Source organism: Inediibacterium massiliense (assembly GCF_001282725.1).
Taxonomy (GTDB): Bacteria; Bacillota; Clostridia; order Peptostreptococcales; family Thermotaleaceae; genus Anaerophilus; species Anaerophilus massiliensis.
Window position 1 is genome coordinate 949,364 of record NZ_LN876586.1, and the last position, 55,779, is coordinate 1,005,142.

The 55,779-nt window shown below is 29.6% G+C and carries 46 protein-coding genes, 1 rRNA gene and 4 other annotated features; of the genes, 40 read left to right on the plus strand and 7 right to left on the minus strand.

Annotated features, from left to right (window positions below; translation table 11 throughout):
* From BN2409_RS08290 to thrS, 9 genes are all read left to right on the plus strand, one after another.
* Positions 1–497, plus strand: a 497-nt coding sequence (locus BN2409_RS08290) for a 4-hydroxyphenylacetate 3-hydroxylase C-terminal domain-containing protein (RefSeq protein ID WP_053956152.1), incomplete at its 5' end; no start/stop codon positions are given.
* Positions 498–543: 46 nt separating this feature from the next.
* Positions 544–822, plus strand: a complete 279-nt coding sequence (locus BN2409_RS08295; RefSeq protein ID WP_053956153.1) for a NifU family protein — start codon at positions 544–546, stop codon at positions 820–822.
* An 11-nt stretch (positions 823–833) separates the two neighbouring features.
* Complete coding sequence (locus tag BN2409_RS08300) at positions 834–1,115, plus strand: hypothetical protein (protein ID WP_053956154.1); 282 nt, start codon at positions 834–836, stop codon at positions 1,113–1,115.
* A 14-nt stretch (positions 1,116–1,129) separates the two neighbouring features.
* Positions 1,130–2,434, plus strand: a complete 1,305-nt coding sequence (locus BN2409_RS08305; protein WP_053956155.1) for an acetyl-CoA hydrolase/transferase family protein — start codon at positions 1,130–1,132, stop codon at positions 2,432–2,434.
* A gap of 21 nt (positions 2,435–2,455) precedes the next feature.
* Entirely contained in the window at positions 2,456–3,571 is a 1,116-nt protein-coding gene (locus tag BN2409_RS08310; protein WP_053956156.1) for a 4-hydroxybutyrate dehydrogenase, read from the plus strand.
* A gap of 58 nt (positions 3,572–3,629) precedes the next feature.
* Positions 3,630–4,391 (plus strand): DUF6873 family GME fold protein, encoded by a 762-nt coding sequence (locus BN2409_RS08315; protein ID WP_053956157.1) that lies wholly within the window; start codon positions 3,630–3,632, stop codon positions 4,389–4,391.
* 85 nt (positions 4,392–4,476) lie between these two features.
* Positions 4,477–5,364, plus strand: coding sequence for a putative sporulation protein YtxC (ytxC, locus tag BN2409_RS08320; RefSeq protein ID WP_053956158.1), 888 nt, complete (start codon positions 4,477–4,479; stop codon positions 5,362–5,364).
* Between the two features lie 103 nt (positions 5,365–5,467).
* Positions 5,468–6,070 carry a DUF445 domain-containing protein gene (locus BN2409_RS08325; RefSeq protein WP_053956159.1) on the plus strand — a complete coding sequence of 201 codons (603 nt, stop codon included), beginning with the start codon at positions 5,468–5,470 and terminating at the stop codon, positions 6,068–6,070.
* Positions 6,071–6,151: 81 nt separating this feature from the next.
* Positions 6,152–6,366 (plus strand) — a binding site (T-box leader).
* 79 nt (positions 6,367–6,445) lie between these two features.
* Positions 6,446–8,353, plus strand: a complete 1,908-nt coding sequence (thrS, locus tag BN2409_RS08330) for a threonine--tRNA ligase (RefSeq protein ID WP_199872979.1) — start codon at positions 6,446–6,448, stop codon at positions 8,351–8,353.
* 36 nt (positions 8,354–8,389) lie between these two features.
* On the opposite strand, the gene ftsH is transcribed toward thrS, so the two are convergent.
* Positions 8,390–9,937 carry an ATP-dependent zinc metalloprotease FtsH gene (gene ftsH / locus BN2409_RS08335; RefSeq protein ID WP_242847934.1) on the minus strand — a complete coding sequence of 516 codons (1,548 nt, stop codon included), beginning with the start codon at positions 9,935–9,937 and terminating at the stop codon, positions 8,390–8,392.
* 183 nt (positions 9,938–10,120) lie between these two features.
* Here ftsH and BN2409_RS08340 point away from each other — a divergent pair, with 183 nt between their 5' ends.
* The 12 genes from BN2409_RS08340 (at position 10,121) to pheT (ending at position 23,438) form a co-directional block, all read left to right on the plus strand.
* Positions 10,121–11,251 carry a DUF3798 domain-containing protein gene (locus tag BN2409_RS08340; RefSeq protein ID WP_053956161.1) on the plus strand — a complete coding sequence of 377 codons (1,131 nt, stop codon included), beginning with the start codon at positions 10,121–10,123 and terminating at the stop codon, positions 11,249–11,251.
* A gap of 80 nt (positions 11,252–11,331) precedes the next feature.
* On the plus strand, positions 11,332–12,933 hold the full coding sequence (locus BN2409_RS08345; RefSeq protein WP_053956162.1) for a sugar ABC transporter ATP-binding protein: 1,602 nt from the start codon (positions 11,332–11,334) through the stop codon (positions 12,931–12,933).
* Complete coding sequence (locus BN2409_RS08350; RefSeq protein WP_053956163.1) at positions 12,933–13,973, plus strand: ABC transporter permease subunit; 1,041 nt, start codon at positions 12,933–12,935, stop codon at positions 13,971–13,973. The genes BN2409_RS08345 and BN2409_RS08350 overlap by 1 nt, the downstream gene beginning before the upstream one ends.
* Before the next feature lies 1 nt (position 13,974).
* Positions 13,975–15,240, plus strand: a complete 1,266-nt coding sequence (locus BN2409_RS08355; protein WP_053956164.1) for an ABC transporter permease subunit — start codon at positions 13,975–13,977, stop codon at positions 15,238–15,240.
* Between the two features lie 44 nt (positions 15,241–15,284).
* Positions 15,285–15,415, plus strand: a sequence feature (ribosomal protein L20 leader region).
* Positions 15,416–15,502: 87 nt separating this feature from the next.
* The gene (infC, locus tag BN2409_RS08360; protein ID WP_422723682.1) at positions 15,503–15,961 is read left to right on the plus strand and encodes a translation initiation factor IF-3; all 459 of its coding nucleotides are present in this window, start codon (positions 15,503–15,505) and stop codon (positions 15,959–15,961) included.
* 23 nt (positions 15,962–15,984) lie between these two features.
* Complete coding sequence (gene rpmI / locus BN2409_RS08365; protein ID WP_053956166.1) at positions 15,985–16,182, plus strand: 50S ribosomal protein L35; 198 nt, start codon at positions 15,985–15,987, stop codon at positions 16,180–16,182.
* A gap of 26 nt (positions 16,183–16,208) precedes the next feature.
* Positions 16,209–16,568 (plus strand): 50S ribosomal protein L20, encoded by a 360-nt coding sequence (rplT, locus tag BN2409_RS08370; protein ID WP_053956167.1) that lies wholly within the window; start codon positions 16,209–16,211, stop codon positions 16,566–16,568.
* Positions 16,569–16,688: 120 nt separating this feature from the next.
* A complete protein-coding gene (locus BN2409_RS08375; protein WP_330375404.1) occupies positions 16,689–18,053 on the plus strand; it encodes a TrkH family potassium uptake protein in 1,365 nt (454 codons plus the stop codon).
* Positions 18,054–18,066: 13 nt separating this feature from the next.
* On the plus strand, positions 18,067–18,729 hold the full coding sequence (locus tag BN2409_RS08380) for a potassium channel family protein (RefSeq protein ID WP_053956169.1): 663 nt from the start codon (positions 18,067–18,069) through the stop codon (positions 18,727–18,729).
* Entirely contained in the window at positions 18,726–19,556 is an 831-nt protein-coding gene (locus tag BN2409_RS08385) for a TrmH family RNA methyltransferase (RefSeq protein ID WP_110943021.1), read from the plus strand. The genes BN2409_RS08380 and BN2409_RS08385 overlap by 4 nt, the downstream gene beginning before the upstream one ends.
* Before the next feature lie 184 nt (positions 19,557–19,740).
* Positions 19,741–19,958 (plus strand) — a binding site (T-box leader).
* Between the two features lie 52 nt (positions 19,959–20,010).
* Positions 20,011–21,030, plus strand: coding sequence for a phenylalanine--tRNA ligase subunit alpha (gene pheS / locus BN2409_RS08390; protein ID WP_053956171.1), 1,020 nt, complete (start codon positions 20,011–20,013; stop codon positions 21,028–21,030).
* A 14-nt stretch (positions 21,031–21,044) separates the two neighbouring features.
* The gene (gene pheT, locus BN2409_RS08395) at positions 21,045–23,438 is read left to right on the plus strand and encodes a phenylalanine--tRNA ligase subunit beta (RefSeq protein ID WP_053956172.1); all 2,394 of its coding nucleotides are present in this window, start codon (positions 21,045–21,047) and stop codon (positions 23,436–23,438) included.
* Between the two features lie 282 nt (positions 23,439–23,720).
* On the opposite strand, the gene BN2409_RS08400 is transcribed toward pheT, so the two are convergent.
* Entirely contained in the window at positions 23,721–25,424 is a 1,704-nt protein-coding gene (locus BN2409_RS08400) for a glycosyltransferase family protein (RefSeq protein ID WP_053956173.1), read from the minus strand.
* A gap of 144 nt (positions 25,425–25,568) precedes the next feature.
* Here BN2409_RS08400 and BN2409_RS08405 point away from each other — a divergent pair, with 144 nt between their 5' ends.
* Together BN2409_RS08405 and BN2409_RS08410 are read left to right on the plus strand one after the other, a co-directional pair.
* Complete coding sequence (locus BN2409_RS08405; RefSeq protein WP_053956174.1) at positions 25,569–26,831, plus strand: nucleotide sugar dehydrogenase; 1,263 nt, start codon at positions 25,569–25,571, stop codon at positions 26,829–26,831.
* Positions 26,832–26,842: 11 nt separating this feature from the next.
* On the plus strand, positions 26,843–27,793 hold the full coding sequence (locus BN2409_RS08410) for an NAD-dependent epimerase/dehydratase family protein (protein WP_053956175.1): 951 nt from the start codon (positions 26,843–26,845) through the stop codon (positions 27,791–27,793).
* A gap of 63 nt (positions 27,794–27,856) precedes the next feature.
* Here the strand turns inward: BN2409_RS08410 and BN2409_RS08415 are convergent, their stop codons facing one another.
* Positions 27,857–28,699 carry a DNRLRE domain-containing protein gene (locus BN2409_RS08415; protein ID WP_053956176.1) on the minus strand — a complete coding sequence of 281 codons (843 nt, stop codon included), beginning with the start codon at positions 28,697–28,699 and terminating at the stop codon, positions 27,857–27,859.
* A 120-nt stretch (positions 28,700–28,819) separates the two neighbouring features.
* Between BN2409_RS08415 and BN2409_RS08420 the strand changes: the two genes are divergently transcribed.
* Entirely contained in the window at positions 28,820–29,437 is a 618-nt protein-coding gene (locus BN2409_RS08420) for a PIG-L deacetylase family protein (protein WP_053956177.1), read from the plus strand.
* A gap of 19 nt (positions 29,438–29,456) precedes the next feature.
* A complete protein-coding gene (locus BN2409_RS16825; protein ID WP_199872963.1) occupies positions 29,457–30,428 on the plus strand; it encodes a UDP-3-O-(3-hydroxymyristoyl)glucosamine N-acyltransferase in 972 nt (323 codons plus the stop codon).
* A gap of 33 nt (positions 30,429–30,461) precedes the next feature.
* Here the strand turns inward: BN2409_RS16825 and BN2409_RS08430 are convergent, their stop codons facing one another.
* Positions 30,462–31,775 carry a nucleotide sugar dehydrogenase gene (locus tag BN2409_RS08430; protein WP_053956178.1) on the minus strand — a complete coding sequence of 438 codons (1,314 nt, stop codon included), beginning with the start codon at positions 31,773–31,775 and terminating at the stop codon, positions 30,462–30,464.
* A gap of 29 nt (positions 31,776–31,804) precedes the next feature.
* Positions 31,805–33,502, minus strand: coding sequence for a glycosyltransferase family protein (locus BN2409_RS08435; protein ID WP_053956179.1), 1,698 nt, complete (start codon positions 33,500–33,502; stop codon positions 31,805–31,807).
* Positions 33,503–33,693: 191 nt separating this feature from the next.
* Between BN2409_RS08435 and BN2409_RS08440 the strand changes: the two genes are divergently transcribed.
* The 7 genes from BN2409_RS08440 (at position 33,694) to BN2409_RS08470 (ending at position 44,532) form a co-directional block, all read left to right on the plus strand.
* A complete protein-coding gene (locus BN2409_RS08440) occupies positions 33,694–34,815 on the plus strand; it encodes a DUF6385 domain-containing protein (protein ID WP_053956180.1) in 1,122 nt (373 codons plus the stop codon).
* 64 nt (positions 34,816–34,879) lie between these two features.
* Entirely contained in the window at positions 34,880–36,670 is a 1,791-nt protein-coding gene (locus BN2409_RS08445) for a TPR domain-containing glycosyltransferase (RefSeq protein WP_053956181.1), read from the plus strand.
* A 50-nt stretch (positions 36,671–36,720) separates the two neighbouring features.
* Complete coding sequence (locus BN2409_RS08450) at positions 36,721–38,418, plus strand: DNRLRE domain-containing protein (protein ID WP_053956182.1); 1,698 nt, start codon at positions 36,721–36,723, stop codon at positions 38,416–38,418.
* Between the two features lie 179 nt (positions 38,419–38,597).
* Positions 38,598–39,161 (plus strand): cell division protein ZapA, encoded by a 564-nt coding sequence (locus BN2409_RS08455; RefSeq protein WP_053956183.1) that lies wholly within the window; start codon positions 38,598–38,600, stop codon positions 39,159–39,161.
* Between the two features lie 85 nt (positions 39,162–39,246).
* Positions 39,247–41,676, plus strand: a complete 2,430-nt coding sequence (locus tag BN2409_RS08460) for a U32 family peptidase (protein WP_053956184.1) — start codon at positions 39,247–39,249, stop codon at positions 41,674–41,676.
* A 26-nt stretch (positions 41,677–41,702) separates the two neighbouring features.
* A complete protein-coding gene (locus BN2409_RS08465) occupies positions 41,703–44,069 on the plus strand; it encodes an endonuclease MutS2 (RefSeq protein ID WP_053956185.1) in 2,367 nt (788 codons plus the stop codon).
* Between the two features lie 10 nt (positions 44,070–44,079).
* Complete coding sequence (locus BN2409_RS08470; protein ID WP_053956186.1) at positions 44,080–44,532, plus strand: 2-thiouracil desulfurase family protein; 453 nt, start codon at positions 44,080–44,082, stop codon at positions 44,530–44,532.
* A 55-nt stretch (positions 44,533–44,587) separates the two neighbouring features.
* Here the strand turns inward: BN2409_RS08470 and BN2409_RS17510 are convergent, their stop codons facing one another.
* Entirely contained in the window at positions 44,588–45,763 is a 1,176-nt protein-coding gene (locus BN2409_RS17510; protein WP_053956187.1) for a rhomboid family intramembrane serine protease, read from the minus strand.
* Between the two features lie 138 nt (positions 45,764–45,901).
* Positions 45,902–46,111: a binding site (T-box leader), on the plus strand.
* Between the two features lie 54 nt (positions 46,112–46,165).
* On the opposite strand from BN2409_RS17510, the gene argS reads away from it, so the two are divergent.
* Both argS and BN2409_RS08485 read left to right on the plus strand, forming a co-directional pair.
* Entirely contained in the window at positions 46,166–47,866 is a 1,701-nt protein-coding gene (gene argS / locus BN2409_RS08480) for an arginine--tRNA ligase (RefSeq protein WP_053956188.1), read from the plus strand.
* Positions 47,867–47,877: 11 nt separating this feature from the next.
* Positions 47,878–48,747, plus strand: coding sequence for a radical SAM protein (locus tag BN2409_RS08485; protein WP_053956189.1), 870 nt, complete (start codon positions 47,878–47,880; stop codon positions 48,745–48,747).
* Positions 48,748–48,777: 30 nt separating this feature from the next.
* On the opposite strand, the gene BN2409_RS08490 is transcribed toward BN2409_RS08485, so the two are convergent.
* Positions 48,778–48,972, minus strand: a complete 195-nt coding sequence (locus tag BN2409_RS08490) for a hypothetical protein (protein ID WP_053956190.1) — start codon at positions 48,970–48,972, stop codon at positions 48,778–48,780.
* Positions 48,973–49,119: 147 nt separating this feature from the next.
* Between BN2409_RS08490 and BN2409_RS08495 the strand changes: the two genes are divergently transcribed.
* From BN2409_RS08495 to BN2409_RS08520, 6 genes are all read left to right on the plus strand, one after another.
* Positions 49,120–49,620, plus strand: a complete 501-nt coding sequence (locus BN2409_RS08495; protein WP_053956191.1) for an amidase domain-containing protein — start codon at positions 49,120–49,122, stop codon at positions 49,618–49,620.
* Between the two features lie 60 nt (positions 49,621–49,680).
* On the plus strand, positions 49,681–51,435 hold the full coding sequence (locus tag BN2409_RS08500; protein ID WP_053956192.1) for a B12-binding domain-containing radical SAM protein: 1,755 nt from the start codon (positions 49,681–49,683) through the stop codon (positions 51,433–51,435).
* Between the two features lie 11 nt (positions 51,436–51,446).
* A complete protein-coding gene (locus BN2409_RS08505; protein WP_053956193.1) occupies positions 51,447–52,196 on the plus strand; it encodes a hypothetical protein in 750 nt (249 codons plus the stop codon).
* A gap of 326 nt (positions 52,197–52,522) precedes the next feature.
* Positions 52,523–53,728: an MFS transporter gene (locus BN2409_RS08510; RefSeq protein ID WP_053956194.1), complete on the plus strand. Its 1,206-nt coding sequence runs from the start codon at positions 52,523–52,525 to the stop codon at positions 53,726–53,728.
* Positions 53,729–53,798: 70 nt separating this feature from the next.
* Complete coding sequence (locus BN2409_RS08515; protein ID WP_053956195.1) at positions 53,799–54,935, plus strand: tetratricopeptide repeat protein; 1,137 nt, start codon at positions 53,799–53,801, stop codon at positions 54,933–54,935.
* A gap of 493 nt (positions 54,936–55,428) precedes the next feature.
* Positions 55,429–55,779: ribosomal RNA gene (locus tag BN2409_RS08520) — 16S ribosomal RNA — on the plus strand; the annotation flags it as partial.

Here is a 55,779-nt window from a genome sequence, read left to right on the forward strand (position 1 = left end):
AAATGACTCATTTAAATGAAACATTATATTGCTGTGGAATTGCTTGTTCAGCAGAAGGATACAAAACAAAGGCTGGAAACTATCAAATAGATTTACTTTTAGCAAATGTCTGTAAGCAAAATGTAACAAGATTCCCATATGAAATTACAAGACTTGCAGAAGACATTGCAGGAGGACTTATGGTAACTATGCCATCAGAAAAAGATTTTAAACATCCAGAAATTGGACCAATTTGTGAAAAATATTTTAAAGGTGTGAATATAGTACCAACAGAACACAGAATGAGAATATTAAGATTGATTGAAAATATGACATTAGGAACAGCAGCAGTAGGATATAGAACAGAATCTATGCATGGAGCAGGTTCACCACAAGCACAAAGAATTATGATTGCAAGACAAGGAAATCTAGCCCATAAAAAAGAATTGGCTAAAAAAATAGCAAGAATAGATGAAGAAGCTATTGCACAAAGAGAAGCAGCAGCTTCACAAAAATAATTATAGGGGTGGGATTCCACCCCTAATTACTCAATGGAGGGATAGCATGTTTGAAGAAGTACAAAAAGTAATAGATACAAAAATTAGACCAAAGCTTATGAAGCATTATGGAGACATAAAGTTGATTGGAGTAAAGGATCAAATTGTAGAAGTAAAGCTTTTAGGTGCTTGTGGTAGCTGTCCTTCAGCAAAAATTACTCTTGAAGAAATTGTTTTAGCAGATTTACAAGAAGAAATTCCTACAATCAAAGAAGTTCATCTTGTTCATGAAATGAGTCAAGATCTTATTGATATGGCTAAGAAGATATTAAACAAAAAAAGGTAAGGAGAGTTGGTTTGAAAGTAGGAGTAAAATTTTGTGGAGGATGCAATCCTAGATATGAAAGAAGAAAATTTTTAGAAGAAATTGCAAATCATTTTAAGGGACATATTCTTTTTGAAATGACAAAGGAACAAGAAATATATGATGTATTACTAGTTATAGGGGGATGCAGTAATTGTTGTGCAAATTATCAAAATCTTCGGTATAAGAAAGAGGTTCTTTTTAGTAAAAATAAAGAAGATCAAAAACAGATCATTGAAGAAATTTACAATATATATAGGGATTACTACGAATAGAAAGGGTGGATAGGATGGATTGGAAAGAAATTTATAAATCTAAATTAACCACATCAGAAGAAGCTGTAAAAAAAATAAAATCAAAAGATCGAGTAGTAATAGGCCATGCAGTAGGCGAACCTCAAAGATTGATAGAAGCCATGGTAAAAAATAAAGATCAATATGAAGATGTAGAGCTTGTTCATATGGTAGCTATGGGAAAAGGAGAATATACACATCCTGAAATGGCACCTCATTTTAGACACAATGCATTGTTTGTAGGAGGATCTACTCGTGGGGCAGTTGCAGAAGCTAGAGCTGATTACACACCTTGTTTTTTTACAGAAATTCCAAGACTGTTTAAAGATGAATATTTACCTGTAGATGTAGCTATGGTCCAACTTAGTAGACCGGATGAACATGGGTATTGTAGCTTCGGAGTTTCTAATGATTATACAAAACCTGCAACAGAATGTGCAAAAATAGTGATTGCAGAAGTCAATGATCATATGCCAAGAACTATGGGAGATTCTTTTATACATGTGTCTGATTTAGATTATATTGTTGAAACTTCTTATCCAATTATTGAATTAAATCCTCCGAAGATTGGAGATGTGGAAAAAGCAATAGGAGAAAATTGTGCTACTTTGGTTGAAGATGGAGCTACTCTTCAATTGGGGATTGGAGCCATTCCTGATGCAGTACTTTTATTTTTAAAAGATAAAAAGGATTTAGGAATTCATTCAGAAATGTTTTCTGATGGAGTAGTAGAGTTGGTAGAATCTGGAGTGATTAACAATAAAAGAAAAACTTTACACAAAGGTAAAATGGTGGTAACCTTTTTGATGGGAACACAAAGACTTTATGATTTTGTAAACAATAATCCTAGTGTAGAATTGTATCCTGTAGATTATGTAAACAATCCTTATGTGATTATGCAAAATGAAAAAATGATTTCTATTAACTCTTGTATTCAAGTAGATTTAATGGGTCAAGTAGTCTCTGAAACCATAGGATTAAAACAATTTAGTGGTGTAGGAGGCCAAGTAGATTATGTAAGAGGAGCGAGCATGTCAAAGGGAGGAAAATCTATTATTGCCATTCCATCTACTGCGTCAAAAGGAAAGGTATCTAGAATTGTGCCCCTCATAGATGAAGGATCAGCTGTAACCACTTCTAGAAATGATGTTCACTATGTTGTTACAGAATATGGTATTGCTAATTTAAGAGGAAAAACATTAAAAGAAAGAGGAAGAGCGCTCATTCAAATTGCTCATCCAGATTTTAGACCGATGCTTATAAAAGAGTGGGAAAGAAGATTTTGCACTAAATTTGAATAAACATGAGAAAGGGTGGATTCAATGCAATTTTTTAAACTGCCAACAGTCATTCATCAATTTGATGATTTTAAAAGTTTTGCGCAAGAGTTTGAAATTGGAAAAGGAGATTTGGTACTTACCCATCAGTTTTTATATGACCCTTATATGAATGATTTAAAATTAGATGCAGATTTTTTAATGCAAGAAAAGTATGGTTTAGGAGAGCCTTCTGATGAGATGATTGACTCTATATTAAAAGAAGTAGTAGGAAAAGAATACAAAAGAATTTTCGCAATAGGCGGAGGAACGATCATTGATATTGCAAAGCTTTTAATATTTAAAGATGGAACAAATGCACTAGATATGTTTGAAAAAAAGATAGATTTTATAAAAGATAAAAAGTTGATTATTGTTCCTACTACCTGTGGAACAGGTAGTGAAGTAACAAATATATCCATTGCAGAAATAAAATCCAAACAAACAAAAATGGGTCTTGCCATTGATGAATTGTATGCAGATTGTGCAGTACTCATTCCAGAACTTATAAAAGGCCTTCCATATAAATTTTTTGTATATAGTTCTATTGATGCATTGATTCATGCTGTAGAAGCTTATGTGTCTCCTAAAGCCAATCCTTTTACAGAAATGTTTAGTGTAAAAGCTATTGAAATGATTTTAGATGGATATGAAAAAATAATAGAAAATGGAGAAGAATATCGTCTCAATTTATTAAAAGAGTTTGCTATTGCTAGTAATTATGCAGGAATTGCTTTTGGAAATGCTGGAGTAGGAGCTGTTCATGCCCTATCTTATCCATTAGGTGGAACTTATCATGTTCCTCATGGAGAAGCAAATTATCAGTTTTTTACAGAAGTATTTAAGACTTATAATAGACTTTGTCCAGATGGAAAAATTAAGAAACTTAATGCGTTTTTAGGAAGTATTTTAGGGGTAAATGAAGATGAAGTATATCAAAGCTTAGAAAACATACTAGGAAATCTTTTAAAAAGAAATCCTTTAAAAGCATATGGGATGAAAGAAGAAGAAATAGAAGAATTTACAGATAGTGTATTAGAAAAGCAACAAAGACTTTTAGCCAACAATTATGTACAGCTCTCAAGAGAAGAAATAAGAGATATTTATAAACGTCTTTATTAAAATAAAAAAAGCCTTTTTTAAAAGGCTTTTTTTTGTTTTAATAAATATGGTGATGAAAATGAAAAAAAAATATTTAGAAACTCCTTTTTTACCTAAAAAAAATGTACATACTGTTATTGTAGATGGAAGAATTTCAAAAACTATTGAAAAAAATTTAAAAGATTTAAAAATTCAAATACTTAAAACGCCACATTGTAAAGAACTGTATGATGCTATTTCTTATCATCCAGATATATTACTTCATCCTGTTACAGGAAAAGACGTAGTTATTGCTCCTAATGTGTATAAAAAAATGGCACCCATATTTCATTCTTTGGGAATTTGCACTTATAAAGGAGATACTATTTTAAAAAGGAACTATCCAGAAAATATTGCATATAATATAGGAAGAGTAGGGAAGTTTGCAATTCATAATTTTAAATATACAGATCCACTTACTTTTAAACTACTACAAGATAATGAAATAGAATGTATTCATGTAAAACAAGGATATGCCAAATGTTCAATTTGTGTAGTCAATGAAAAAGCAATCATTACATCAGACAAAGGAATTGCTAAACAAGTAGAAAAATATGGAATAGATGTTCTTTGGATTCATTCTGGATACATAGATCTTTTTGATCTTAATTATGGATTTATCGGAGGTAGTTGTGGGTTTGTGGAATATAATTCTTTAGCTTTTTCTGGAAATTTTAAAAATCATCCAGATGAGAAACGGATTTTTAAATTTTTAAATGACTATGAAGTGAAGCCTATATTCTTAACAGAACAAGATCCTGTAGATATAGGATCGATTATTCCTATTTTAGAAATGGAATAATAAACAATAAATGTAATAGGCTATTTTGAATATCACTTCTTATTACACATATACTACTAATACAGTAGGAGAAGGAGTGAAAAAAATGCATTTAATGACAGTTGTACTTACTGAATCTTTGAGTTTTGTTCAAAATATATTACATGAACAAATAAAATGTTTAGAAAAATATAAAATACTGATTCAAGAACAAATTGATGAAACAGTGAATAATATTGAAATTAAATATATAATAAAATCCAATAATGATGATTTTGAATATATTTTTCAAAAGCATATGGCTAGCACCATAGCTGATGTAATTATGAAGCATATGGAAGAAAAAATGGTTTATAATATTTTAACCCATGAATATTATTATTTTAGTTTAGGAGAAAGAAAATCTATTGTTGAACATTTTAAAAACATAAAAGAAGATGAAACTTATGAATGTGAACAAGGGATAAGTGTCTATATTTCTACAAAAGGCAAATTGATGGAAGAAATCATGGACTATTTTAAAGAAAGCACCATTTTCAATATAGAAGGATTTGTTCGATTCAGACTTAAAAACTATATAGAAGAATTGAAAATAAAAACAGATCGAGCAGTAGAAGATTTTTTAATGGAAAAGGAATATAATGAGTTTATAAGACTTTTAAGGTATTTTGTAGAGATTCAAGAATCTAAGATTCATACGGTACATGTTTTGATGAAAGATGGAAAATATCATCTATATGATAGCAGAAATATATTGATTCAAAATGAATATCTTGAAGATTTAGCATCAGATATGGCAGAAAAAGATATTAGTTATGATGATTTACTCATTAGTTCTTTAATTACATTAGCTCCTAAAAAAATAATACTACATGTTTCTAATAAAATTCATAAAAAAGAAATTATAAGAACCATTCAAAATGTATTTGGAGATAGAGCATATATTTGCAATGGTTGTGAATTATGTGCATCTCCTCAGGTCAAACAAGAGTAGAGAGAATCTCTACTCTTTATAATTTCATTGTACTTCATACATACTTATGCTATACTAAATATCAAATTATAATACAAAAGATAAAATATAGAGGTGAAAGCAGTTGTTTTGGACTAAGTTATTCGTTTTAGTAGCAGTGGGAGCTTTGATTGGATGGATTACAAATATTTTGGCCATTAAATTTATATTTAGACCCTTATATCCTATTGAAATCCCTTTTCTTCATATAAAAATTCAAGGATTGATTCCAAAAAGAAAAAAAGAACTTGCAAAAAGTGTAGGAGAAGTAGTAGAAAATGAATTATTATCTATGAGAGAAATTATAGATAAGTTTATTGAAACAGAAAACAAAAGTGAAATCATTTTCGCGATAAAGAGAAAAATTGGCAAGCTTGTAGAAGGAAAGCTTCCGGCATTTATTCCATCTACTTTTAAAGGAATAATACAAGATTATATCAATGACATTATTGATCAAGAAGCTGAAAATGTCATTACAGAACTAACAGAGAAAATGATTCATAAAGCTACAGAAACCATAAAAATTTCAGATCTAGTAGAAGAAAAAGTAAATCATTTTGAATTAGAAAAATTAGAAGAAATTGTATTAACTATTGCCAAGAAGGAACTCAAACATATAGAAATTTTAGGAGGCATTTTAGGAGGTATAATAGGTTTATTACAAGGAGTAGTAGTATTATTAGTTTAAAAATTTGTATAAAATTTGAAAAATTGAACAAACTTATTGACAAGTATAGAAATTATTCTTATAATAAAACAAAGTCAAAAATAAAAAGCAATGAAAAAGGAAGAGTATCATAATACCAGTCACTAGAGAGAGAATGTCATTGGCTGAAAGCATTCTTAGATTAGGATATGAGAAAACTACCTTTGAGCTGTACCTGAGTAGCTTTTGCAAAAAGGATTCCGTTAGACAGCGTTAATGTCATAGAGTGGATTATTTCAATTTGGGTGGAACCGCGAGAGAACTCTCCCGTCCTAAAGCTTTTGCTTTTGGACGGGAGTTTTTGTTTTTATTAAAAATTATTTTATATAGAATCAATGGGGAGGTATAGATATGGAATTGGTAAAAATTCAATTAAAAGATGGATCTGTAAAAGAAGTAAATAAGGGAGTGTCAGTTTTAGACATTGCAAAAGAAATTAGTGGAAGACTTGCAAAGGAAGCGGTGGCAGGAGAAGTAAACAATAAGGTAGTAGATCTATCTTATGAAATTCATGAAGATGTAGAGTTAAATATTTTAAAATTTGAAGATGAAAAAGGAAAAGATGTTTTTAGACATACAAGCTCTCATATGATGGCTCAAGCAGTAAAAAGATTATTTCCTAATACAAAGCTTGCTATAGGACCTGCTATTGAAAACGGATTTTACTATGATTTTGATTCAGAACATAGATTTACAGAGGATGATTTTGAAAAAATTGAAAAAGAAATGAAAAAAATTGCTTCAGAAAATTTAAACTTAGAAAGATTTGAACTTCCTAGAGAGGAAGCAATGAAATATATGGAGGGAAAAGGAGAAGAATATAAGGTTGAATTAATCAAAGATCTTCCAGAGGATGCCATTATTTCTTTTTATAAGCAAGGAGATTTTGTAGATCTTTGTGCAGGACCTCATCTTCTTTCAACAAAGAGTGTGAAGGCAGTAAAAATTCTAAGCGTTGCAGGTGCTTATTGGCGTGGAGATGAAAATAAGCCAATGCTTCAAAGAATCTATGCTACATCTTTTCCAAAACAAAAAGAATTAGAAGAATATATTCATAGATTAGAAGAAGCTAAAAAAAGAGATCATAGAAAATTAGGAAAAGAATTAGATTTATTTAGCCTTCAAGAAGAAGGACCGGGATTTCCATTTTTCCATGCAAAAGGTATGGTTATTAGAAATACACTAGAAGATTTTTGGAGAAGAGAGCATATAAAAAGAGGATATGATGAAGTAAAAACTCCTATTATTTTAAATGAACAATTATGGCATACTTCAGGACATTGGGATCACTATAAAGAAAATATGTATTTTACTCAAATAGATGGAATGGATTATGCAGTAAAACCAATGAACTGTCCAGGTGGAATGCTTATTTATAAAACAAAAATGCATAGCTATAGAGATTTTCCAATGAGAGTGGCAGAGCTTGGTCTTGTTCATAGACATGAGTTATCAGGAGCACTACATGGATTGATGAGAGTAAGAAACTTTACGCAAGATGATGCGCATATTTATATGCTTCCTGAACAAATAAAAGATGAAATAAAAGGAGTTATTGATTTTACAGATTATTTATATAGCATATTTGGATTCAAATATCATATTGAATTATCTACAAGACCTGAAGATTCAATGGGATCAGATGAAGAGTGGGAAATGGCTACAAATGCTTTAAGAGAGGCTCTAGAAGAAAAAGGAATTTCTTACAAGCTTAATGAAGGAGATGGAGCTTTTTACGGACCTAAAATAGATTTTCATTTAGAAGATTGTATAGGAAGAACATGGCAATGTGGAACGATTCAATTAGATTTCCAAATGCCTCAAAGATTTGATTTAACTTATATAGGAAAAGATGGTGAAAAACATAGACCAATTATGCTTCATAGAACCATCTTTGGAAGTATTGAAAGATTCATAGGAATTTTAATTGAAAATTTTGCAGGAAAGTTTCCAACATGGATTGCACCTGTACAAGTGAAAATTCTTCCAATTGCAGATAAGTATATGGAATATGCACAAAAAGTTGCAGATGGGTTGAAACAAAAAGAAATAAGAATAGAGCTAGATGATAGAAACGAAAAAATAGGATATAAGATTCGTGAAGCTCAACTTCAAAAGATTCCTTATATGATTATTGTAGGAGAAAAAGAAGAGGCAGCAGGGGAAATATCTGTTCGTTCTAGAGATCATGGGGAATTAGGAAATCAAAAAATAGAAGATTTTATTCAAAAAGTAGAAGAAGAAATTAAAAATAAAACATTATAAAATATAAAAAAGAGGACATATGTATTGTCCTCTTTTTTATACAGTAGTACTAGATTTATTAAAATCTAAAAGAATAGATTCAAGCTCTTCTCCTGTAAGTGTTTCTTTTTTAAATAATTCGTGAGCAATGGCTTCTAATAAATCTGTACGTTCTTTTAGATGTCCATAAGCTTCTTCATAACACTCATCTATAATTAATCGAATTTCTTCATCAATCATTGGATAACAATTCTTTATAAAAGAGGGTTCAAATACTCTATTTTTTAAATTGCTCATTCCATATTCACATACCATTTGATAGGCAATATGATTTGCTTTTTTTAAATCATCTCTTGCACCAGTTGATATTTCTCCAAACGTGAGTTGTTCAGCACATCTTCCTCCTAACAAAACTTTTATTTTGTTTTTGAGTTCATCTGTAGTGGTTAGAAAACGCTCTTCGCAAGGGGCATACATAACATAACCTAAAGCTTCTCCTCTAGGAACAATAGACACTTTTGAAATTAAATCAGTACTTAGAACTTTTCCAATTAAAGCATGTCCTGCTTCATGATAAGAAACTTTTTGTTTTTCCTTTTCTAAAATAGAAGCATTTTTTCTTTGTAGACCTGCCACTACTTTTTCAATAGCTTCATTGAACTCGTGAATTCCAATGGCTTTTTTATTGTTTCTTACTGCCAAAATAGCTGCTTCATTGGCAATATTAGAAAGATGAGCTCCAGACATGCCATGGGTTCTTTTTGCAAGTTCTTGTATATTTACACTTTTGTCAATAGGCTTGTTTTTGGTATGCACTTGAAAAATTTCTTCTCTAGCATGAAGATCAGGATTGCCAATAAACATATGACGATCAAATCTTCCAGGGCGAAGTAAAGCTTCATCTAATAGATCTAGTCGATTAGTAGCGCCTATGACGATCACTGTTTGATCTGAATGAAATCCATCCATTTCAATAAGAAGTTGATTGAGAGTTTGGTCCTTTTCATTATTACTTTCTGTGGTTCTCTTTGCTCCGATAGCATCAATTTCATCAATAAAAATTACACTAGGAGCACCTTTTTTAGCTTTTTCAAATAAACTTCTTACTCTTTTTGCGCCTACACCTACATATTTTTCTACGAATTCAGAACCACTTGCAGGGAAAAAACTAGAATCTGTCTCTCCTGCTAAAGCTTGAGCTAAAAGGGTTTTACCTGTTCCAGGAGGACCAAAAAATAAAATACCCTTTGGAATTTTAGCACCCATTTCATGATACTTTTGAGGCTCTTTGATAAAGTCTATAATCTCTAATAATTCTTCTTTTACTTCATCAAGGCCAGCTACATCATTAAAACGAACAGAAGGTTTATTGAGATGACCATTTTGGCGATCATCTTTTTTTTCCATTTGAATATGAGAAGGTTCTAGTTGAGGAGATCTGTCACGTTTCATGTAATAAATGAAAGTACACAAAAATAAAAAGATGAAAAATAATTTGTTTATGGGTAGCTTGTTTAAAATTTTGTTGTATGGGCTTGCCATGAACCATAAACCTACTGTGAAAATACAGCAAAAAAGAAATAAAATAATTTTCTTTCTTGAAATAGCTCATCACCTTCTTTCTTAAAGAATATATTCATAGTTTGCCCCAATCTAATAAAAAAAATATAAAGGATTTATGGAAAAAAATAAAAACAAAATGAGAGATATTGGAATGAAATTGGACAGTATCTGCATAAATATAAATAAGACCAAATTTTAAAAATAAAAAAATTGGGAGGAAGGCAAATGTTGAAAAGAAGCTTAGCCATTTTTTTGATTGTTGCTATGGTATTTACTATGGTTGCATGTGGATCAGAGACAAAAGAAGAAAATTGGAAAATAGGAATTATGACGGGAACTGTATCTCAAAATGAAGAAGAATATAGAGCTGCAGAAAAAGTACAACAAAAATATGGGAAAGATAAAGTGTTGCTTCAAACTTATCCAGATCAATTTATGAAAGAACAAGAAACAGTTGTAACAAATGTAATGAGCATGGCATCAGATCCTGATGTGAAAGCTATTATTATTGTACAAGGAATACCAGGAACTTCCGCTGCCATTGATAAAGTAAGGGAAATGAGAGATGATATATTATTTATAATAGGAACAGCAGGAGAAGATCCAGCTATGATTGCATCCAAGGCAGATGTAGTATTTCAAATGGATGAATTAGGAATGGGGAAAGCTGTAATTGAACAAGCAAAAAAACAAGGAGCAACAAAATTTGTACACTATTCTTTTCCAAGACATATGTCTTATGCTCTTTTAGCTGCAAGAAGAGATTTGTTTAGAGAAAATTGTGAGAAGCTAGGACTTGAATTTATTGAAGCTACTGCTCCAGATCCAACAGGAGATGCAGGAGTATCAGGAGCGCAACAATACATATTAGAAGATGTACCAAGGAAGGTTCAAGAGTATGGAAAAGATACTGCATTTTTTGCTACAAACTGCTCTATGCAAGAGCCTTTGATTAAATCTATATTAGAGCAAGGGGCCATATTCCCTCAACAATGTTGTCCATCTCCATATCATGGATATCCAGGGGCTTTAGGAATTGAGATTCCAGAAGATAAAAAAGGAGATATTGATTTTATTGTACAAGAAATCAAGACAAAAATTTCAGAAAAAGATGGAACGAAAAGATTTTCTACATGGCCGGTACCTATGAATATGATGTTTGTAGAAGCAGGAACAGAATATGCTCTTGAATATATAAAAGGAAATACAAAAGGAAAGGTTGATATGGAAAAGATACAAAAATGCTTTGAAGATTATGCCAACTCCAATATGCATATACAAGTGTATACAGATACAGAAAATCAAAAGACATATGACAATTATTTAATGGTTCTTTCAGATTTTATTGATTTTTAGGAAGGTTGCCTATAGGGCAGCCTTGCTTTTTCTAATAGATAGGGACATGTAAATTTGTATCAGTGAAAGGAGGTACTAAGATGGAGGAAAAATATATTTTGCAAATGAAAAATATTCAAAAAGAATATTTTAAAAACAAAGTACTAAAAGGAATAAATATTTCTGTAAAAGAAGGTGAAATTCATGCTTTATTAGGAGAAAATGGAGCAGGAAAATCTACCTTGATGAATATTTTATTTGGAATGCCTGTCATTCATAGTACAGGAGGTTTTGATGGAGAAGTTTTGATTCAAGGAAAAAAAGCAGACATTCAATGTCCAAAAGATGCTATGAATATGGGGATTGGAATGGTTCATCAAGAGTTTATGCTTATTCCAGGGTTCTCTATTACAGAAAATATAAAGTTGAATCGAGAACATACAAAACATAATATCATTAGTAAATTTACAAGAGAGAGTTTAAAATCATTAGATATAAAAAAAATGAATGAAGATTCTAGAAATTCATTAGATCAAATAGGAATGGACATCAAAGAGTGGATAAAAATTGAAGGACTGCCTGTAGGATATATGCAGTTTATAGAAATTGCAAGAGAGATTGACAAAAAAAATGTAAAGCTTTTAGTATTTGATGAACCAACTGCAGTTTTAACAGAAAGCGAAGCAGATTATTTACTAGATACTATGAAAAAATTATCTCAATCAGGGATTGCCATTTTATTTATTACCCATAGATTAAATGAGGTCATGAAGGTAGCCAATCAAATTACCATATTAAGAGATGGAGAGTGGATTAATACTTTTAAAAAAGAAGAAACAAATGTAATAGAGCTTGCAAGACTTATGGTAGGAAGAAAAATTGAAATAACAAATAAAATGGACGAAATACAAGATGATAAAGAAAAGAAAAATATATTATCTATTAGAAATTTAAAAGTAGATATGCCTGGAGAAGAAGTAAAGGGAATTGATTTAGATGTAGTACAAGGAGAAATTTTAGGAATAGGAGGCTTAGCGGGACAAGGAAAAATAGGCATTGCTAATGGGATCATGGGTTTATATAAAGCACAAGGAGAAGTGATGTTAGAAGGGAAAAAGTTACAATTAAATAATCCTAAAGAAGCCATTGAAAATAAAATTGCATTTGTATCTGAAGATCGAAGAGGGGTAGGACTTTTGTTAGATACTTCTATAGAACTAAATATTGTTATGACGGCTATGCAGATTCAAAAAAAGTTTATGAAAAAAATAGGTTTTTTCTATCAAATAGATCAAAAGAAAGTAAGAGAACATGCACTAAAAATGATAAAAAATCTGGATATAAGGTGTAGAGGACCTCAGCAAATTGTTAGAAGATTAAGTGGAGGAAACCAACAAAAAATTTGTATTGCGAGAGCTCTCACTTTAAAGCCTAATATTTTATTTGTATCAGAGCCTACAAGAGGAATTGATATTGGTGCTAAAAAGCTTGTTCTAGATTTATTATATAAGCTAAATAAAGAAATGAATATGACCATTGTAATGACTTCAAGTGAATTAGGAGAGTTAAGATCCATCTGTCATAGAATTGCAATTATTAGCAGGGGAAAGGTAGAAGGTATTTTAAAGCCCATAGATTCTGATGAGGATTTTGGCCTTATGATGGCTGGAGAGCATGAAAAAAAACATAAGGAGGCCTTATAATGAAAGAGAAGATTAAAAAATGGATAGACCAGTTAGGGCTTCCAAGGATAATCATTACTTGTTTTTTTATAGGATTATGTTTTGTAGCGTGTGCATTAAAGCTACCCGTACATATGCTTTTAAAAGATACATTAGTGCGAGTAGGAATGAATGGAGTTTTAGTTCTTTCTATGGTACCGGCTATTACATCTGGAATAGGTCCTAATTTTGGTCTTCCATTAGGAATTGTTTGTGGATTATTAGGAGGACTTTTGAGTATAGAAATGAATTTATATAAATTTACAGCTTTTTTTACAGCTATTCTTATTTCCATTCCTTTTGCTGTTATTGCTGGATGGATCTATGGGATTTTATTAAATGAAGTCAAAGGATCAGAGATGACCGTAGGAACATATACAGGTTTTTCAGTAGTATCATTAATGAGTATAGGATGGATTTTGATTCCACTTAAAAGTCCTGAAATGGTCTGGCCTATAGGAAGAGGTCTTAGGGTAACTATTTCGTTAGGAGCAAGGTATGCTCAAATTTTAAATAATTTTTTATCCTTTAAAATAGGAAGAATAAAAATTCCAACAGGGCTTTTGCTATTTTTTTTACTTTTGTGTCTCATCATGTGGATATTTTCTAGAAGTAAGATAGGACTTGCCATGAAAGCAGCAGGAGATAACCCCAAATTTTCCATAGCGTCGGGAATTCAAGTAGATCATTGCAGGATTATAGGTTCTATTTTTTCTACTGTATTAGGAGCCATAGGTATTTTAGTATATGCTCAAAGCTATGGATTCTTTCAATTGTATCAAGCACCTCTTATGATGGCCTTCCCAGCAGTCGCTGCTATTTTAATAGGAGGGGCATCTGCTACACAAGCTAAAATTTCTCATGTAATACTTGGTGTATTTTTATTTCAAGGGTTACTTACTATTGCTTTACCTGTAGCAAATGAGTTGGTGAAACAAGGAAATTTGGCTGAGGTAGCAAGAATGATTGTACAAAACGGCATTATACTTTATGCCTTAACAAAAGTAGATGGGGGTGAATGAAATGATCAAAATACAAAATGAAGAATCTCAAAAAGATATGAAAAAGATTTTGTTTGATAATATAGTAACCATTATTTTTGTAATACTTTGTTTAATAGGGATAAAATTATCAAGGCTGCCTATTAGTTTTATTGGAAATGAGATACTTACTAGAATTACTAGAAATTCTTTTTTAGTATTGTCTTTAATCATTCCAGTTGTAGCAGGAATGGGACTTAATTTTAGTATTGTAGTAGGAGCTATGGCAGGTCAAATCGCGATTATTGCTGTAACCCACTGGGGAATTACAGGAATAGAAGGCTTTTTACTTTGTGTAGTACTAAGTACTCCTTTTGCATTAATTTTTGGACATTTAACAGGAAAATTATTAAATAAAACAAAAGGTCAGGAAATGATTGCAAGTATGATTGTAGGATTTTTTGCAAATGGAGTGTATCAATTGGTATTTTTATTTTTGGTAGGAAACATTATTCCAATGAAAAATCCAGTTTTAATGCTTAGTGGAGGAGTTGGAATTAGAAATACTATAGATTTATCTGGAGGAGTAGAACCTACAGGAATTAAATACGCTTTAGATCATTTGTTTAAAATTCCTTTTTTTACTATGATTTTAATTTTTGCTTTTTTAGGAATTTTATATACGGCATATAAATATTTTAAAGAAAGAAAAAAAATTCAAAGAATTCAATGTGGGATATGTCTTTTATTAGGTATATTTAGTATCTTGATGTTAAATAGTTCATCTATGTTAAAAAATTTAAAAGTACCTATTATTACTATTTTAGTAATAGGTAGTCTTTGCTTGTTTAATGTATTGATTTTAAAAACAAAAATAGGCCAAGATTTTAAAGCAGTAGGACAGGATCAACATATTGCAAAAATTGCAGGCATTGATGTAGATAAAACTAGAATTTTAGCTATTACTATTTCTACTTTATTGGCAGCTTGGGGACAGCTTATTTTTCTTCAAAATCTAGGCACATTAAATACTTATGGAAGCCATGAGCAGATAGGAATGTTTTCCATTGCAGCTCTTTTAATTGGAGGAGCATCTGTTTCTAAAGCAACTATAGGGCAGGCTATATTAGGAACGACTCTTTTTCATACACTATTTATTGTATCTCCACTGGCTGGAAAAAATTTATTTGGCGATGCACAGATTGGTGAATTTTTTAGGGTATTTGTAGTATATGGTGTAATTGGCGTATCATTAGGACTTCATGCATGGAAAAAAAGAATAGAAATAAAAAATAAAAAGACTGTATAAAAAAAGGTTGACAATCTAAAAATATAATGATAAACTTGATGAGTAATGTTAAGTAGAAGTTTTCCGCTTCTCACCTTACAACAAAAGTTCGTAAGGTATATATGAGCTTTTTTACTTAAGTATTGGATTGAGCTTATGAAGCGGATGTATATTACATTCGCTTTTTTATTTGTATATAAAAGTTTATCTATTTCATAGGAGGTGTTAAACCATTAAAGAGTTAGAAATCAATGAAGAGATTCGAGATCGTGAAGTAAGGTTAATTGATGCAGAAGGTGAGCAGCTAGGAATTGTTCCTACAAAAAAGGCATTAGACATGGCAATAGAAAAAAGATTAGACCTAGTAAAGGTTGCTGCTCAAGCAAAACCACCAGTATGCAGAATTATGGATTATGGAAAGTACAGATTTGAATTGTCCAAAAAAGAAAAAGAAGCAAAGAAAAAACAAAAGATTATTAATGTAAAAGAAGTTCGATTAAGCCTAAATATTGAAGAACACGATCTAGCTGTAAAAGCAAACAATGCCATTAAATTCCTTTCTAAAGGAGATAAAGTAAAAGTTAGTTTAAGATTTAAAGGAAGAGAAATGGGTTATACCAAATTAGGGTATGAAGTAATGGAAAAATTTACAGCACTTATTATTGAAGCTGGTACTGTAGAGAAAAAGCCGAACTTAGAAGGTAGGAATATGACAATGTTTCTATCACCTAAAAATGCTTAGATACTAGAGGGGAGGAAATTATTATGCCAAAAATGAAAACACATCGTGCAGCAGCAAAGAGATTTAAATTAACTAAAAAAGGTAAGGTAAAAAGAGCAAAAGCTTATAAAAGCCATATCCTAACAAAGAAAACAACAAAGAGAAAAAGAAATTTACGTAAGGCTGCTATTATGCCAAAATCAGAAGAAAAAAGAGTAAAAAGATTATTACCATACGCATAGATAAAAGGTAAAGGAGGTAGAAAAATATGGCAAGAGTAAAAAAAGCAGTAAATGCAAAAAAGAAACATAAAAAAATATTAAAGCTTGCGAAAGGTTATTATGGTGCGAAGAGCAAACTTTTTAGAGTTGCAAATCAAGCTGTAATGAAATCTTTAAGATATGCATATGTAGGACGTAAATTAAGAAAAAGAGATTTTAGAAAACTTTGGATTGCAAGAATCAATGCAGCAGCAAGAATGAATGGAATTTCTTATAGCAAATTGATCAATGGATTAAAACTTTCAGGTATCGAAATCAATAGAAAAATGTTATCTGAAATGGCTATTCATGATGCAGAAGGTTTTGCACAATTAGCAGAAGTTGCAAAACAAAAAGTAAATGCATAAATAGACTCTATATGAGTCTATTTTTCATTTTCATTCATATTTTCGTCTATCCGTGTTCATAATAACCCTAGGGTTTTATTTTGAGTATGCTATAATAAATGTAGATACGCAAAATTAGGGGTGATTGAAATAGAGAAAAATAGAACAATGGGAAAGTTAAAATTAACTTCTTCACAAATTATTGTAATAGGATTTGCAAGTGTAATTGTAATGGGTGCTATTCTTTTAAGTTTACCTATTGCATCTATATCAGGAAAAAGTATAGGATTTATTAATGCATTGTTTACATCTACCTCAGCTGTTTGTGTAACGGGACTTGTAGTAGTAGATACAGCTACTTATTGGACTACTTTTGGACAAACAATTATTATTTTGCTCATTCAAGTAGGTGGATTAGGATTTATGACAATGGCTACATTTTTTGCTTTAATTATCAGAAGAAAGATTACTCTTAGAGAAAGACTTGTGATTCAGGAAGCGTTAAATCAATTTAATACAGCAGGAGTTGTAAGACTGACTCGATATGTACTCATTACAACTTTTATAATAGAAGGAATAGGTGCATTTTTGCTTTCTTTGAGGTTTATTCCAATGTATGGAACTTATAAAGGAATAGGAATGAGTTTATTTCATGCTATTTCTGCTTTTTGTAATGCAGGCTTTGATCTTATGGGGAATTTTACAAGTCTTACAAGATTTGCAGATGATTTTTTGATTAATTTTACAATATGTGGTTTAATTATTTTGGGAGGATTAGGCTTTACAGTCATTGTTGAAGTTTTACAAAAAAGAAAATTTGCAAAATATAGTCTTCATACAAAGCTTGTTTTATATATTACAGGAATTTTAATTTTATTTGGTTTTTTGAGTGTATTTTTGTTAGAATATAGTAATGAAGCAACATTAGGAAGCTTACCTTTTAAAGGAAAGGTATTGTCAGCTTTATTTCATGGAGTTACTCCTAGAACAGCTGGATTTAATACATTGCCTATGGATCAGCTTTCTATGGCAACTGTTTTTATTACTATTGTACTCATGTTTATAGGAGGTTCTTCTGGGTCTACAGCGGGAGGAGTGAAGACTACTACAGCTGGGGTAATTGTTTGGACAATTATTTGTGTGATTAAGGGAAAAGAAGATACTGAAGTGTTTAAAAAAAGAATTCCTAGGGATATTGTCAATAGATCCTTAGCTGTTATAGGAATTAGTATGGCTTTAATTATAGGTGTTACTATGATTTTATCTATTACAGACAACAACCATTCATTTATTGAAATTTTCTTTGAGGCTACTTCTGCTTTTGGAACCGTAGGTTTGTCGTTAGGGATTACACCAAGCTTAAGTATAATGGGAAAAATTGTAGTGATTTTTACCATGTTTGCAGGAAGAGTAGGGCCTTTTACTATAGCTTTAGCATTAGCTAAAATGCAACAAAAGAATAAAGGACTTATCAAATATCCAGAAGAAAGAGTAATTGTAGGATAAAGGGGTGTTATATATGAAGCAATTTGTAGTAATTGGCTGTGGAAGATTTGGTTCAAGTGTCGCAAGAACACTATACGGACTTGGATATGATGTATTGGCTATTGACAGAAATGAAGATGTAATTCAAGGTATTGCAGATTCTGTAACCCATGCAGTACAAGCAGATGCTACAGAGGAAGGAGCTATTAAAGCTTTAGGAATCAGAAATTTTGATGTTGCTGTCATTACAATTGGTTCTAATATACAATCTTCTATTATGGCCACTTTACTTGTGAAAGAATTAGGCGTAAAGTATGTAGTAACAAAAGCACAAAGTGAATTACATGCAAAGGTTTTATATAAGATTGGAGCAGATCGAGTTGTATTTCCAGAAAGGGATATGGGCGTAAGAGTAGCTCACAATCTTGTATCTTCTAATATATTAGATTATATAGAACTAGCTCCAGACTACAGTATTGTAGAGATTTCTTCATTAGGAGAATGGGAAGGAAAAAATTTACAACAATTAGATATGAGAGCGAAATATGGAATCAATGTAATGGCTATTAAGCATGGAGGAGAAATCAATATAGCTCCAAGTGCTACAGATATTGTAAGAAAAGATGATGTATTAGTTGTAATTGGACATAATGATGATATACAAAAAATTGAAAGAAAGGCAGAAAGTATAAAATGAAGTCGTCAATCGTGTATATCACCTCTGAGGACAATGGAGTCATCAAAACTACAAAACAATTAGAAAAAAGGAAATATCGACAAAAAACGAAGAAATATATCATAGAGGGCATAAGAATTATAAAAGATGCTATAGAAAATAAGAAAAGCATAGAATATATTATATTTTGTGAAGAATTATATAAAAGTAAAGATGCAGATGAAATTTTAGAGATTTTATTGCATAAAGGAATAAAGGTTTATCAAGTTCCAACGCCTTTATTTATAAAGCTTTCGGATACCCAAACACCACAAGGCATTTTAGGAATTCTTTCTATGGAGGAGTATGAAATAGAGAAAATCTTTAAAAAATCTAATGGATTATTTTTAGTATTAGATAGAATTCAAGATCCAGGAAATTTGGGTACTATGATTCGAACTGCAGATGCAGCAGGAGTTGATGCAGTTTTTTTATCTAAAGGATGTGTAGATTTATATAATTTAAAAACAATCAGATCTACTATGGGATCTATTTTTCATATGCCTATTATCCACATGGAAGAAACCATAAATATATTAGAAATATTAAAAGGACAAAAAATACATATTATCACTACAAGCTTAGATACAAGCTATTATTATGATGAAATAGATTATACAAAAAATGTGGCTATTATTATAGGAAATGAAGGAAATGGAGTAGAAAAAGAAGTCATTGATTGTTCAGATTTTGTAGTGAAAATTCCTATGATTGGATGTGCAGAGTCGTTAAATGCTTCTGTAGCTTCTTCTATTGTTATGTATGAAGCTGTAAGACAAAGAAGGAATCAGAAAATTTTAAAAATATGACAAAATGGAGTAAGCCATTCTTGTAAACCTTATTTTGCTATGCTATAATGAAGGAAAAGTAGTATAAAAGGGGTGTGAGCATGATGCTCGCTACAGCAGAATGGCTTTGGGAAATTTTTTTATTAACAGGAAATATTCATGCCTATTTAGGCTATAAACAAATGATTTCAAATCATTTATAACAAAAACAGTGAGGATAGAGAAAAGTAGGTTATAGGATTCTTTACAGAGAGAAAATGTTATAAGCTGAGAGCATTTTTAAAGGGAAATCTAACTGAAGTTCACTCTTGAACTATAGGATTGAAATAATCGTAGGTCCTATCGGTAGACGCCGTTATGTCAATAAGTGGTTGAAATATTCAATTATTAGGGTGGTACCGCGGAGCAGTCTTCGTCCCTTTTGGGGATGAAGATTTTTTTGTATATAAAAAGGTAATCTGAAAGGAGTATGAAAATGAAGGATCAATTAGAAAAAATAAAAAATCTTGCCAAAAGTGCTATTGAAGCTACTAAAAGTATGCAGGATTTAGAGCAAATTAGAGTAAAGTATTTAGGCAAAAAGGGAGAATTGACTTTAGTTTTAAGAGGCATGAAGGATTTATCTAATGAGGAAAGACCTCTTATTGGTAAAATTGCCAATGAAGTAAGAGAAGAAATAGAAGGTTCATTACAAAAGGCAATAGAAGCTGTAAAACAAAAGGAAAAAAACATTAGACTTCAAAAAGAAACCATAGATGTTACTATGCCAGGAACAGAATGTAAGTTAGGACATAAACATCCTCTTACAAAAGTATTAGATGAAATAAAAGATATTTTTATAGGAATGGGATTTAAAATTGCAGAAGGGCCAGAAGTAGAAACGGTATATCATAATTTTGATGCACTCAATGCTCCTAAAAACCATCCTTCAAGGGATATGAGTGATACATTTTATATCACAGAAGATATTTTACTTAGAACTCAAACATCTCCTGTTCAAATCCGTACCATGAAAAGACAAACTCCACCTATTAAAATTATTTCTCCAGGAAGATGTTTTAGATTTGATGAATTGGATGCTACACACTCTCCAATGTTTCATCAAGTAGAGGGGCTTGTAATAGATAAGGGTATTACTATGGCAGATTTAAAAGGAACACTGGATTTATTTGCAAAACAATTATTTGGAATAGGAACAAAAACAAAATTTAGACCTCATCATTTCCCATTTACAGAACCAAGTGCTGAGGTAGATGTAACTTGTTTTAAGTGTGAAGGAGAAGGTTGTAAGGTGTGCAAAGGAAGTGGATGGATTGAAATATTAGGAGCAGGAATGGTTCATCCAAATGTATTAAAAGAATGTGGAATAGATCCAGAAGAATATAGTGGATTTGCTTTTGGAATGGGACTAGATAGAGTCACTATGTTAAAATATGGAATAGAAGATATAAGACTTCTATTTGAAAATGATATGCGTTTTATTGAACAATTCTAAAGGGAGGTATATAGATGTTTATATCAACACAGTGGTTAAACGATTATGTAGATATTAAAAATTTAGATATAGATACTTTAAGCAATGGACTTGTTATGTCTGGATCCAATATAGAGACAGTAGAAATGTTAGGAGAGAATATAGAAAAAATAGTAGTAGGAAAAATATTAGAAATTAAACCTCATCCAGATGCACAAAAGCTTGTTGTAACACAAGTAGACATTGGAGAAGAAGTAATTCAGATTGTTACAGGAGCTACAAATGTTGAAGAAGGTCAATATATTCCTGTTGTATTACATGGAGGAAAATTGCCTGATGGAACAAAAATTAAAAAGGGAAAGCTTAGAGGGATTGTATCTAATGGAATGATGTGTGGTGGAGAAGAATTAGGAATTAATGATAAGGTATTCCCTACACATAAAATCAAGGATGGTATTTATATATTAGATGAAGAGTACCCATTAGGAACAGATATAAAAGATATATTAGAGTTAAATGATCATGTTATTGAGTTTGAGATTACTCCAAATCGTCCCGATTGTTTAAGTGTAATAGGAATGGCAAGAGAGACTGCCGCAACTTTTAATCTATCTTTAAAGTATCCTGATATCAATATAAAAGAAGAAACAGAGGATATTAAGGACTATGCATCTATAGAAGTAAAAAATAATGAACTTTGCAAAAGATATGTAGCAAGAGTGATAAAAGATGTAGTGGTCACTCATTCTCCTCAATGGTTACAAAATAGATTAAGAAAAATGGGAATGCGTTCTATTAATAATATAGTAGATATCACAAATTATGTAATGTTAGAACTTGGACAACCTCTTCATGCTTTTGATTTAGATCAATTAAAAAATCAAAAAATAGTAGTAAAAAACGCAGAGGAAAAAACTTTTACTACTTTAGATGAGGCAGAAAGAAATATAGATGAAAATATGCTTATGATTTATGATGGAGAAAAAGCTGTTGCTGTAGCAGGGGTCATGGGAGGACTAAACTCTGAAGTTACAAAAAGTACTCAGACAATTCTTTTAGAGTCAGCAAATTTTAATGGAGATTCTGTAAGAACTACATCTAAAAGATTAGGACTTAGAACAGAAGCATCTGCGAGATTTGAAAAAGGAGTAGATCTAGACTTAGCACTTAAGGCTGCCAATAGAGTTTGCCAGCTTATTGAACAAATTGGGGCAGGAAAAGTTGTCAAAGGAGTTATTGACATATATCCTAAAGTAGAGGAAGAAAAAAATATTTTAGTAAGACCAAATAGAATCAATGAGTTATTAGGAACAAAATTATCTAAAAGTGAAATGATTAAAATATTAGAAAAGTTAGAGATGAAAGTACAAGATGAAGAAGAAAATATGATGGTTACAGTTCCTACCTTTAGATTTGATATTACCCAGGAAATAGATTTTGTAGAAGAGATTGCAAGAATCTATGGATTCAATCGTTTGGATATGACTCTCCCTAAAGGAAGTAGCCAGGGAGCAAAGACAAATGGACAAATTATAGAAGATATTATAAAAAACACTTTAAATGCAGTTGGTTTAAATGAAATTCAAACCTATTCTTTTATGAGTCCTAAAGTTTTTGATCTATTATGTATTGGAAAAGAAAGCTTTATGAGAAGGGTTGTAAAAGTGATCAATCCTTTAGGGGAAGAAAATAGTATTATGAGAACTACTTTAATGGGGAATATGTTAGAGGTATTATCTAGAAATTATAATAGAAATGTGGAAGAAGCAAGAGCTTTTGAACTTGGAAATACATTTATACCCCAAAATATTCCTGTTACTGAATTACCTATAGAAAAGAAAGTATTAACCATTGGAATGTATGGAAAAGAAGTAGATTTTTATAGTATGAAGGGAGCTGTAGAAGCTTTACTGAAAAGACTTGGAATAGAAAATATAGAATATATTCCAGAAAAAAATCATGCTACTTTCCATCCAGGAAGATGTGCAAATATAGTCTATGGAAATCATACATTAGGAGTTATGGGAGAAATTCATCCAGATGTATTAGAAAATTATAAAATGGGAACAAGAGTATATGTAGTAGAAATAGATGGTACGATGCTTATGGAAGTTACGAGACTAGATAGAGTTTATAAGGAACTGCCTAAATATCCTGCTATGACAAGAGATATTGCTTTGGTAGTAAAGGATGAAGTGTATGTAAAGCAAATTGAAGATATTGCAAGAGTCAATGGGGGAGAAATTTTAGAAAACATTAAACTATTTGATGTATACAAAGGAAAACAAATAGAAGAAGGATATAAAAGTATTGCTTATTCTCTTACTTATAGAGCAAAGAATAGAACATTGACAGATGAAGAAGTGACAAAAGTACATGAAAAAATTGTAAAAACTTTGGAAGAAAAACTTGGTGGTTCTTTAAGATAATGAATAAGAAAGCCTTACTTTATTGAAGTAAGGCTTTTTTTATATACAAAATCATAAAAAACGTCACTAATTTTCAAATTTGGAAAATATAAAGAAACGATCGAAAATAGCATTACAAACTCGCTATGCTCAAACAGTGTAATGCTAAGAAGTTTCTCACTTATTCTATATTTTCACAAATTCTTAATAATTGTTTCTAATTTTTATGATTTTGCTACAATATAATTTGTCAACAGTCTGAGCGCTACCTTATTTAAGTAAGGCTTTTTAAAGTAAAAAATTTTATACAGTAATAGGGGTAATATAATCTTTTGTTTTCCCTTGTATTTCACATTTTCTTAAAAATTCATCATCATCTATTTTCCAAGTATGATCTTCTATAGAGGGGTGCCTTATAGCTATAAAATTAAATCGGTCTGAAGCATATAATTTTATTCTTTTTCTTACACAATCCTGCCAAAAATAAGTTACAGTTTGTATAGTTGTATCTTGGAATTTTATTTGATTCCATACTTGCTTTTTCATAATAAATGCAGCGCCACATAAAAAATGGGTATATCGATTTTCTAGATTTGAAAACCTCAATGCTAATGTATTGCTTTTTTCTAAATAACAATAGTAAGTATGCTTGCCTATGACTTGAGCATCTGTATATAAAAATCCATTCATTAAATCTTCTAAGAAGTGAGGAGCATAATAATTATCATCATCAAATTTAGAGATATAATGATATTTTGATTGAGCAATTCCAAAGTTTAGACATTCTCCTAAAGATTTGGTTTCATTTATTTGAAATATCTTTATCTTTTTATCAAATTTTGTTTTTTTCTTCCAATCTTTTAGATTCATTTGATTATTATTTAAAACAATAATTAATTCTTTTTCTTTATAATTTTGTCTATAAAAATTATCTAATATAGGATCTATACTATCGATTCGATTTGTACAAGTGATAATAGACACTCCTAAGTCAGTTTTGTAAGTTTTTATTCCTATTTTCTGAAGAATTGTTTCTAACCTTTTTTCATAAGTATGATATTTTAAAACTTTTCTTAGACCTAATAAAGATAATCGGTCTCTATATTCTTTATTCTGAATCAAAAGATCTAAATATTTTTCTACATCTTGTTCTGTTTTACATAGAGGAACAATTTTTTTGAAAAAATTTTCTATTCCTATACTGTAGCTGCTGATGACGTTGGTTCCAGAAGCTAAAATTTCAAATACTCTTCTTGAAAACATAGTAGGACTATCAGATATGATATTAGCATTTAAAAATATATCATATTTTTTATAAAATTCAACCATTTTATCGTAAGAAAGATTTCTGTGGATAAAAGGTTGATAGAGATTGGGAAATTTAAAAGCATGATTTGCATGAGAATGATACATTCTATCATAAATGTGCAAATTATATTTTAATGCAGGTTTAAGAATTATTTCCATATTTTTTATTCTATCTTCAAACATACTATACCAAGTACCTGCAAAAGCTACTTTTCCTAGACGAACTTTATCTTTATGGACAGGATTGTGTATTTTAGGTTGGGCTGCAAAGGGCAATATATAAACTTGATTATGGCCTAATAGCTCTTTATATTTGGGTATGCAGCTTTGATCTGTTGTAAAGACATAATCAAATAATTTAGCAGTTTCTAAAAAAGATGAAAAGAATAAGGGATCTTCTTTATTCCAAAAAATAGTTGGAATTTTTCTTTTTTTACATTCATATATTAATTGTTTGAGAGATTGATTTTTAATTTTTTCTAAATGAGCAATTTTATAAGACCATCGTCCTTTGTTACCTTCCCAAGCAGATTCTACAAAAATCAAATCAGGTTTTTCTTGGATGAGTATACTTTTCCAAGAAAAAGGATCAAGGGGTATGAGATATGCTTCATATTTAAAACATTCATAACTAAAGGGATCTAATATAACTCCTATTTTAAGTTTTCCTTTTATAAATTTTGAGTATAAATCATTCATTATTGTTCCTCCTATAGGATACTATCCTATTATGAAAATATGCAGATTCTTCCTATATGGTGCAACAAATTTGGTACCCTATAGATATTGTATTCATATGATATTTTAGGAGCCATATAAGGATAAAAAATAAGGAGGATAAAAATGAAGATTTATGTTTTTGGTTTGGGACATATTGGCCTCCCTATGGCAGTGTTTATGTGTATGAAGGGATATGAAGTCATAGGAGTAGATATAAATCCTCAAAGGATAGAGGATATAAAAAAAGGAGAAATTTCAATATATGAATATGATAATGGTGTGCATATTTCAAAAATTGCAAAAAAATTTATCCATCAGAAGAAATTATCAGTATATACCAATTATAATAGGATAGATGAAGAACCAGCTGTATTTGTTATAACGGTAGGAATTGAAGCATTAAAAGATGGATCACAAGATATAACACCTATTCAAAAGGTGGTCAATACTATTTTTCCGACTCTTTTAGATGAAGATCTTTTATTATTTAAGACTACGATGATTCCAGGAATATGTGAAAAAATAATTGTTCCTCAATTAGAAAAAGTCAATAAAAAAATTTATTTATCTTATTGTCCGGAGACTATTCTTGAAGGTTATGCTTTTGAAGAATTAAAAAATAATACAAGAATTCTTGCGGCGATGAATAATGAAAGTTATCAAGTAGCAGAAAAGTTTTTATATAGTTTATCACATACTCCTATTTATAAAGCAAAAGATATTAAAACAGCTGAATTGACAAAAGTAATACAAAATATATCAAGAGATGTAGAAATTGCTTTGGCGAATGAAATAAGTGATATAGCATCTTATTTAGGAGTAGATATTTGTGAACTTAAAGACCTTGTAAATACTCATCCTAGAGTGAAACTTCTTGACCCGGGAATTGGTGTTGGAGGATATTGTATTCCTAATGCACTTTATTATTTAAAATGTGCTCTAAAGGAGGATGATCCATCTTCTGTTTTAATGGAGCTTGCTAGAAAATTAAATGATAAGAGACCAGAAAAAAAAATAGAAATGATTGAGAAGTTATTTAAAAAAATAGGAAAAAGTATAAACGGGTCTAAGATATCTATCATAGGACTTGCAATGAAAGATTATTGTTCAGATTGTAGAAATAGTCCTGCTGTATATATAGCTATGAAATTAAGGGATCAAGGGGCAAAAGTTTTAGGGTACGATCCGGTAGTACCTATGAAATATGATTTTCAAGTGAATTCTTTAATAGAATGTATTGAGAATGCAGATTGTATTATTATAACAGCCAAACAAAAGGATATAAACTATGATCAAATATTGATTCAATCAGATGTAGATACAGTCATTATAGATACTAAAAATGTTTTATCTAAAGACACAAACAAGAAAATATATAGGATATAAGAGGTGGAAAAATGGAAGATGCAAAAATAGTTGTTATTACTGGAGGAGCAGGATTTATAGGATCTCATCTTGTGGAATTATTTCTTCATAAAAATTACAAAGTAATTGTAATAGATGATTTGTCAAGTGGAAATATTTCTAATCTGCCTCAATCGAAAAATTTATATTTCTTTAAAAAAGATATCAGAGATCCTTCTATAGAATGTATTTATAAACGGTATAAACCAAATATCATTTTTCATTTAGCTGCTCATTTTGCCAATGAATTATCGATTCAAGAACCTATTGATGATCTAGATGTAAATGGAGGAGGAACATTAGCACAATTAGAATTAGCAAAAAAAATAGGGGTAGAGCGTTTTGTATATGCATCTACTTCTTGTGTATATAATCCATCAGAATATCCATTAAAAGAAGATGGTTCACTATGTCCTCATACTCCTTATGGAATATCCAAATTGTCAGGAGAATATTATTGCCAATTTTATAAAAAATATTATGGATTACCTATTACGATTCTTCGATATTTTAATTGTTATGGATCTAAGGAAAATACAAACTTTTATAGAGGAGTGGTTCCTAAATTTATCCATCAAGCACTTAGGGGATTACCTATAATCATTACAGGAAGTGGAGATGAAAAAAGAGATTTTACTTATATAGAGGATACAGTAAAGGCAACATATTTGGCTGCAATAAAAGAGGAAGGGAAAAATGAAATTTTTAATATAGGAACTGGACAGAGTACAAGTATTTTTGATTTAGCTCAAAATATCCTTAAGATTTCAAAAAGATCTTTAGATATTCAGTACAATCCTAGGCGTTTATGGGATGAAACATTTTATCGAACAGCAAATATAAAAAAGCTGTATGATCTTTTAGATTTTCAACCTCAATATTCTTTAGAGAAAGGATTAAGTAAAACTTGGAATTGGTATGATGAAATATCATCTGTAAAATAGTATAGTTTACTGACAAATTCATAAGCTTTTTATTCTTGATTATGAATTTGTCAGTTTTTAATATTATCCTTTTATAGAAGCATAAATGGATAAAGTAGTAGGTTCTCCAAGGGTATGAGATGCATAAGCAATACGAGCATAATTAAAGTATGCAGAAGTACTTAGGGTGATAGTATCTTGCGAAGATAAAGAAGGAACTGTATAGGCAAGAGGAAGATGATCAATCCATGTAGATCCGTCAGGACTAAGCTGTATGAGTACATCTCCTCTATAATTACCTGTATTTTTTATACCAAATGTAGCTATTCTAGGACCTAAAAAAATGGGAGTAGAACCACTTTGATCATTAGTTGTTGTAACATTTTCTACTGGATACGTGAAAAGATAATTTCCGGAAAAATGAATTTCTAAATAGGGCCAATAAGCAGAATCTGCCCATCTTGTACTTTTATATGCAACTAATCCATTGGCACTTTCTAATCCAATTAATATAATTCCATTATTTGTAATGGTCTTTTCCATCCAGCCTTTTACTAAAGAAGTAATATCCCATTGTATAAATTTGTTGATTTCATTAGTAATAGAAACAGATGCATTTGCGGTAGATGAATAAGATGGAGCAGTATTGTAGGTGACAGTATTTTGATCAAAAGAAGTTTCTAATTGATAGATGGTATTAGGTTTAGATATACTTGGAACCTCATTTCGATAAAGATATAAATTTAAATAAGCTGATTCAATGTTTCCTACTAATGATGAGAAATCAAATTGAAGTAAAGTTCGTTTTGTATCTCCAGGACCTGTAAATCGACCCACATCTAATGAAGGAGCTTGAGCGTAATTTATTGATGGATAGTACTGAGAAATATAGACATTTTGTGTGGGAAATAATTTAATTGTATTCAATTATTATCATTCCTTTCGATTTTTATTTTTCTCGATTTACTAATATGTTTATTTATAAATATATGTGCTTGATAAAGAAGAATACAATTTTAAATGAATAAAAAGTAGGAGGGTGAGGATATGAGAGTATTGGTAGTAGGTGCTCATCCTGATGATATTGAACCTCAAATGGGAGGAACGATTGCTAAACTAACACAAAAAGGACATGAAGTTTTAATTTTACAAGTTACAAAGACAGGAGACCATATAGCAGATATACGAATCAAAGAGTCTATAGTGGCAGCGAGTATCTTAAAAGCAAGTATTAAGCATTTAAATTTTAATCAAGATACTTTTGGACTGCAAAGAAAAGTAATTCAAAGTATAGATCAAGTAATAGAGGAGTTTAAACCAGATGAAATATATACATGTTGGGAACATGATTCTCATCAGGATCATAGAATTGTTTATGAAGCAGTAATAGCAGCTTCGAGAAAGAATACAGCAAATCTATATTGTTTTGAACCCATTCTTCCAGGAGGAATTACTCCCTATGGATTTGAAAGCAATTATTATGTAGATATTTCGGATACTATACAAAAAAAGATGGAAAGTATGATTGCATATAAATCCCAGATAGAAAAGTATGGAGAGGACTGGATCCATGCTATATATGCAAGAGCAAAAATAAGAGGTTTTCAAATTCATGTTCCATATGCAGAGGCATTTAAAATCATTAAATTGATTGGTAAAATTTGAAAAGGGGATGAATTTTCATATGAAAAAATTTACTTTTCATATTCAAGATTTACAGTATGAAGAGGAATATTCTCATAAAGATTTAAAGGATTTTTATATATTTTATGTTTCTACCAATAAAAATCCTAAAAGTCATTCTTTGATTTTTTCAAATAAGTGGTCCCTAGAAGATGAAAAAGATCTGTCTAATGTAGAGAATAGCTTGATTTTAGTGAATAAAGACGCATGGATTGAAGATAAAAATATTATAAATAATAATCAAGTGCTTTATGTGGATTGCCCTAGAAAACATTATGCAATGATTCTTCAATATATTTTACAAAAGGAAAAAGAGACAAGAGAGTATCATAATTATAAAGAGAATATTGTCATAGGAGAAAATGTATATATAGGAGAAAATACCATAATAGAACCTTTTGTATTGATTGATCATGATGTAGTGATCGGATCCAATTGTATCATTGAATCAGGGGTAAAGATTAGAAAATATGTTAAAATTGGAAATCATACTAGAATTCGAGAAAATAGTGTCATTGGAGGACCTGGATTTGGAGTAGAGAGAAAAACCAACAAAAATCCTATTAGAATTCCTCATATTGGAGGAGTCCATATAGGAGAACATGTTATTATAGGAGCCATGAATTCTATTGCTTCTGGAACAATTGAGCCTACTATAATAGAAGATCATATTATAACAGACGATTTAGTTTTTATTGCTCATAATTGTAAAATCAAAAAAGGTACGTTGGTTACTGCCTGTGCACAGATTAGCGGCAGTACTATTATTGGGGAAAATAATTGGATTGGACCGAATGCTGCTATTATGCAAAAAATACAGTTAGGACAAGATTGTATGGTTGGATTAGGAGCGGTAGTAACAAAATCATTTGAAGACAATCAAATTATAGCAGGAAATCCTGCACAGCCAATAGATAGATTGAAGGATATGAGAAATGCTCAAAAAAAATTACTGTATAAGGATCAAAAATAAAAGAGGACTTGGATGAACAAGTCTCTTTTATTTTTATAGAGTTCCTAATAAAGTAATATGCTTTTTATTTTTATATAGTTTTGTAACATTTCTTGTATCAAAAATATTTTTTGCGTGTTTAATGATGAAAGGATAATCTATATTATTATGATCAGTAGTAATCACAATAAGATCTGCACTTTTGATATTTTCTTTTGTAATATTTTGAGAATATATGATTTTTTTATTTATTTTACAATGAGGAACATAAGGATCATGATAAATTAATTTTCCTCCTTTTTCTTCTAATAATTTATATATTTCTATAGCAGGTGATTCACGAAGATCACTTGTATTTTTTTTATATGAAATGCCTATAAGAAAAATAATAGAATTTTTTATGGATTTTTCTTGACGATTTAATAATTCGCCAATATTTTGTACTATATATCTAGGCATATTTCTATTGATATCATTAGCTAGTTCTATAAATCGATTGTAATAATCAAAAGTTTTCCCTTTCCAAGATAAATACATAGGATCTAATGGGATGCAATGACCTCCTATACCAGGGCCAGGATAAAAAGGCATATAGCCCATAGGTTTAGTAGAAGCCGCATCAATTACTTCCCATATATTAATATTCATTCTTTCGCACATTAAAGTTAATTCATTAACCAAAGCTATATTTACACTTCGAAAGGTATTTTCTAATAATTTTGTCATTTCAGCTACTTTTGTTGAGGTGACAGGAATCATGTGATTAAAAATAGAGTGGTAGTAAGTTGTTCCTAATTCAAGAGAATGAGATGTATCTCCTCCTATGATTTTAGGTGTATTTCTTATATCTAATTTTTTATTTCCAGGATCTATTCTTTCAGGTGAAAAACATACAAAAAAATCTACTCCTAATTTATATTTTTTGTTATTTTCAATAGGTTTTGTAATGAGTTCTTCTGTTGTACCTGGATAAGTAGTGCTCTCTAGTATAATTAAGGTTCCTTTTTTTATGAATTTTATTATTTTCTCTATAGCCAAAGAAAGATATGAAAGATCAGGGTCCTTAGTTTTATTTAAAGGAGTGGGAACACAAATGCTAATAGCATCCGTTTTATTTAAAACAGAAAAATCATCCCCAACAAATAAATTTTTATGAATGACATTTTGAAGGTCTTCATCTGATATATCTAAAATATAAGATTTTCCATTTTGTAAACTTTGAATTTTATCTTTTGAAGTATCAATTCCAAATACTTTATATCCAGCTTGAGCAAATGCTATAGCAAGAGGAAGTCCCACATATCCTAAGCCTATAACAGAAACTATAGCACTTTTATCTAAAAATTTCTCTTTTAATGATTTATACATAAGAATACCCTCTTTATACATAAAAGATTTTAAATGGTAATATGTGTTTGATAATCTTTTGTATATAAAATAATTTCACATTTTCTTAAAAATTCGTCTGGAGTAATTTTCCATGTATGATCTTCTAAATTTGCTCTTCTAGATCCAGCATAGTTGAATCTATCTGTAGAATATATTTTGAATCCATTTTTTTTACAATCTAATAAGAATTCACTATCACACCCAGAGGGTTTATGGGTTATAAATTTTATTTTCTCAAATACTTTCTTTTTAAAGGTAAGAGTAGAACCTGCTACAAATGGAGTATATTGATTTTCTGTATTAGGAAATTTTAAAGCTAAAATATTATAATCAGGAAGATAAATATAATAGGCATGTTTACCTACTACATCTGCATCTGTATATACAAAAGCATTCATCATATCGATCATGTAATTGGGTGCATAATAATCATCATCATCCATTTTAGATATATAATCAAACTTAGATTTAGAAATAGCAAAATTAAGACATTCTCCTAATGTCTTTTGTTCATCTATTTGAAAAATAGTTACATTTTCGTACTTTTTGGATTCTTTTATCCAACGATCGTAGTTCATATGATTGTTATTTAAAATAAGGATTAATTCTTTATAAGGATATGTTTGTCTAGCATAGTTTTCAAATATATTATTCATACAGTGTTTTCTATTTGTACAAGTAATGATAGATACTCCAGCTTTTTTTATTTTCTCATAAGGAAATTTTATTTTATCTAGTATAGTTTCAAATCTATGCTTATATGTGTGATTTTCTAATATAGTCCTTAATCCCAAAATAGAAAGCCTATCTCTTAAATCTTTATTGTTTAATAATAAATCTAAATATTTTATTGTATCTTCTTTTGTTGTGCATAATTTGACTATATGAGGAAGCATTTTTTCAATTCCTAAAGAATAGCCACTGATTAGGTTGATTCCACAGGCGAGGACCTCAAAAACTCTACAAGAAAACATAGTTGGACTATTTTGTACAGTATTTACATTTAAAAAGACATCATACTTTTTATAAATAGATCCTATTTGAGGATAAGGAACGGCCTCTTTAATATGTGATTGATAAATATGTGGAAATTTATAATTAGGGTCTTTTTTATAATGATACATTCGATCATAAATATGAACATTATATTTTAGAGAAGGTTCTAATATTTTTTTCATATCTTTCATTCGATCTGTATGGCCTATTTTATGCCAAGTTCCAGAAAATCCAACTTTTCCTGATTTTTCTTTATCTTTATCAATTGGATTATGTTGTTTGGGTTGAGCTGCAAAAGGAAGGGTATAGACATGATGATGACCTACAATTTTTATATATTCCTTTATACTGCCACTATCTGTTGTAAAGATATAATCAAATTCTTTTGCTGCTTCTATAAAAGAATGAAAATGATAGGGATCTTCAATATTCCAAAAAACTGTAGGAATATTATTTTTTTTACACCAATAGACTACTTCTTTTAGGGAAGAATCTTTTTTTATATGCAAATTATTAATTTTATATTTCCACTGACCATGATTTCCTTGCCAAGCGGATTGTACAAGTAAAAAATCTGGTTGTGTATGGATGAGTGTTTCTTTCCAGTTGTTCAGATATAAAGGAATTAAATTACATTCATATTTAAACCATTCCTCACCAAATTCATCTAGTATACAAGCAACCTTTATAGAATAGTGGGGAGTTATCATGCATTCACCTTCTTTGAGTGAAAATTTTACTTTTTAATATATTTATATGTTTTCTACAAAGTATTGTGAAGAAATTTATTTTTTTCAAGTAAATTGATTTTCAATCACATATTGTGAAACTCACCATATAATACAGTAGAAAATGAGGTAGACAACCAATCTACTTCATTTTAAAAAAAAGGAGGAATAGTATGCCTAACAATATTGTATTTAATAATGTAGCACAACAATTAAAAACTCAAATTTATGGAAGTGATGTCAATAATCCTGTTCAAACGGATGAAAATGGAAAACTTTATATCAATACAGTAGATACAGTAAGTCAAGTAAGTAATGTGGCAAGTGTAGATACAGTAGATCAAGTAAGCAATGTAGCAAGCGTAGATGTAGTAGATACAGTCAGTGCAGTAGTAACAGTAAGCGAAGTAAGTAATGTGGCAAGTGTGGATACAGTAGATCAAGTAAGTAATGTAGCAAGCGTAGATGTAGTAGATACAGTCAGTGCCGTAGTAACAGTAAGTGAAGTAAGTAATGTGGCAAGTGTAGATACAATAGATCAAGTAAGCAATGTAGCAAGCGTAGATGTAGTAGATACAGTCAGTGCCGTAGTAACAGTAAGCGAAGTAAGTAATGTGGCAAGTGTAGATACAATAGATCAAGTAAGCAATGTAGCAAGCGTAGATGTAGTAGATACAGTCAGTGCCGTAGTAACAGTAAGTGAAGTAAGTAATGTGGCAAGTGTGGATACAATAGATCAAGTAAGCAACGTAGCAAGCGTAGATGTAGTAGATACAGTCAGTGCCGTAGTAACAGTAAGTGAAGTAAGTAATGTGGCAAGTGTAGATACAATAGATCAAGTAAGCAATGTAGCAAGCGTAGATGTAGTAGATACAATAAGTGCCGTAGTAACAGTAAGTGAAGTAAGTAATGTGGCAAGTGTGGATACTATTGATGCTTTAACAGAAATTATCAATACAGTAGATGTAAGCTTAGTAGGACATGCATTTGATACAAGTAATACAACCATTACTGATTTTGATGCAGCAGTTACTTGTTTACAAATAGATACTTCAGAAAAAAATATGTACTCTTATTATGTAAGAAATACAGGAGGAGCTACAGTTGTTGCAAAATTAGAGATCTCTCCAACTGAAACAGAAGCATACTTTGCAGATGACGCTGCAACAGCAATAGAAATTGGCCCAGGTGGAAAGGGTATCATTATTCCTGTAAAATATTTAAATTATACAAGACTTCATTTAACACCTGCAGATACAACTACTGTTGAAGCATATTATAATGCGCAAGCATAGGATATAGCTATGGGATTTTATCCCATAGCTGTATTTTTAAATAGTTAGTATAAGGGGGATTATGATGCTTTTAAGTTTATGTATGATTGTAAAAAATGAAGAAAAAAATATTGGAAGATGTTTAAATAGTGTAGCAGAAATTGTGAATGAAATGATTGTAGTAGATACAGGGTCTACTGATGATACAGTAAAGATAGCAAAAGAATATGGAGCAGATGTATTTTATTTTCCTTGGAATGATAATTTTAGTGATGCGAGAAATTTTTCATTGCAAAAGGCAAAAGGAGATTGGATTTTGATTATGGATGCAGACGATGAATTAGAAAAAAAAGATAAATACAAAATTGCTCCTTTATTAGATGGAAAAGAGATAGATTTTTATATATTTGAAACTTTAAGCTATGTAGGAAATACGATAGGAGAAGACATGGTGAGTAATTTAAATATTAGAATCATTAGAAATCATAAGGGATATAGATACGAAGGAGCTATTCATGAGCAATTAAAATCTAGGGAAGGAGATATTTCTAAAGAAAAAGTTAAAATAGAAAAAGTACAAATATATCATTATGGATATCTTAAAGAAGAAACAAATGAGAAAAATAAGATAGAAAGAAATATTAGAATTTTAGAAAGGGTACTAGAAAACAAAGAAGATGATTTTCATATTTTTAATATGGCTAATGAATATTTAAGAATGAAAGAATATGAAAAAGCTTATGAATTATACAGTAAGATATACAATCATTTTGATCCTTCTAAAGCATTTAGTCCTAAACTTTTACTGAGAATGATTGTTTTATTACAACAAATGGGAAAAAATGAGAAAGCATTACAGGCTATAGAGGAGGGGTTAAGGTATTATCCTAAATTTACAGATTTAGAGTATATAAGAGGAAATATTTTTTATAACCAGGGAAAAATTTCTTTAGCTATTAAGAGTTTTAAAAAATGTGTTAAAAATGGAGATCCTCCTATACATCTAAAAATACTAAATGATGTGGGAGGATATAAAACTCTTTACAAATTAGGAGAAATTTATTTTGATTTACAAGATGATGACGAAGCGTATAAATATTATGTAGAATGTATAAAAGCAAAAGGAACTTTTCATCTTCCACTTCATAAAATTTGTAAAATATTTATAAAAAAAGGAACAGAGATAGAAGATATAAAAAAAATAATGGAAAAATTTTTTGGAGAAAATTTGAATGGACCAGCATGTATTGTGTTAGGAGATATCTTTTTTGGTCAAAAAAAATATGATATATCTCTAGGATATTTTTTAAAAGCAAAAGCATTTATGCCAAATTCTTTAAAGCTAAATTATTATATAGGAATGAATTATTTATATTTAAAACATTATGAAAAAGCTTATGAACAATTTACACAAATAAGCAATGAAAATTTTTATGAAAAAACCATCTATAAAAGAATACTTTGTAAAATTTTATTAGGAGAAATGAAACAAGCACAAAAGTTATTGGATGATGTAAATCATGAGAAAACAAGAAAAATTACAGAAGTATATAAAGCTTTTCAAAATATTATTCAAGATGAAGAATGTAAAGTATTAAGTGAAAATATAGAAGAGTCTATAGAATATGTAAACATCATATTTGGATTACTCAATATGCTTATTGAAATTACTACTCCAGAAGTGTTTGAAAAATCTTTACAACTTTTAAATTTAATTGAAAATAATCAAGTATTACTCCTTCTAGCAAAACTTTATGATCATCATGGATATAAACAATTAGCTTATGATGAATGTATTCGGTCTATTAAAATATTTAATAGGATGGATGAAGAGGGATTAGACATAATGAAAAAGGTTATAAAAGGAACCATATAAAGGAAAACTTGATATGATAATATAAAAAGTTCTGAGAGGAGAAATAAAATATGGTAAAAATCTTAGAACAAAGTCCTAAAAAAAATACGACCATTAATAGCTTTATGACTTATGAAAATTATAAAGATTATTATGCTCTTTTTTTAGGAAAATATATGGATGACTCTGTGTATAGATGCCTTTTAGAGTTTTCATTACCTATCTTAGTAGGGAAAGGAACTGTAGAGAAAGTAGAATTGTTACTTTATGTCATTAGAAATGATGATCAAGATGTGATCAAACAGTTTCAAGTACACAGAATAAAAGAAAAATTTTATGAAGATCAAGTTAGTTATTCAAACCAACCTCCTATAGATGAAAAAATATGTAGTACTTTTGAAATTAAGGATGAAATAGATACTTATATCAAAGTAGATATTACTAAATTATTTAGTGATTGGTATACAAAAAAATATTCTAATCATGGTCTTTTATTAAAATCATCCAATGAAAGTCAAAATAGTTTAGTGTCTTTTTATAATAAAGGATTAGAAGATGGGCTACATGGTCCTAAGATGAAAATATATTATAAACAAAATCATGAAAATATCTATAGTAAGAGCAATAAAAATATAGATATTATAAAGGAGTATGAAAAATTATCTCATGTATTTCATGATGAAATATATGAATGTAAAAAAATACTCAGTATAGTAATGGAATTAGAAAAAATAAAAGAGTATGATAAAGCACTGGAATTGATTGATAAAGTGATTCGGTATTATCCAGATTTTACAGATTTGATATACAAAAAAGGAGAAATTTTAAAAATACAAAATAAGTTTTTATTGGCAATAGAAGCCTTTCAAAGATGTATAGAAATAGGAGAAGGGCCTTTATCGTTAAATTTTATCACAGGAACAGGAAATGTTAAATCATTTGTTTCATTAGCCAATATCTATTTTAAATTAGAGGATTATGAAAAAGCATATGTATATTGTATAAAAGCACTACAATATAATAAGAATTCGATCCATAATTTAGCCCTTTTATATGAAATACTTTACAAACAGAAAAGAGAAATGGAAGATATAAAAAACAAATTAGAAAATTATATGGACAATGATTTGAGTGGAACAAATTATATAATTTTAGGAAAAGTCTTTATGAGGGAGAAAAATTACAAATGTGCATATGAATATTTTTTAAAAGCAGAAGAATATTTAAAAGATACATCTATTTTATTTTATGATAAAGGAATGTGTTTATTGTTTTTAAAAGATTATCATAAAGCTTATGATAGCTTTAAAAAAGTAAATCATAAGGAATATAAAGAAGAAGCTATATATAAAATGTTTTTATGTAAAGTTTTAGAGGGCCGTATAGATGAAGGTTCTCAAATATTATATCAAGTAAGAGAACCAGAAAACAATTTGAAATATATTGTTTATGATTCTTTTAAAAGAATATTAAAAGATGAAAAACCTTATATTTTTGACAAAGAGCAATCTAAGAAAATAACAGATAGTATTTTTGAATTATTAGATATACTAATAGAAGGGGCTTGTCCAGATATATTTGAAAAATCTCTAAATATGTTGAATATAATAGACGATGATGAGGTGCTTTTGAAATTGGCAAAATTATATGATGTTCATGGATTTTATGATATGGCTTATAAAGAATTTATAAGATCCATAAAAATATTTGAAAAAATAGATATGGAGGGAATCCAGAAAATGGAGAACATCTTTCTAAAGAGGAAATAGGCACAAGGGTGCCTATTTATTCTAATATATAGGAAATAATACATATAGTATTTATTTCATATATTAAGTATAATATAATAGATAGTATAAATATGATTCTTTTTAATCGAAAGAAGGAAATAAGACCTCTTTCGAGAATTCATATATAAGACTCCAGACACTTAAGAGGAGAGATATAGATGAATAACAAAAACAAAGTTATTGTTAGAATATATGGGCAAGAATATACAATGGTTGGTCAGGAATCTAGAGAATATATGCAAAAGGTGGCCAATTATGTAGATGATAAAATGGTACATATTGCAAGAAATAGTACAAAATTAAGTACGGCAATGGTAGCTGTTTTAACGTGCCTAAATATTGCAGATGAATATTTTAAGCTCCATGAAGAACTGAAAAATATGGAGGATGAATCAAAAAAACCTTTTGAGGAATTAGAAAAGACAAAAGAACAATTGGTAGCTACTATGGCTGATTTTGAAAAAAGAGAGGAAAATTATCAAGAAGTTGTCACAAAGCTACAGGAAGAAGTGAAAGGATTATCTCAAAATATTGAATGTGAAAATCTTAAAACAGAAATAGAAAATTTAAAAGAAGTTTTGGCAGACAAAGAAAGGGAAATGGAAGAAATGGAAAGAAAGAATGATGAACTTCAAAAAAAAGTATTGGATAGTCAAATTAAATATGTACAAACTAGAAAAGAGTTAGATTCCTTTATTGAAACTTTTGATGATCGAAAGTAAAATACAATATTTTTCATGTTATGAGAGAAGTAGTGATATAATAATATTACTACTTTTTTTGAATTTTGTTTAGGAGTGGATCAATTTGAATATAGAACTATTAGCACCTGTAGGAAGCATGGAATCTATGAAGGCTGCTGTACAAAATGGTGCAAATGCCATTTACTTAGGTGGTAAATCATTTAGCGCTAGACAATATGCACAAAATTTTGATGAAGAAGAGTTAAAAGAAACAGTAAAATATTGTCATATAAGAGGAGTCAAAGTATATGTAACAGTGAATACGTTAGTTTCTAATGAGGAGCTTAAAAAGCTGAAAGAATATATTTCTTTTTTATATCGTATAGATGTAGATGCAATTATTGTACAAGACTTAGGAGTTGCAAAATTCATAAAAGACAATTTTTCAGATTTTGAGCTCCATGGAAGTACCCAAATGACAGTTCATAGCCTTGAAGGTGTAAAACTTCTTGAAAAGATGGGATTTAAAAGAGTTGTTTTATCAAGGGAAATGACAAAAGATGAAATAAAATATATTAGAGAAAATTCAAATATGGAGCTTGAAATTTTTATTCATGGAGCACTATGTATTTCCTATTCTGGACAATGCTTAATGAGTAGTATGATTGGAGGTAGAAGTGGAAATAGAGGTACATGTGCCCAACCTTGTAGAAAACCATATGAGCTTGTAGATTTGGAAAGTAAAAAAGTATTTAAAAGTAAAGTTGGAGATTATTTACTGAGTCCAAGAGATTTAAATACTTTGGAATATATAAATGAAGTCTTAGATTTAGGAGTGACATCTTTAAAAATAGAAGGAAGAATGAAAAGGCCTGAATATGTGGCCATTGTAATCAAAGGATATAGAGAAGCTATTGATTCTTATATGATTCATAAAAAAATTCATAAAGATCAAGAGATGATGGACAAAGTAGAAAAGATATTTAATAGGAAATTTACAAAGGGATATTTATTAGGAGATGAAGGAAAAAAATTAATGAGTTTTGAAAAGCCAAGCAATAGGGGAATAAAAATAGGAAAAGTCATAGGATATGATCATAAAAAACATAGAGTTAAAATTCAATTAGAGAATGACATATCAAAGGGCGATGGTATTCAAATATGGGCAAAAAAAGGAGATGCCCCAGGAACTATGGTAGATGTTTTATGGAAAAATGGAGAAAAAATAAATTTTGCAGGACCTAAAGAAATCGTAGAGGTATCCTTCAAAGAGTATGTAGAAAATCATACACCTGTATATAAAACATCAGATCATGAATTGTTAAAATGGGCACAAGAGACTTATGAAAGAAAAGATGTACAAATTCCTATCTCAGGAGAGTTTATTGGAAAGCTTGGAGAGCAAATAGAATTAACCCTTTGGGATGAAGATGGAAATTTTGTTCATGAAAAGGGGCAAAAAGTAGAGAAAGCTATAAAGGTTGCTACGGATAAAGATAGAGTAGAAAATCAGATCAAAAAACTTGGAAATACTCCGTATATATTAAAAAATATGAATGTAATATTAGATGAAGGTGTGGCTATTTCTGCTAAAGAAATGAATGAACTGAGAAGAAAAGGAACAGAATCTTTAAATTTATTGAGGGAAAATCATCATCATAGAAAAGAAATAAATTTCATAGATACAAAATTGAATCATTCTATGAATCAAAAAGATTTCAAAGAAGAAAAAACAAGATTAAATGTGTTTGTAAATCATTTAGAACAATTAAAGGCTGCATTAGATTTTCCTATAGATAGAATTTATTATAAAGATATAGATACTTTAGAAGAAGCACTACATTTAGCCCAAAATAAAAATATAGAGCTATTTATGTCTTTTGGAAGAATTATAGAAGACCAAGACCTTCTTAAGATTAAACAAAAAATATCTACAATAAAAAATATTCCTGGTGTACTTGTTTCTAATTTAGGGGTTTTAAATATATGTAAAGAACTTGATTTATATATGGTTTCTGATTATTCTTTCAATGTATTTAATAATACAGCTATAAAAAATTTAAAAGAAATGGGAATTAAAGAATGTACTCTATCTTTAGAGCTTACATTAAAACAAATTAAAGATATAGTAAAAAGATCAGACATGCCTACAGAGGTAATCATTCATGGAAATATTCCATTGATGATTAGTAAATTTTGTCCTATTTCTAGTGTTTTAGGAGAAGGGAAAAGAAATTGTAAAATATGTGAAAATAAAAAGCTTGGATTAAAAGATCCTCTAGGAGTCATTTTTCCTATAGTAAAAGATGATCATTGTAAAATACAGATTTTAAATAGTCAAAAGCTTTGTATGATAGAGCATATGAAAGATTTACAAAAAGGAAATATATCTTCTTTTAGAATACAGTTTACTACAGAGAAAAAAGAAGAGATAAAAGATGTTTTAAATATGTATATACAAGGAATGAAAGGAATTTTACCTAAAAAAGAGTTTATAGATCAAATCAAAAAAGAAGGATTTACAAAAGGACATTTCTTCAGAGGTGTTATGTAATACAAATAGATAAAGGGGAGTTAGCATTGAACGAAAGAACCTTAAGAGTTTTGGAGTTTGAAAAAATAAAAAATATGTTGTTGAATCATACGGAGTCAAGCTTAGGAAGGGAATTGGCAAAAGATATGAATCCTTCTACAAAGTATGAGGAAGTAGTAGAGTATCAAAGACAAACTCATGAAGCAACAAGTCTTATATTACAAAGAGGAAGTATTTCACTAGGAGGGGTTCATGATTTATCTTATTATATAAAAAGAGCAGAAATTGGGTCTTTTTTAGAACCATCTCAGCTTTTAGAAGTAAGTGACACTCTAAGAGCTGCAAGAAGAATCAAAAGCTTTATGAAAGAAGCCAATGAAGGAGAAGATAAATTTCCTATTTTGAGAGGATATACAGGAAATTTATTTACATTTAGAAGTATTGAAGATAGGATTAATGAATGTATTGTTGGAGAAAATGAGATCTCTGATCATGCAAGTCCTACCTTAAGAAGCATAAGAAGAAGTATAGAAAATAAAAATACGGCCATTAGGAGTAAATTAAATGGGATTATATCATCTAGTCAAAATCAAAAATTTCTACAAGATGCAATTATTACGATTAGACAGGATCGATATGTAGTTCCAGTCAAACAAGAATATAGAGGAAATATGAAAGGCCTTGTACATGATCAGTCTTCTAGTGGTGCTACTCTTTTTATAGAGCCTATGGCTATTGTTGAATTAAACAATGAGCTAAAAGAGTTAAAATTAAAAGAAAAAGCAGAAATTGAACGTATTTTAAAAGAACTTACAGATATGGTAGGAGAAAAGTCAGAAGAAATAAAATCCAATCAAACTATTTTAGCTATTTTAGATTTTATATTTGCAAAAGGAAAGCTTGCTGTATCTATGAATGCTATAGAGCCTAATATGAATCAAAAAGGATTTGCAAAAATTAAAAATGGAAGACATCCTTTATTAAATAAAAATCATGTAGTGCCTACAAATATATGGATTGGAGAAGATTTTCATACATTGGTGATTACAGGACCTAATACAGGAGGAAAAACTGTCACATTAAAAACAGTAGGACTTCTTACAATAATGGCTCAATGTGGACTTCATGTACCAGCTGATTATGGAACAGAGTTGTCTGTATTTGATCAAATATTTGCAGATATTGGTGATGAACAAAGCATTGAACAAAGCTTAAGTACCTTTTCTTCTCATATGACAAATATTGTTGAAATATTAAAGGATACAAAAGACAACTCACTTATTTTACTAGATGAATTAGGAGCAGGAACAGATCCTACAGAAGGAGCAGCTCTAGCTATTTCTATATTAGAACACCTAGCTTATAATGGGGCAAGAGTCATTGCCACTACCCATTATACAGAGCTTAAAGAGTATGCACTGACTACAAAAAAAGTAGAAAATGCTTCTGTAGAATTTAATGTAGAAACCCTAAGTCCTACTTATAGGCTTTTAATAGGAGTTCCAGGGAAATCTAATGCCTTTGAAATTTCTAAAAGATTAGGCTTAGATGAAAAAATCATCGAAAGATCAAGAGGACTTATTTCAAAGGAAGACATTGAATTTGAAGATCTTTTAACGACCATAGAAAAAGATAGACGTATGGCAGAAGAAGAAAGAGATGAAGCAGTAAAATTAAAATTAATTATAGAAAAGCAAAAAAAGGAATATGAACAAAAGAATGAAAGACTTATGGAGCAAAGGGAAAAAATCATAAGAGAAGCAAAAGAAGAAGCAAGGAAGCTTTTAAGAGAAGCAAAAGAAGAAGCAGATGAGATTATTAAGTCTTTGCAACAACTAAAAAATGAAGAAGATAAAATGAGAAATAAAAAAATAGAAGAAAATAGAAAAAAATTAAGAGAAAAAATAAATGATATGCAAGAGGGACTAAGTTTAGGTGTGATCAATACTAAGCCTCCTAAAAACTTAAAGGCTGGAGACAATGTATTTTTATTAAATTTAAATCAAAAGGGAACGGTAATTGAAAAACCTGATGATCGAGGAGACGTATTGGTGCAGGTTGGGATTATGAAGGTCAATGTAAATATTAAAAATTTGAGAATAGATCAAGAAGAAGAACAAAAGTATTCAAAAACTGGAGCAGGACAAATTATGAAACAAAAGACACAAAGTGTACAAAGCTCTATTGATTTAAGAGGACAGACTTTAGAAGAAGCTTATATGGATACGGACAAGTATTTAGATGATGCATATATTGCGGGACTTTCTGAGGTAACCATTATACATGGAAAGGGTACAGGAGTTTTAAGAGAAGGAATTAAAAAAATGTTAAGAGGTCATAAGCATGTAAGAAGTTTTAGAGATGGAGCTTATGGAGAAGGTGGAACAGGAGTTACCATTGTAGAGCTTAAATAGGAGGAGTAAAATGATACTTATTAGTGCTTGTCTAGCGGGAGTAAATTGTAAATACAATGGACGAAGCAATGAAAATAAAAAAATTTTAGAATGGATCAAAGAGAAAAAAGCTATTTTAGTATGTCCAGAACAATTAGGAGGATTATCTACTCCAAGAATTCCTTGTGAAATTTTAGGAGGGGATGGAGAGGATGTACTATCTAAAAAAGCTAAAGTCATCAATAAAGATGGAGAAGATCGAACAAATGAATTTTTAAAAGGGGCAGAGGAAACTTTAAAAATTGCCAAATTATATGGCATAAAGGAAGCTATTTTAAAACAAAGAAGTCCATCCTGTGGTTGTGGAATGATTTATGATGGGACATTTTCAGGAACGAAGAAGACAGGAGATGGAGTGACAGCTGCTTTGTTAAAAAAACAAGGAATGGTCATATGGAATGAAGAAAATTACCCATGGAAATAACCGCTCATTTGAGCGGTTATTTTGCATAAATGATTCCTAATTATAAAGGGAAGTGTTAAAAATTAGAAATTTTTTGAACCAATATACCTGTCTTGAATAAAATAATCATTATAAAGATTATTATGAACTGAAATTTTATATTTTCTTTTTTGAATATATTTTCTTCTTTTAGTCCAATAGAAAAACTAGTTAAAAGTCCTCCAATGAATCCACCTAGATGAGCAAAATTATTTATGGTTGGATTGGAAAGTCCAAATACAATATTGAGAATGAGCATAGTTATTAAATTCATCCCATATCTTGATGAAAAAACAAAGGGGCGATGTATTCCAAAATAAATATAAGCGCCCATAAGACCAAAGATGGCACCAGATGCACCCGCAGATACAGAAACACTAAAGACAAAACTTAAAAGAGATCCTATCAAACCAGAAAAAACATATAGGATCAAAAATTTAAAAGATCCATAAATAGATTCCACATCTTTTCCTAAAGAATAAAGAGCATAATTATTGAAAATAAGATGGACAATTCCAATGTGAATGAACATATTTGTAAATAGTCTATAATACTGCCCAGCTGCAATGAGTGGATTGTATTGTGCTCCAAACTCAATTAAGTTGTATATATTTTGAGTGCCTCCATGTAAAGACATATAAATAAAGTATATAATATTGATTCCAATAATCCATTTGTACAAATAAAAAGGATTTTCTTTAAATATATAGCCCTTTTCTTTTCTAGTGTTATTTTCTATTTCTAATATATTGAATTCTTTTGTATCATCTGTATAGACAAAGTGTATATATTTATGAAAAAAAGGTAAAACATTTTGAGAATCTTTAAAATTAGAAAATATAGAAACGATTTTAAAAGAATTCATATAAATACCTATCATGTGAATAGGTATTTTTTCTTGCTGTAAATAAGTAGAAAGCTCTTCTAATGAAGAAGTTGTTTCTTCTTCTAAAAATATAATTTTGTAAAAAAATAACTTTTGGAAGCCATGTTTTATTTTGATTTCTTTGTATTGATTATATAAAATACTCTTTTGAATATCTATAGAATGGTATAAAAAATCATTTTCTAGGAAATGAATAAAAAAGTGAGAAAACCAAAATTGTTTATGTAAAATCATATCATAAATATTTTTATATTGTTTATGTGGATAAATAAAGAATTCTTCTTTTTCAATAAGGTATTTGATCCATAAACCAATCCATCTTATCATTTTAAAATACCTCCAATAATTTGTATAAAAATGAATATGTAGAAATTTATATATTTCTTTTGATTATATCATACTAGAATAATGAATAAGGACTTGATTTCAATAAAGAAATATGGTAAATTATTAGACAAAAAGAATTATTTGTCGATGACGAGGAAAGTAGATTTTAAGATGTGTCAAAGCGAGTCGGAAAGGGTGAAAGTCCGATACACTACTAAAGTTGAAACGTACCTTAGAGATTTTTGCTGAAAATAAGTAAGTAAAACGGATTCCTACCGTTATCTAGGAATAGAGTGGGTACATTTGTATCAACAAGAGTGGTAACACGGGAAAGCTCTCGTCTCTTCATGAAGAGGTGAGAGTTTTTATTATTTTTAAGAATAAAATATAAGGAGAATGAATATGATTGATTTTAAAAAAGAAATTGGAGACATTTTAAGTGGAAAAATTCAAGAATTAAGTGCAGCTGAAATTTTAGAAATGGTTGAAATACCTCCTAATTCTCAAATGGGAGATTATGCTTTTCCTTGCTTTAAACTAGCAAAATTATTTAGAAAATCACCAAATATGATTGCTCAAGAGATTGCTTCTTCTATAGGAGAAAACAAATTATTTGAGAAAGTAGAAAATACTGCAGCTTATGTAAATTTCTTTGTAGATAAAAGTATTTTTGCAAAAAATGTAATTCAGGAAGTATTCTCACAAAAAGATTGTTTTGGATCCTCAGAGCTAGGAAGAGGGAAAAAAGTAATTGTGGAATTTTCTTCTCCTAATATAGCAAAGCCTTTTCATATAGGACATATTAGAAGTACAGTAATTGGAAATGCTATCTATAAGCTATATGAATTTTTAGGATACGAGACTATTACCATTAATCATCTTGGAGATTATGGGACTCAATTTGGAAAATTAATTGTAGCCTTTAAAAAATGGGGAGATGAAAAGGAAGTAGAGAAAGATCCTATTCCTACATTACTAAAACTTTATATTCAATTTCATGAAGAAGCAGAAAATGATCCGTCTTTAGAGGATGAAGGAAGACTATGGTTTAAAAAGTTAGAAGATGGAGATGAAGAAGCAAAATCCTTATGGCAATGGTTTAGAGAAGTGAGTTTAAAAGAATTTGGAAGAGTTTATGATATGCTTGGCATTTCTTTTGATTCTTATGCAGGAGAAAGCTTTTATTCAGATAAAATGCCAAGAATTTTAAATCAAATGGAAGAAAAAAAACTTTTGAAAGAATCTAAGGGAGCAGATATAGTAGATTTAAGTGAGTATAATATGCCTCCTGCACTTATTAGAAAAAGTGATGGATCTACTTTATATATTACTCGTGATATTACTGCTGCTATTTATAGAAAAGAACATTATAATTTTGATAAAAATATATATGTAGTAGCATCTCAACAAAATCTACACTTCCAGCAATGGATTAAAGTAGTAGAACTGATGGGATATACTTGGGCAAATGATTGTGTACATGTTCCTTTTGGACTTGTAAGCTTAGAAGAAGGAACTATGTCTACTAGAAAGGGAAGAGTAGTATTTTTAGAAGATGTGCTTCAAAAAGCTGTAGAGAAAACAACAGAGATTATAAAAGAAAAGAATGCGAATCTTGAAGATATTCATGAAGTTGCAAAGGCTGTTGGAATTGGAGCGGTCATTTTCCAAGAACTTTCTAATAATAGAATTAAAGATTATACTTTCTCATGGGAACGTACTCTAAATTTTGATGGAGAAACAGGTCCTTATGTACAATATACTCATGCTAGAGCATGTAGTGTACTTAGAAAAGCACAAATGGAGATAGATGAAAATATAGATTATACTTTATTAAGTAATGATGAAGCTATGGACTTAATGAGAGATCTTCAAAAATTCCCAGAAACAGTAGAAGAAGCAGCAAGAAAATATGAACCATCTATTGTGACAAGATATATTGTAGACGTGGCTCAATCATTTAATAGATTTTATCACAACTGTCCTATTATTGTAGAAGATGAAGATTTAAAAAAAGCAAGATTATTACTTGTTTATGCAGCAAAACAAACAATTAAAAATGGACTAAACTTATTGGGAATGAAAGCACCTGAAAAGATGTAAGGAGGAATAAAATGAGATATGAGGGAAGTGTATATAGGCCACCTAGTGAGGCTTATAGTCTAATTATTCAAGCTTCTATTGGTTGTTCTCATAATGAGTGTACCTTTTGTAGCATGTATAAGGATAAACAATTTAGAATGAGAAAAATAGAAGAAATAGAAGAAGATTTACAAATGGCAAGAGATTATTATAAAGAGGTAAGACGTATATTTTTGGCAGATGGAAATGCTCTGGCTTTAAAAACAGAATATCTGATAAGAATTTTATTAAAAATAAAAGAATTATTTCCAGAATGTGAGAGGGTAGGGATATATAGTGCTCCAAAAGATATTTTAAGAAAAGATATAGAAGAATTAAAGGAACTTAAAAAGCTAGGATTAGGAATTGCATATCTTGGAGTAGAATCTGGAAGTGATGAAATATTAACAAACATTAAAAAAGGTGTCACATCAGAGGAATTAATTTTGGCAGGACAAAAAATGGTTCAATCTGGAATAAATCTTTCAGTGACACTCATATCTGGTATTGGAGGGCAAAAAAATTGGTTAGAGCATGCTAAAGAGTCTGCAAGAGTAATTAATGCCATAAACCCTCGTTACTTAGGACTTCTTACATTACTATTACAACGGGGAACACAAATGTATGATCAAGTACAAAGTGGGGAGTTTAAACTTTTAACTCCTAAAGAAGTACTTCTTGAAACAAAAGAATTACTTGAAAATTTAGATGTGAAAAATTGTACCTTTAGAAGCAATCATGCATCTAATTATGTTGCTTTAGGAGGAGACCTGCCGAAGGATCAAAATCGTTTAATCAATGAAATTGATTATGCATTAAAAGATGAGTATCATTTAAAAGATGAGATGTATAGAAGACTTTAGAAAGTTTAAATAGCACACATAAAATGTGTGCTATTTTTCTAAATATCCAATAAATTCTTCTTCAGATGTTTCTGCCAAAGAACATAATTGTTTTAAAATATTATCCTTTAAAGATAAAAATGCATCTATTTTTGTGTGTTCTCCTGTATATTCAAGGGCTTGTAAGATCATAAGCATATCTTTTTTAGATACTTCTTCAATTGAAATTTTATCAAATTGTTCCATGATTATCTCCTTTCTTCCTTTATGTACAAGTATATTTTATAATTCGATAAAAAAATCATAAAACCTTCAAATAAAGATAAAATAAAAAAATTATTGAATAGAAACAAAGAAAACATTTTGAATAAGCTAAAGGGAGGAGGGATGATGATGAAACAAATTTATGAATATAATCGTGAGAGTGCAGTGGAATATGCCGTATATTGGGCTCTTCAAAGGAATCCTAAGTATGCTGATTTTGATAAAATGGGTGGAGATTGTACAAATTTTGCATCACAAGTATTATATGCAGGAGGTTGTCCTATGTATTATAACTATTATGGATGGTATTATAGAAATTTAAAGGATAGAGCGCCTGCTTGGACAAGTGTGAAATATTTTCATAAATTCATTACAAATAATAAAGGGATAGGGCCTATTGGAGAAGAGGTAGGTTTAAAAGATATTGAGTTAGGAGATATAGTACAAATTAATTTTCAAGAGGATGATGGTTTTGATCATACACCAGTAGTGGTTAAAATATTACCAGGAGAAAAAACTGTTGACAAAATTTTAATCGCGGCTCATACTATTGACCGGCTATATTATCCACTAAGTCATTACAACTTTAATAAACTAAGGTTTCTTCATATAAAAGGGTATATTAGATAAAAATATGAATGTGATATAATGAATTGGGAATAATGAAGAAAAAAAGAAAGGAACTAACAGATGAAGATTTTACTTACTACACTAAATTCAAAATATATTCATACAACTCTATCTTTAAGATATTTATATGAATATTGTAAAGATGATTTTTCTATGGAGATTAAGGAGTATACTATCAATCATCATACAGATTATGTATTAGGAGAGATTTATAAAGGACATTATGATTTGGTATGTTTTTCTTGTTATATATGGAATATTCATAATACATTAGAGATTATAAGAAATTTAAAAAAAGTAAGACCAGATATTACTATTGTATTAGGAGGGCCCGAAGTAAGCTTTGACGGAAAAAGCCTTATGGAAAAAGAAGAACAAATAGATTATATTATTTGTGGAGAAGGAGAGGAAACCTTCAGAGAGCTTCTCTCCTTTGTTGTTGACAAAAAAGGTAAAAAAGAAGAAATAAAAGGTATTGTATATAGAGAAGATAATAAAGTATATGAAAATGAAGCAAGACCTCTGATTCAAGATCTATCCATCATACCATCTCCTTATAGTGATGGGATTTTAGAAGATGAAAATAAAATTATATACTATGAAAGCTCTAGAGGATGTCCTCATAATTGTAAATATTGTCTATCTTCTACTATTAGAGGGGTAAGATTTTTTCCTATAGAAAGGGTAAAAAAAGATTTAAAATTATTTTTGGAAAAGAAAGTAAAACAAGTGAAATTTGTAGATAGAACTTTTAATGTAAAAAAAAGTCATAGCTTTGAGATTATGAAATATATTTGTGAAAATGACAATGGATATACAAATTTTCATTTTGAAATTACAGCTGATTTGTTAGATGAAGAAACACTGAGATTTTTATCGACTGTAAGAGAAGGATTATTTCAATTTGAGATTGGGGTACAAACTACTTTTGATCAAACTATGAAAAGCATAGATAGACATGTGGATTTTCATGTGTTAAGTAGGATAGTAAAAGAAATATCTCACTTTAAGAACATACATCTACATTTAGATTTAATTGCAGGACTTCCCTTTGAGAGTTTTGAGAGATTTAAACAGTCCTTTGATGATGTATATGCATTAGAACCAGAAAAGCTACAACTTGGATTTTTAAAATTATTAAAAGGATCTCCCATTAGAAAAGAAAAAGATTTACATGAATATGTATATAGGGAAGAAGCACCTTATGAAGTACTGCAAAATAAATATATTACTTATGAAGAAATTTTAAAATTAAAGATGATAGAGGAGATGGTAGAGACTTTTTTTAATAGTCATGCTTTTCATCATTCTGTACAATATATGATCAATAAATTTTACAATCGTCCTTCTCAATTTTATGAGGAATTTGCAATATTTTGGGAAGAAAAAGGATATCATCATGTATCTCATGGCAAAAATGGATTGTATGAAATTTTGATTTGTTTTTATAAAGAAAATCAATTTGTAGATGAAGAAATATTTATGGAGTTATTAAAATTTGATTATTTAATGCAGGGAAAAGGAAATTTACCACATTTTTTTAAAAAAGTAGATATACCACATTTTCATGAACGAATTCATGACTTTTTACATGAAGAAGAAAATATAAATAAATATTTGCCTCAGTATAAAAATATACCTGCAAAACAAATTATTAAAAAGGTTAGTTTCCATAATTTCCAATATGATATTGTAAAAATCATACAAAATCCATTGATAAAAGATATAAAAAAAGAAAAAACAACTATATTTTTTGATTATGAGCTAGATCATAAAGTGTTTGAAAAAGCCAGATATGAAAAAATATTTATATAGGAGGGGGTATTATGAATATGATTCAAGATATTTATATCACCAATCAAAAAGTCCTTAAAAAGACCATTGAAGCATCTGTGAAAAATTGGCCTATAGTATTTACTGGATTTGTGTATTTGATCATTTCTATATTATTATTTAGAGTAGCTGTCTTATTTGGGATATTAGGAGGAATTTTAGTTGGGATTGTTCAAAATGCTCTTTTATCAAATTATTTGTATTTAATTGAAAATATCATAAGATATGGAAAGATATCTATAGAAGATTTTAAGAAGGGATTTACTATATATCTATGGAAGATTTACGGAATATTTGTTGTCATATGGCTTGTACATTATGGTATAGATCTTATTTTAGCTCCAGTTATGCATATAAAAATTGGAACATTTACTTTATGGACTGTAATTGAACTAGTAGCTTTTGTTTTTCTCAATTGTATTTTAGAAGTGATTTATCAAAGAGATGAATCCATAGGAGAAAACTTTTCATATTCTTTTTCTTTTATGAAAGAAAATTTTATAGATTGGTGGATTCCAAATATATTATTGGGGATTATGATCTATTATATATTAGGACAAGTAATGAATATAAATATTTTGATGGGAAATATACCTTTATCCTTTTCTATTAAAGGCGTAGTTCTTTATATAGTAGGGCAGTTTTTAATTTCTTTTACTATGGTGTATAGGGGATTTTTATTTGGGATTTTAAGTACTACAACTAGAAGAAAAAGACTGTTTATGAGAAATATGAAAAATTAAATAAAACTATGAATTTGTAAACAAAGTCATAAAAAACGTCACTGAATTTTCAAATTTGGAAAATATATAGAAACCCTCGAAAATAGCATTACAAACTCGCTATGCTCAAACAGTGTAATGCTAATCATTTTCTCACTTATTCTATATTTTCACAAATTGTCAATAATTGTTCCTAATTTTTATGACTTTGCTAAAATATAGTTTCTCAACAGTATGAAGTGAAACTATTATTTGTAAAAATTATATTTTAAAGTATGAAAATATGAAAAAATTGTAAAGATAGTAGGGAAGAAAACATTCAAATCAATATGTAAAAAGGTGATCAAATGAATAAAAATAATACATTAAAGATTGTTTCTCTTTCCTTTGTTCCAGTTATAATGGTATTAGGAAATTCTATGCTTATTCCAGTTCTTGCTGATCTTAAAAGAGAACTTCATATTCATCAGTATGAAGCTAATTTATTAATTAGCTATTTTTCATTTCCAGCAGCTATATTGATTCCTTTTTTAGGATTTTTATCGGATCGAATAGGAAGAAAAAAAATTTTAGTTCCTTCTTTAATTGTCTATGGATTAGGAGGAGTGATCTCTGGCATAGCAAGTATATTTTTTGCATCTCCATATCCATATATTTTATTAGGAAGGATCATACAAGGGTTAGGGGCTGCAGGAACTTCTCCTATGGCTATGATTTTAATTAGTGATATGTTTTCATCAGAAGAAAGAAGTGAAGCCTTAGGGATTATAGAAGCATCTAATGGAATAGGAAAAGTAATTAGTCCTATATTGGGGTCTATTATTGCTTTGTTTGCTTGGTACATTATATTTTTTTCTTATTCTTTTTTAACCATACCTATTGCTCTTTTGATATGGTTTGTAATTGATGAAGATAAAAATATGGCAGAGAGAAAGCCTTTGAAAACATATGTTAAAGAAATTATGATGATTACAAAGTATAAAAGACGTCCTATTTTTATATGTTTTTTTATAGGATGGATTAGTTTGTTTGTATTATATGGAATACTTGCAAATTTATCAGAAGTAATGGATATTAAAGAGAGTTTGCTCAAAAAAGGGTTGTTCGTAGCTCTTCCTCTTTTAAGCATGTCTATCATTTCCTTTTGGCTAGGAGGTTATTTAAAAAATAAAGAGCATCTTTATTCAAAAATGATGATAGTCGGATTGATATTGTGTATTGTTGGAAGTAGCTTTATTTTTTATTTTCCTATCAAACTTTATAATATGATTTTGTTACAGATTATAGGCATAGGGGTAGGAATGATATTGACAGTTTTAAATACATTTGTGACAAGCTGTGTTCCAAAAGGGAAAAGAGGTATCATTACTGCTTGTTATAATAGCTTTAGATTTTTTGGAATTTCTTTTGGACCTATTTATTTTTATCAATTTCATCAACTATTGATCAAAAGAGTCCTTATGGTATTTATACTATTAGTAATGGTAATTCTTTTTATATTGTATGTGAAATCTCATGTTATGATGGAGTATTTTCAAGAAAAAAAACAATAACAATACTTAAATAAATTTATAATAAATTGTAGGAAACGATCTCTGTGTCGTTTTGCCAAGGAGGAATAAGATGCTAACAAGAATAGAGGAATACATAAAAGATAGATTGGAAAAAGTCATGTTTATCGAACTTAGAAAAGATGCACACCTTTCAGAAAATAAGTTTGAAATATTAAAAGAAATACCTATTCCTATACCAATGAATGAATTAGTAAAGCCCATTCAAGAAGGAACGACAGATTATAATTTTTCACTAGCGAGTATGGCTAGAGGAATGATTATGATCATTGGTTTGGATCATCAATTTAAATACATAAAGGAATATAAAGAGTTTTTATACGCATTTGATGAAAAAATACTAGAGTATATGGCTTATGAAGGACTAAAATTTGCAGAAGAAGAGAAATTTTATAATGCACTTATTTATTTTAAAGCAATTGTAACTTTAAAGGATGCAGATTTAAATGGTTTATACAATTATGCTAGAATTTGTGAGGATATTGCAAAAAAACAAGAAGATGAAAGTATAAAAAAAGAATTTAATAAAGAAGGAGTAGAAGCTTTAGAAATTATTACAGAAAAGTATCCTGATTTTTCTTTAAGTTATTATCATTTAGGATTTCATTATGTTCAGGATAAAACTTTTAAAAAAGCAGAGATTACATGGGAAAAGTTTTTGGAGCTTGAGGGAGATGAAGAAAAAAGAAAAGAAATATTAATAAATTTAAAAGAAATAAAAGATCAGATTCAATATGAAGAAGGGTATACATTGATCTTAGAAAACAAAGCTTCATTAGGCCTTGAAAAACTTACTCCTTTGGTAGAAAGATATGGAGATTGGTGGAATTTATTATTTTTTATGGGGTTAGGGTATAGGCAAATAGGAGAAGTGCATAAATCTATTGAATATTTTAAAAAAATCTTAACATTAAAGCCTACTCAAGTAGATACACTAAATGAACTAGGCCTTTGTTATGCAATGATTAGAGATTTTACAAAATCAGAAAAGTATTTTAAAAAAGCTCTTCAATTTAAGAGTCAAGATAATGAAATTCTTTGTAATTTAGGGATGCTGTATATGGAAATAGGTAAAATAGATGAGGCAGAAGATATTTTTCATCAATCTATGGAAATAAATCCTCATGATTCAATTACAAAAGAGTGTATCAAACAATTGAATCATATAAAAGAAAAGCATCTAAAATAGAAAATGAATATATTTGTTATGGATTAGATGAAAAATAGGCGATAAATATAATGAGATTTCTCATATTTTATCGCCTAGATGATTAAAAAGAAGAATAAATATATAAAAAATTGTTTACAATAATGAAAGCAATAAATTCATATTTGGGGTTCACTTATAAAAAATAAAAAAATATATTAAATATCGTTGACCTATAAAAAAATTTATGGTAATATATCAATTGTCGCTGCGAAAAGAAACTCTTAAAAAATACCAAAAAAGTTTTCTTGACAGATTCGACAAAAAATGATAAGATGATTAAGTCGCCAAAACGACAACGAGTCATATTGACCTTTGAAAACTAAACAGCACAAGAAATGACAAGCAAAAACATGCAAAATGCCAAAATGATATTTTGAGCAAGAAGCACAAACCTCGAAGATTTTATTTGAGCAACGGAAATTGTGAATGAAAATGAACAATTTCGTTGGCGAGATAAAAATATATATATTTTTATTTTGAGAGTTTGATCCTGGCTCAGGATGAACGCTGGCGGCGTGCCTAACACATGCAAGTCGAGCGAACAAATTTTTAGGAAGCCTTCGGGTGGAATAAAAAGGAGTTAGCGGCGGACGGGTGAGTAACGCGTGGGCAACCTGCCCTATACAGAGGAATAGCCTCGGGAAACCGGGATTAATACCTCATAAAACTCTAGTATGGCATCATATAGGAGTCAAAGATTTATCGGTATAGGATGGGCCCGCGTCTGATTAGCTAGTTGGTAAGGTAACGGCTTACCAAGGCAACGATCAGTAGCCGACCTGAGAGGGTGATCGGCCACATTGGAACTGAGACACGGTCCAAA

What these genes read in the sequence shown, in the direction of transcription:
- BN2409_RS08340 (WP_053956161.1), top strand. Translation starts at nt 10,121, where the DNA reads ATGTTGAAAAGAAGCTTAGCCATTTTTTTGATTGTTGCTATGGTATTT.
- BN2409_RS08490 (WP_053956190.1), bottom strand. Translation starts at nt 48,972, where the DNA reads ATGGAACAATTTGATAAAATTTCAATTGAAGAAGTATCTAAAAAAGAT.
- BN2409_RS08385 (WP_110943021.1), top strand. Translation starts at nt 18,726, where the DNA reads ATGAAGTCGTCAATCGTGTATATCACCTCTGAGGACAATGGAGTCATC.
- BN2409_RS08405 (WP_053956174.1), top strand. Translation starts at nt 25,569, where the DNA reads ATGAAGATTTATGTTTTTGGTTTGGGACATATTGGCCTCCCTATGGCA.
- argS (WP_053956188.1), top strand. Translation starts at nt 46,166, where the DNA reads ATGATTGATTTTAAAAAAGAAATTGGAGACATTTTAAGTGGAAAAATT.
- BN2409_RS08430 (WP_053956178.1), bottom strand. Translation starts at nt 31,775, where the DNA reads ATGTATAAATCATTAAAAGAGAAATTTTTAGATAAAAGTGCTATAGTT.
- BN2409_RS08420 (WP_053956177.1), top strand. Translation starts at nt 28,820, where the DNA reads ATGAGAGTATTGGTAGTAGGTGCTCATCCTGATGATATTGAACCTCAA.
- BN2409_RS08485 (WP_053956189.1), top strand. Translation starts at nt 47,878, where the DNA reads ATGAGATATGAGGGAAGTGTATATAGGCCACCTAGTGAGGCTTATAGT.
- rpmI (WP_053956166.1), top strand. Translation starts at nt 15,985, where the DNA reads ATGCCAAAAATGAAAACACATCGTGCAGCAGCAAAGAGATTTAAATTA.
- BN2409_RS08410 (WP_053956175.1), top strand. Translation starts at nt 26,843, where the DNA reads ATGGAAGATGCAAAAATAGTTGTTATTACTGGAGGAGCAGGATTTATA.
- BN2409_RS08440 (WP_053956180.1), top strand. Translation starts at nt 33,694, where the DNA reads ATGCCTAACAATATTGTATTTAATAATGTAGCACAACAATTAAAAACT.
- pheT (WP_053956172.1), top strand. Translation starts at nt 21,045, where the DNA reads ATGTTTATATCAACACAGTGGTTAAACGATTATGTAGATATTAAAAAT.
- BN2409_RS08495 (WP_053956191.1), top strand. Translation starts at nt 49,120, where the DNA reads ATGAAACAAATTTATGAATATAATCGTGAGAGTGCAGTGGAATATGCC.
- BN2409_RS08380 (WP_053956169.1), top strand. Translation starts at nt 18,067, where the DNA reads ATGAAGCAATTTGTAGTAATTGGCTGTGGAAGATTTGGTTCAAGTGTC.
- BN2409_RS08450 (WP_053956182.1), top strand. Translation starts at nt 36,721, where the DNA reads ATGGTAAAAATCTTAGAACAAAGTCCTAAAAAAAATACGACCATTAAT.
- ytxC (WP_053956158.1), top strand. Translation starts at nt 4,477, where the DNA reads ATGCATTTAATGACAGTTGTACTTACTGAATCTTTGAGTTTTGTTCAA.
- BN2409_RS08345 (WP_053956162.1), top strand. Translation starts at nt 11,332, where the DNA reads ATGGAGGAAAAATATATTTTGCAAATGAAAAATATTCAAAAAGAATAT.
- rplT (WP_053956167.1), top strand. Translation starts at nt 16,209, where the DNA reads ATGGCAAGAGTAAAAAAAGCAGTAAATGCAAAAAAGAAACATAAAAAA.
- BN2409_RS08350 (WP_053956163.1), top strand. Translation starts at nt 12,933, where the DNA reads ATGAAAGAGAAGATTAAAAAATGGATAGACCAGTTAGGGCTTCCAAGG.
- BN2409_RS08305 (WP_053956155.1), top strand. Translation starts at nt 1,130, where the DNA reads ATGGATTGGAAAGAAATTTATAAATCTAAATTAACCACATCAGAAGAA.
- BN2409_RS08445 (WP_053956181.1), top strand. Translation starts at nt 34,880, where the DNA reads ATGCTTTTAAGTTTATGTATGATTGTAAAAAATGAAGAAAAAAATATT.
- BN2409_RS08310 (WP_053956156.1), top strand. Translation starts at nt 2,456, where the DNA reads ATGCAATTTTTTAAACTGCCAACAGTCATTCATCAATTTGATGATTTT.
- BN2409_RS16825 (WP_199872963.1), top strand. Translation starts at nt 29,457, where the DNA reads ATGAAAAAATTTACTTTTCATATTCAAGATTTACAGTATGAAGAGGAA.
- BN2409_RS08500 (WP_053956192.1), top strand. Translation starts at nt 49,681, where the DNA reads ATGAAGATTTTACTTACTACACTAAATTCAAAATATATTCATACAACT.
- BN2409_RS08505 (WP_053956193.1), top strand. Translation starts at nt 51,447, where the DNA reads ATGAATATGATTCAAGATATTTATATCACCAATCAAAAAGTCCTTAAA.
- BN2409_RS08400 (WP_053956173.1), bottom strand. Translation starts at nt 25,424, where the DNA reads ATGAATGATTTATACTCAAAATTTATAAAAGGAAAACTTAAAATAGGA.
- BN2409_RS17510 (WP_053956187.1), bottom strand. Translation starts at nt 45,763, where the DNA reads ATGATAAGATGGATTGGTTTATGGATCAAATACCTTATTGAAAAAGAA.
- BN2409_RS08510 (WP_053956194.1), top strand. Translation starts at nt 52,523, where the DNA reads ATGAATAAAAATAATACATTAAAGATTGTTTCTCTTTCCTTTGTTCCA.
- BN2409_RS08470 (WP_053956186.1), top strand. Translation starts at nt 44,080, where the DNA reads ATGATACTTATTAGTGCTTGTCTAGCGGGAGTAAATTGTAAATACAAT.
- BN2409_RS08435 (WP_053956179.1), bottom strand. Translation starts at nt 33,502, where the DNA reads ATGATAACTCCCCACTATTCTATAAAGGTTGCTTGTATACTAGATGAA.
- BN2409_RS08295 (WP_053956153.1), top strand. Translation starts at nt 544, where the DNA reads ATGTTTGAAGAAGTACAAAAAGTAATAGATACAAAAATTAGACCAAAG.
- BN2409_RS08315 (WP_053956157.1), top strand. Translation starts at nt 3,630, where the DNA reads ATGAAAAAAAAATATTTAGAAACTCCTTTTTTACCTAAAAAAAATGTA.
- BN2409_RS08355 (WP_053956164.1), top strand. Translation starts at nt 13,975, where the DNA reads ATGATCAAAATACAAAATGAAGAATCTCAAAAAGATATGAAAAAGATT.
- pheS (WP_053956171.1), top strand. Translation starts at nt 20,011, where the DNA reads ATGAAGGATCAATTAGAAAAAATAAAAAATCTTGCCAAAAGTGCTATT.
- BN2409_RS08515 (WP_053956195.1), top strand. Translation starts at nt 53,799, where the DNA reads ATGCTAACAAGAATAGAGGAATACATAAAAGATAGATTGGAAAAAGTC.
- BN2409_RS08455 (WP_053956183.1), top strand. Translation starts at nt 38,598, where the DNA reads ATGAATAACAAAAACAAAGTTATTGTTAGAATATATGGGCAAGAATAT.